Annotated in this window: 49 protein-coding genes and 1 pseudogene (2 of these 50 only partly in view); 16 read left to right on the top strand and 34 right to left on the bottom strand. The window is 33.1% G+C overall.

The window, feature by feature from the left end:
* Nucleotides 1-5,542, top strand: the 3' portion of a protein-coding gene (locus AMD28_RS11705) for a GEVED domain-containing protein (protein WP_055444283.1). It extends 446 nt beyond the left edge of the window; the window shows 5,542 of its 5,988 coding nt (coding positions 447-5,988); its start codon lies off the left edge, out of view; its stop codon occupies nt 5,540-5,542.
* A 256-nt stretch (nt 5,543-5,798) separates the two neighbouring features.
* Here the strand turns inward: AMD28_RS11705 and AMD28_RS11700 are convergent, their stop codons facing one another.
* The 4 genes from AMD28_RS11700 to gdhA all read right to left on the bottom strand — a co-directional run bounded on the left by AMD28_RS11700 (nt 5,799) and on the right by gdhA (nt 12,746).
* On the bottom strand, nt 5,799-8,207 hold the full coding sequence (locus AMD28_RS11700) for a TonB-dependent receptor (protein ID WP_055444282.1): 2,409 nt from the start codon (nt 8,205-8,207) through the stop codon (nt 5,799-5,801).
* Between the two features lies 1 nt (nt 8,208).
* Nucleotides 8,209-8,931 carry a DNA repair protein RecO gene (recO, locus tag AMD28_RS11695; RefSeq protein ID WP_055444281.1) on the bottom strand — a complete coding sequence of 241 codons (723 nt, stop codon included), beginning with the start codon at nt 8,929-8,931 and terminating at the stop codon, nt 8,209-8,211.
* Nucleotides 8,931-11,285 (bottom strand): type IX secretion system anionic LPS delivery protein PorZ, encoded by a 2,355-nt coding sequence (gene porZ, locus AMD28_RS11690; RefSeq protein ID WP_055444280.1) that lies wholly within the window; start codon nt 11,283-11,285, stop codon nt 8,931-8,933. The genes recO and porZ overlap by 1 nt, the downstream gene beginning before the upstream one ends.
* A gap of 117 nt (nt 11,286-11,402) precedes the next feature.
* A complete protein-coding gene (gdhA, locus tag AMD28_RS11685) occupies nt 11,403-12,746 on the bottom strand; it encodes an NADP-specific glutamate dehydrogenase (protein ID WP_055444279.1) in 1,344 nt (447 codons plus the stop codon).
* 241 nt (nt 12,747-12,987) lie between these two features.
* Between gdhA and AMD28_RS11680 the strand changes: the two genes are divergently transcribed.
* Nucleotides 12,988-13,785: a THC0290_0291 family protein gene (locus tag AMD28_RS11680; protein WP_055444278.1), complete on the top strand. Its 798-nt coding sequence runs from the start codon at nt 12,988-12,990 to the stop codon at nt 13,783-13,785.
* Between the two features lie 73 nt (nt 13,786-13,858).
* On the opposite strand, the gene AMD28_RS11675 is transcribed toward AMD28_RS11680, so the two are convergent.
* Nucleotides 13,859-14,998: a cystathionine gamma-synthase gene (locus AMD28_RS11675; protein WP_055444277.1), complete on the bottom strand. Its 1,140-nt coding sequence runs from the start codon at nt 14,996-14,998 to the stop codon at nt 13,859-13,861.
* 97 nt (nt 14,999-15,095) lie between these two features.
* Between AMD28_RS11675 and AMD28_RS11670 the strand changes: the two genes are divergently transcribed.
* The gene (locus tag AMD28_RS11670) at nt 15,096-15,821 is read left to right on the top strand and encodes a PdaC/SigV domain-containing protein (RefSeq protein ID WP_055444276.1); all 726 of its coding nucleotides are present in this window, start codon (nt 15,096-15,098) and stop codon (nt 15,819-15,821) included.
* Here AMD28_RS11670 and AMD28_RS11665 read toward each other — a convergent pair whose 3' ends face one another.
* Nucleotides 15,822-16,277 (bottom strand): DinB family protein, encoded by a 456-nt coding sequence (locus AMD28_RS11665; RefSeq protein WP_055444275.1) that lies wholly within the window; start codon nt 16,275-16,277, stop codon nt 15,822-15,824. It abuts the gene before it with no gap.
* A gap of 74 nt (nt 16,278-16,351) precedes the next feature.
* Between AMD28_RS11665 and AMD28_RS11660 the strand changes: the two genes are divergently transcribed.
* On the top strand, nt 16,352-16,705 hold the full coding sequence (locus tag AMD28_RS11660) for an arsenate reductase family protein (RefSeq protein WP_055444274.1): 354 nt from the start codon (nt 16,352-16,354) through the stop codon (nt 16,703-16,705).
* Nucleotides 16,698-17,591: a DMT family transporter gene (locus AMD28_RS11655; RefSeq protein WP_055444273.1), complete on the top strand. Its 894-nt coding sequence runs from the start codon at nt 16,698-16,700 to the stop codon at nt 17,589-17,591. Before AMD28_RS11660 ends, AMD28_RS11655 begins: the two co-directional genes overlap by 8 nt.
* 2 nt (nt 17,592-17,593) lie before the next feature.
* Here the strand turns inward: AMD28_RS11655 and AMD28_RS11650 are convergent, their stop codons facing one another.
* Complete coding sequence (locus tag AMD28_RS11650) at nt 17,594-18,073, bottom strand: acyl-CoA thioesterase (RefSeq protein ID WP_055444272.1); 480 nt, start codon at nt 18,071-18,073, stop codon at nt 17,594-17,596.
* A 113-nt stretch (nt 18,074-18,186) separates the two neighbouring features.
* Between AMD28_RS11650 and AMD28_RS11645 the strand changes: the two genes are divergently transcribed.
* The 5 genes from AMD28_RS11645 to AMD28_RS11625 all read left to right on the top strand — a co-directional run bounded on the left by AMD28_RS11645 (nt 18,187) and on the right by AMD28_RS11625 (nt 22,357).
* On the top strand, nt 18,187-19,044 hold the full coding sequence (locus tag AMD28_RS11645; protein ID WP_055444271.1) for a YicC/YloC family endoribonuclease: 858 nt from the start codon (nt 18,187-18,189) through the stop codon (nt 19,042-19,044).
* Nucleotides 19,045-19,111: 67 nt separating this feature from the next.
* Nucleotides 19,112-19,711 (top strand): guanylate kinase, encoded by a 600-nt coding sequence (gmk, locus tag AMD28_RS11640; RefSeq protein ID WP_055444270.1) that lies wholly within the window; start codon nt 19,112-19,114, stop codon nt 19,709-19,711.
* Between the two features lies 1 nt (nt 19,712).
* Complete coding sequence (gene nadD, locus AMD28_RS11635; protein WP_055444269.1) at nt 19,713-20,291, top strand: nicotinate (nicotinamide) nucleotide adenylyltransferase; 579 nt, start codon at nt 19,713-19,715, stop codon at nt 20,289-20,291.
* Nucleotides 20,292-20,621: 330 nt separating this feature from the next.
* Nucleotides 20,622-21,290, top strand: coding sequence for a hypothetical protein (locus AMD28_RS11630; RefSeq protein WP_055444268.1), 669 nt, complete (start codon nt 20,622-20,624; stop codon nt 21,288-21,290).
* Nucleotides 21,291-21,679: 389 nt separating this feature from the next.
* Nucleotides 21,680-22,357, top strand: coding sequence for a hypothetical protein (locus AMD28_RS11625; protein WP_055444267.1), 678 nt, complete (start codon nt 21,680-21,682; stop codon nt 22,355-22,357).
* A gap of 73 nt (nt 22,358-22,430) precedes the next feature.
* Here the strand turns inward: AMD28_RS11625 and lysM are convergent, their stop codons facing one another.
* Together lysM and AMD28_RS11615 are read right to left on the bottom strand one after the other, a co-directional pair.
* A complete protein-coding gene (lysM, locus tag AMD28_RS11620) occupies nt 22,431-22,928 on the bottom strand; it encodes a peptidoglycan-binding protein LysM (RefSeq protein ID WP_055444380.1) in 498 nt (165 codons plus the stop codon).
* A gap of 177 nt (nt 22,929-23,105) precedes the next feature.
* Entirely contained in the window at nt 23,106-24,068 is a 963-nt protein-coding gene (locus tag AMD28_RS11615; protein WP_055444266.1) for a hypothetical protein, read from the bottom strand.
* A gap of 165 nt (nt 24,069-24,233) precedes the next feature.
* Between AMD28_RS11615 and AMD28_RS11610 the strand changes: the two are divergent.
* Nucleotides 24,234-25,234, top strand: a pseudogene (locus AMD28_RS11610) (NAD(P)H-dependent glycerol-3-phosphate dehydrogenase).
* Nucleotides 25,235-25,604: 370 nt separating this feature from the next.
* Here AMD28_RS11610 and AMD28_RS18675 read toward each other — a convergent pair.
* The 9 genes from AMD28_RS18675 to AMD28_RS11565 all read right to left on the bottom strand — a co-directional run bounded on the left by AMD28_RS18675 (nt 25,605) and on the right by AMD28_RS11565 (nt 35,336).
* Nucleotides 25,605-26,447 carry a hypothetical protein gene (locus tag AMD28_RS18675; protein WP_055444265.1) on the bottom strand — a complete coding sequence of 281 codons (843 nt, stop codon included), beginning with the start codon at nt 26,445-26,447 and terminating at the stop codon, nt 25,605-25,607.
* Nucleotides 26,447-27,379 carry an alpha/beta fold hydrolase gene (locus AMD28_RS11600; protein WP_055444264.1) on the bottom strand — a complete coding sequence of 311 codons (933 nt, stop codon included), beginning with the start codon at nt 27,377-27,379 and terminating at the stop codon, nt 26,447-26,449. Before AMD28_RS11600 ends, AMD28_RS18675 begins: the two co-directional genes overlap by 1 nt.
* Before the next feature lie 75 nt (nt 27,380-27,454).
* Entirely contained in the window at nt 27,455-28,036 is a 582-nt protein-coding gene (locus AMD28_RS11595) for a Crp/Fnr family transcriptional regulator (protein ID WP_055444263.1), read from the bottom strand.
* A 49-nt stretch (nt 28,037-28,085) separates the two neighbouring features.
* The gene (locus AMD28_RS11590) at nt 28,086-28,481 is read right to left on the bottom strand and encodes a hypothetical protein (protein ID WP_055444262.1); all 396 of its coding nucleotides are present in this window, start codon (nt 28,479-28,481) and stop codon (nt 28,086-28,088) included.
* A 17-nt stretch (nt 28,482-28,498) separates the two neighbouring features.
* Nucleotides 28,499-29,092, bottom strand: coding sequence for a TetR/AcrR family transcriptional regulator (locus AMD28_RS11585; RefSeq protein ID WP_055444261.1), 594 nt, complete (start codon nt 29,090-29,092; stop codon nt 28,499-28,501).
* Nucleotides 29,093-29,103: 11 nt separating this feature from the next.
* Complete coding sequence (locus AMD28_RS11580; protein ID WP_055444379.1) at nt 29,104-30,522, bottom strand: efflux transporter outer membrane subunit; 1,419 nt, start codon at nt 30,520-30,522, stop codon at nt 29,104-29,106.
* A gap of 4 nt (nt 30,523-30,526) precedes the next feature.
* Nucleotides 30,527-33,664 (bottom strand): efflux RND transporter permease subunit, encoded by a 3,138-nt coding sequence (locus AMD28_RS11575; protein WP_055444260.1) that lies wholly within the window; start codon nt 33,662-33,664, stop codon nt 30,527-30,529.
* A 22-nt stretch (nt 33,665-33,686) separates the two neighbouring features.
* Nucleotides 33,687-34,820, bottom strand: coding sequence for an efflux RND transporter periplasmic adaptor subunit (locus tag AMD28_RS11570; RefSeq protein WP_055444259.1), 1,134 nt, complete (start codon nt 34,818-34,820; stop codon nt 33,687-33,689).
* 12 nt (nt 34,821-34,832) lie between these two features.
* On the bottom strand, nt 34,833-35,336 hold the full coding sequence (locus tag AMD28_RS11565) for a GbsR/MarR family transcriptional regulator (RefSeq protein WP_055444258.1): 504 nt from the start codon (nt 35,334-35,336) through the stop codon (nt 34,833-34,835).
* A 199-nt stretch (nt 35,337-35,535) separates the two neighbouring features.
* On the opposite strand from AMD28_RS11565, the gene AMD28_RS11560 reads away from it, so the two are divergent.
* A complete protein-coding gene (locus AMD28_RS11560) occupies nt 35,536-37,893 on the top strand; it encodes a S9 family peptidase (protein WP_055444257.1) in 2,358 nt (785 codons plus the stop codon).
* A gap of 45 nt (nt 37,894-37,938) precedes the next feature.
* Here the strand turns inward: AMD28_RS11560 and pheS are convergent, their stop codons facing one another.
* Nucleotides 37,939-38,958 (bottom strand): phenylalanine--tRNA ligase subunit alpha, encoded by a 1,020-nt coding sequence (gene pheS / locus AMD28_RS11555; protein WP_055444256.1) that lies wholly within the window; start codon nt 38,956-38,958, stop codon nt 37,939-37,941.
* Between the two features lie 219 nt (nt 38,959-39,177).
* Complete coding sequence (locus AMD28_RS11550; RefSeq protein ID WP_055444255.1) at nt 39,178-39,534, bottom strand: hypothetical protein; 357 nt, start codon at nt 39,532-39,534, stop codon at nt 39,178-39,180.
* A 190-nt stretch (nt 39,535-39,724) separates the two neighbouring features.
* Here AMD28_RS11550 and AMD28_RS11545 point away from each other — a divergent pair, with 190 nt between their 5' ends.
* On the top strand, nt 39,725-40,246 hold the full coding sequence (locus tag AMD28_RS11545) for a CvpA family protein (protein WP_055444254.1): 522 nt from the start codon (nt 39,725-39,727) through the stop codon (nt 40,244-40,246).
* A 3-nt stretch (nt 40,247-40,249) separates the two neighbouring features.
* On the opposite strand, the gene AMD28_RS11540 is transcribed toward AMD28_RS11545, so the two are convergent.
* The 5 genes from AMD28_RS11540 to AMD28_RS11520 form a co-directional block, all read right to left on the bottom strand.
* Nucleotides 40,250-40,603 carry a DUF6686 family protein gene (locus AMD28_RS11540; RefSeq protein ID WP_055444253.1) on the bottom strand — a complete coding sequence of 118 codons (354 nt, stop codon included), beginning with the start codon at nt 40,601-40,603 and terminating at the stop codon, nt 40,250-40,252.
* Between the two features lie 19 nt (nt 40,604-40,622).
* Complete coding sequence (locus tag AMD28_RS11535) at nt 40,623-42,812, bottom strand: PepSY domain-containing protein (RefSeq protein WP_055444252.1); 2,190 nt, start codon at nt 42,810-42,812, stop codon at nt 40,623-40,625.
* Between the two features lie 53 nt (nt 42,813-42,865).
* Nucleotides 42,866-43,348, bottom strand: coding sequence for a DUF2271 domain-containing protein (locus AMD28_RS11530; protein WP_055444251.1), 483 nt, complete (start codon nt 43,346-43,348; stop codon nt 42,866-42,868).
* A 102-nt stretch (nt 43,349-43,450) separates the two neighbouring features.
* Nucleotides 43,451-44,926 (bottom strand): ankyrin repeat domain-containing protein, encoded by a 1,476-nt coding sequence (locus AMD28_RS11525; protein WP_055444250.1) that lies wholly within the window; start codon nt 44,924-44,926, stop codon nt 43,451-43,453.
* Between the two features lies 1 nt (nt 44,927).
* On the bottom strand, nt 44,928-45,836 hold the full coding sequence (locus AMD28_RS11520) for a DUF6607 family protein (RefSeq protein ID WP_055444249.1): 909 nt from the start codon (nt 45,834-45,836) through the stop codon (nt 44,928-44,930).
* A gap of 104 nt (nt 45,837-45,940) precedes the next feature.
* On the opposite strand from AMD28_RS11520, the gene AMD28_RS11515 reads away from it, so the two are divergent.
* From AMD28_RS11515 to AMD28_RS11505, 3 genes are read left to right on the top strand one after another with little or no spacing between them, the layout of a single operon-like run.
* On the top strand, nt 45,941-46,156 hold the full coding sequence (locus tag AMD28_RS11515; protein WP_055444248.1) for a hypothetical protein: 216 nt from the start codon (nt 45,941-45,943) through the stop codon (nt 46,154-46,156).
* A 26-nt stretch (nt 46,157-46,182) separates the two neighbouring features.
* Nucleotides 46,183-48,084 carry a TonB-dependent receptor plug domain-containing protein gene (locus AMD28_RS11510; RefSeq protein WP_241492498.1) on the top strand — a complete coding sequence of 634 codons (1,902 nt, stop codon included), beginning with the start codon at nt 46,183-46,185 and terminating at the stop codon, nt 48,082-48,084.
* An 11-nt stretch (nt 48,085-48,095) separates the two neighbouring features.
* Nucleotides 48,096-49,280 (top strand): HmuY family protein, encoded by a 1,185-nt coding sequence (locus AMD28_RS11505; RefSeq protein ID WP_055444246.1) that lies wholly within the window; start codon nt 48,096-48,098, stop codon nt 49,278-49,280.
* 95 nt (nt 49,281-49,375) lie between these two features.
* On the opposite strand, the gene AMD28_RS11500 is transcribed toward AMD28_RS11505, so the two are convergent.
* The 9 genes from AMD28_RS11500 to AMD28_RS11460 form a co-directional block, all read right to left on the bottom strand.
* Complete coding sequence (locus AMD28_RS11500) at nt 49,376-50,002, bottom strand: carbonic anhydrase (RefSeq protein WP_055444245.1); 627 nt, start codon at nt 50,000-50,002, stop codon at nt 49,376-49,378.
* A gap of 11 nt (nt 50,003-50,013) precedes the next feature.
* Nucleotides 50,014-51,879 carry a SulP family inorganic anion transporter gene (locus AMD28_RS11495; protein ID WP_055444244.1) on the bottom strand — a complete coding sequence of 622 codons (1,866 nt, stop codon included), beginning with the start codon at nt 51,877-51,879 and terminating at the stop codon, nt 50,014-50,016.
* Nucleotides 51,880-51,961: 82 nt separating this feature from the next.
* A complete protein-coding gene (locus AMD28_RS11490) occupies nt 51,962-52,612 on the bottom strand; it encodes a DUF2490 domain-containing protein (protein WP_055444243.1) in 651 nt (216 codons plus the stop codon).
* 39 nt (nt 52,613-52,651) lie between these two features.
* Entirely contained in the window at nt 52,652-53,278 is a 627-nt protein-coding gene (locus AMD28_RS11485) for a carbonic anhydrase family protein (protein ID WP_055444242.1), read from the bottom strand.
* 13 nt (nt 53,279-53,291) lie between these two features.
* Nucleotides 53,292-54,098 carry a universal stress protein gene (locus AMD28_RS11480; protein WP_055444241.1) on the bottom strand — a complete coding sequence of 269 codons (807 nt, stop codon included), beginning with the start codon at nt 54,096-54,098 and terminating at the stop codon, nt 53,292-53,294.
* A gap of 5 nt (nt 54,099-54,103) precedes the next feature.
* The gene (locus AMD28_RS11475) at nt 54,104-55,696 is read right to left on the bottom strand and encodes a SulP family inorganic anion transporter (protein ID WP_055444378.1); all 1,593 of its coding nucleotides are present in this window, start codon (nt 55,694-55,696) and stop codon (nt 54,104-54,106) included.
* A 96-nt stretch (nt 55,697-55,792) separates the two neighbouring features.
* Nucleotides 55,793-56,074: a hypothetical protein gene (locus AMD28_RS11470; protein ID WP_055444240.1), complete on the bottom strand. Its 282-nt coding sequence runs from the start codon at nt 56,072-56,074 to the stop codon at nt 55,793-55,795.
* 62 nt (nt 56,075-56,136) lie between these two features.
* Nucleotides 56,137-56,895 carry a tetratricopeptide repeat protein gene (locus AMD28_RS11465; RefSeq protein WP_055444239.1) on the bottom strand — a complete coding sequence of 253 codons (759 nt, stop codon included), beginning with the start codon at nt 56,893-56,895 and terminating at the stop codon, nt 56,137-56,139.
* Between the two features lie 93 nt (nt 56,896-56,988).
* Nucleotides 56,989-57,671, bottom strand: partial view of a BatD family protein gene (locus tag AMD28_RS11460; RefSeq protein ID WP_055444238.1) — the final stretch only. 1,090 nt of this gene lie beyond the right edge of the window; the window shows 683 of its 1,773 coding nt (coding positions 1,091-1,773); its start codon lies beyond the right edge, outside the window — the gene reads right to left on this strand; the stop codon is at nt 56,989-56,991.

Genomic DNA, 57,671 nt, shown 5'->3' with positions numbered 1-57,671 from the left:
TTATGTAGATGATATTGAAGTTACTTACACAATGCCAAGTGTAGGCCCAACAATATCAGTATCGCCAGCAACACTAACGGGTTTAGATTATGAAGTAGGTAGTGGTCCTTCAGGAGTGCAAACATATCAAATTAGCGGTAGTAATTTAACTCCAGCAAACGGATTAATTACAGTAAGTCTCCCTACTCCTTCTATAAATTCTAATTTTTTAATTTCAAACGATGGCCTTAATTTTTCAACTACTTCATTATATTATCCTTATGTAGGTGGAACCCTTCCTTCCTTTACAATATCTGTAATGCTAAAACCTGGTTTACCGGTTGGTACTTATGGATTAAATATTTCACACTCTGGTGGTGGAGCAACAACACAAAACCTAGCAGTAAGTGGCGAAGTTACAGCTGTTTATGTTGGACCTTGTGGAGAATTAGATTTTACAGGTGCTGGAAATTCAGGATCATATTCAACTAATACATGGACAGATACTGGTGTTTCTTGGACTGGTACAGATTCAAGAGGTGATCAAGATTTAAATGGAGCTGAAGCGATTATGCTGCGAAATGGATCTTTAACAAATAATGCCCCAATACCAGGAGGAATGGGAACCATTACTTTTGATTATGCACGAATTTATAGTGGTAATTCAACATTGAAAGTGTTTGTTAATGGCACCCAATATGGGAGTGATATTTCTGTAACTTCTACCTCAAGCACAACATTCACTTCCACAGTAAACCTAGGTGGAAACATTTCTTTAGAATTAGAAAATTCTGGAAATAGAACTCTAATTAATAACTTATCTTGGACTTGTTATACCGCAACGCCATGCTCAGGCACACCAACTCCAGGTAATACCGTTTCTTCTGAAACTTCTGTTTTAACTGGTGGTACAACTAATTTATCGTTACAAAATGTAACAGCAGGTTCCGGAGTTACTTACCAATGGCAAAGTTCTACAACTAGTGCAAGTACTGGTTTTACTAATATTACTGGTGCAACAAATGCAACCTATACAGCAACTGTAAACACAAAAACATGGTACCGTTGTGTGGTTACTTGTAGTGGTAATGATGGTACATCTACAGCTGTAGCAGTAGACGTTACCTATGCATCACCAAATAATGGTTTGCAGTTAAAAGCATGTATTGCAAATACACAAGTTTCTTTAAGTTGGAATGCATCTTCTACAGCAGGCGTAACAGGCTATATTGTTTTTGCACAGCCTAATGCAACCATTCCACAAATGGCAGCTGCTTCTGCAGGAAATGCTTCTACTTACATTGCAAATACAGATTATAGTGCAGCAACAACCTACACCACTTTAGGAAAAGCAGTCTATAAAGGTGCTGGAACTACAGCTACCATAACTGGTTTAACCAATGCTTCGCAATACACTTTTAAAGTAGTTGCTTACACTGGTGAAACAGGAACAGGTTGGGCTTCTGCTATTAATAATACATCCGCAGCTTCCTCTTATACACAAACCTATACAATTGATGTACCAGAAGTTAGCAATTTAGCTGCGAGCATTAATCCTACCACCTCTACTGTTTCATGGAATGTAGTGCCAGATTCTGCAGGATGTTACGAATATATGGTTGTTGCAAATGCAGGTCCAGTTACTTTAACACCAACAGGAAATGGTTCGGCGTATACCGCAAATTCTGTATATGCAGGAGCTAATTCGGTTGTTTATAAAGGAACAGGAAACACAATTACTATTACAGGCTTAACAGATGCGGTTGAATATTGTTATACCGTTTTTGTAAGAGAGGTAAATAGCGGCAATCAATGGAGTGATGGTATTTCGGTTTGCCAGACTACAGGTGTTGATTATTGTACCGCTTCAGGAGGCACAAATAACTCCATGATTAAAAATGTTACTTTTAACACCATTAATCAATCTTCTACCTCTAACGCTGGTTACACCAATTATACCGCGGTTTCAACAAATGTTAACATTGGAGATACGCATAATTTAAGTGTAACAGTAAATACGAATGGTAATTATACTTCTTATGTAATAGCATGGATAGATTGGAACAGAGATGGCGATTTTAATGATAGTGGTGAAGCGTATGAATTAGGTACGGTTACAAATGACGCTAATGGCACTTCATCAGCATCCCCATTTTCAATTACAGTACCAACGGGTGCTGCATTAGGAAATGTAAGAATGAGAGTTTCCGCAAATTCTCAAAATAGTATTAGTGACTACGCTACATCTTGCGAATCATTTACCTTCGGGGAAGTGGAAGATTATACAGTTAATGTAACACAGCCTACTAATGCAGAAATTAATGTAAAGGGAGGAACTATTTCTATCGCGAATGGTTTTGATGCGCCTTACGGATTAAACAATACGTTATTTGCTAGTACACCTTTAAACACCGATTCTGTTGAAAAAGAATTTACCATAGAAAATATTGGGTTAGCAAATTTATTTTTAACAGGTTCGCCTATTATTGAATTAGAAGGCACAAACCCAACAGATTTTATTGTAACGCAACAGGCAACATCACCAGTTGTAAATGGAATAAACACCACTTTTAGAATTAAATTCCATCCAACCATTGCAGGTACAAGAACTGCAAAAGTGAGAATTGAAAGTAATGATGCTGATGAAAATCCATATCTGTTTACTATTGAAGGTAATGGTAATTGTTCCACTGCTCCAACTGTTGCTGCTTTTCCAACATCTGGTCCAGCAAACACTTTAGTCACTTTAACATCTGCAACAAGTAATCTTACAGGTGCGACTGTTACATTTAATAATATAGTAGTTCCTACCATTTCAAATACAACAGACACCATAGAAGTATTCATTCCTTCGGATGCTAATGATGGTAATTTTGTGATTGAACTAGCAACAGGATGTAGCGCAACACAATTTTTTGATGTTATTGATACAGACCTTACAGCATGTGATACCGGAGTTGGTGGCGGTGATGCATCCGATTTAGTTATCTACGAAGTGTATGACGAAAATGGTGGATCTGGCGGTGTGATAACTATTTATAACAACACAGGAGCCGCTGTAAATTTAACTGGCTATAAAATTCAAAGAGCTGGAGATTATGGAGGTAGTTATGCTACTTATGCAAATCTCAGCGGCACCCTTGCTGCAAATGCAGTAGCACTTGTTTCTGTAACTAGTTCTTCCTGTGGATACACTACTACAGGACATGGAAGTTTAGGTAACGCAGGTTTTAATGCAAATGATGGCTTTAGATTAATGAATGGTACTACACTTATTGATGATGTACATGCACCAAATTATGTAGGTTATTATTTAAAAAGAAAGAATACTAATTTTTATCCAAATACCACTTATGATGCTACCGAATGGACGGCTCAAAGTTTAGCCGAAGATGAATGCCTAGCAGGAGTTGGTTCTGTACCTCTTGTAAAGATTCCACCTGTAGTGACAACACATCCACAATATATAGAAAATTGCGCAATAACAGGTACATCGTTAAACGTTACAGGATCTGAAGGTGTTTCGGGAGGTTTAACACTTGCTTATCAATGGTTCGTTTTAGGAACTTCTGGCAACTGGACAGCAGTTTCTAATGGAGGAATTTATTCTGGTGCCACAACCGCAACATTAGATATTTCTGATATTTCAGGTTTAGATGATTATCAATATTATTGTCAAATTAGAGAAAACACAGGCACTTGCTACGCTGCAAGTGAAGCGGTAAAAGTAAGTGTCAACAAAGCAGAATGGGATGGAACACAGTGGCTAGATGGCATTACTCCAGACATGGACACCATCACAATAATTAATGGAAATTATAACACAACAACAAATGGTAGTTTTAGCGCTTGCCAATTATTTATAAATGCTGGAAACCAATTAGTCGTTACAGATGGGCATTATGTAGAAGTTATTAATAATGTGGATGTATACGGTAATGGCACAGGTTTAGACGGTGTTCTAGTAGAAGACAAAGGTAGTTTTGTACAACGTGATGGCGCAAACGCCGGAACATACACACTCCATACCGATGCAGTAACACAAGTAAATAAACGTACCGCTCCTTTAAATAATTATTACGAATATACCTATTGGAGTTCTCCTGTTGTGGGTGAAACTATTGGAAACGGTTTACTAGAAGCACATCCTACAAGACGTTACTGGTATAACGGTCAAAATTATTTAGATCAAACTGCTGAAACAAATAACAACAACGGAACCATTGCTGGTCAAGATGATATTGACGACAATGGTAACGATTGGCAATCTACTAGCAATAGCGATATTATGCTACCAGGTATTGGTTATGCTGCAATGCACAATCAAACAGGTTTTGGTATGCCAGGTGCAAACTATGAATATACTTTTGAAGGTGCTTTACATACAGGCGACTATACTGTGCCTATTTATAGAAATGATTTAGAGTCCAATGACAATAACTGGAATTTTATAGGAAACCCATATGCTTCTGCAATTGATGCGGATGTTTTTCTTGCTGCAAACACTATTATAGACACCAATGTTTCGGAAACAACAACTGGAGTAACCGATGGCGCTATCTTTTTATGGTCACAAGATTCACCGTATACCGATACTAATAATGGAAATCAGGTTTTAAATTTTGCGCAAAGTGATTATGCGGTTATTAACGGAACAGGACAAACTTCTGGTGGAGATGGAATTACACCAACTAGACATATTCCTTCTGGACAAGGATTCTTTATTTCCTTATCGGATGCAGCAACGACCACAACGGTTTCTGGAGATATAAAAACTGCAGATGTTATTTTTAATAATAGCATGCGTGTTACTGGAAATAACAATCAGTTTTTTAGAACGGAAAACAATAATTCTCATGAAAAAATATGGGTCAATCTAACTTCGGATAACGGTGTGTTTAACCAAGTTTTAATCGGTTATGTACCTGGAGCAACGAATGCCTATGATGGTATGTATTATGATGCACCAAAGAACTTATCGGCAGGTTCGCATTCTATTCTATATTCAATTATTGATGCTACAAATGGTAAAGATAAATTAGCCATTCAAGGAAAGTCTCCGGAAAGTTTACATCTAGAGGAAGTTATTCCGTTAGGATTTAAAACAAGTATTAATGAAGCAACCATATATACCTTTAGTATAACGCAATTGGAAGGTGAATTTTTAACAAACAACACCATTTATGTACATGATAAATTAATGCATGTAATTCATGATTTAAGCGCTTCTAACTATACTTTCACTTCGGAAACTGGAGAACACAACGACCGTTTTGAAATTGTTTTTCAAGACACTACACTTTCTATAGACGAAAATCAATTAAGCAACGCTCTTACCATGATAGAACAACCAGATGGTACGGTGAAGTTTAGCACTTCTAATGCTTTACAAATTAAAAATGTAAAAGTATATGATGTATTGGGTAGATTACTATATAACCTAAACGGAAACAGTAGTACAGAAATCTATACTTTAGATAAACTAAGCCAAGCGGCTTATGTTGCTAAAGTCACTTTATCTAATGATGTAGTGATTACTAAAAAGGCTATTAAAAGAAACTAAAACGTATTACTTTCTATACCTTAGTTACATGTAGTTGAAATAACAAAAAGCTTTTCTATAAAAGAAAGGCTTTTTTGCGTTAAGGATGGAAATGGCATCCTTTTTATGTTATGAATATGTGTTTTAATAGGTAGTGTAGTTGCTGTTTTGTTTTATGCTTATCCTACTCCAGAAAACATAAAAAGATATAATGTACAGCCTGGTATTACGTAGCTTAAGCGAAGTAATAAACGCCCAAATTAAAACAGCTATACAATTATAAAGAATAGCTGACTGCTATAATTAAATTTCTTCCTGGAGCAGCAATACCAGAGGAATAGGTTTTATAACGTTGGTCTGTAATATTCTCTAAACTCGCGGTCACTGTAGTATTTTTATAGACCTCCATTTGCGCACTAAAATTTAGTGTGTACCAAGAAGGAGAATATGGATTTCCGTTGTTATCTAATGCATAAATATACTCTTTTTCGGCTTCGGAAGGCGCTAAATCTAGAAACGACAACTCGTTATTATATTCTGCAAAAGCATCGAATTTTAGTTTATCCGATTTCCAAGTTAGGTGGGTATTTCCAAAATTTGGTGCAATATGTCTTACGGGAACTTCGATGTCATGATCTTCTTCAGAACCACCAATCACATTGTATTGTGAGCTAAACTGTAATTTTTTAGATAGATTGACTTTCATACCAACTTCAAATCCGTAGATCCATGCTTTAGATGCATTTTGCATAGCCTGCACCTGACTTAGTTCGCCATTGTACATGATTTCGCTTTCGCCATTTAAGGTGTAATCGCGTCGTACTAAAGCATCGTCTAAATAAGTGTAATAGGTTGCTAGATCTAAAATTACCACATTATTGAAATCTAATTTTAATCCTAATTCACCACTATAGGCATATTCTGGTTTTAAGTTTTCGTTTGGCACCACAACAGACCCAGGTTCGCTGTCAAAAACTTTACCAACATCGTCAATATTTGGTGCTCTAAATGCGGTAGATGCGTTCAATTTCCATTGTATGGTTTTATTAGGCAACCAACTTATTCCTGCGGTTCCTGTAAATGCGCCAAAGTCACTATTAGTAGTATCGAATGGCAGATCTAAAAACACATTGTTTTCTGTGAAATCTGCTTTATAAGAAACGTGGTTATAACGAATACCCGATTGTAAAACAAACTTTGTATTGGGCTTATATTTTAAACTCGCATACGCTGCCGCAGATTGCCAATTAGAATTATCTGGATATCTAGTTACAATAGCCTCGGTTTCGTTAGTTTCTATATTTTTTGCGTATGCCTTAGAAAACACTTGATTATAGACATATTCTACACCATAGAATAGTTCTGTTTTCGGGCTTAATCGTTTTTCGAAATCCAGATTTGCAGAATAGGCATCTACATGCTCTTCGGTATTATCTTGTGTTGTCGATTGATAATCTCTATCGATTCTACTTTCCTGAAAGTTTTGATATGCGGTTACAAATTTTATTTTATCGTATAAGTCGGAACCACTACTTAGTTTTGTTATGCCGAAATTAGACATAAACCATTTTTGTGGGCCGTAATCCCATTGTGCGGAACGTAAATCATCCCCTCGATAGCGTATTAATCGATCGTATCTCGGGTAATCGGAAGTTGCAGAATAATACAAACCTAGATCGAAACTTAAATCATCGGATGCTTCATAGCGTACTTTTTGCAGTAGGTTAATTTGGTCGTAACCCGTGAATTTCTGGATCTTCGGATTGCTATTTGCTACCATAACATCTTCGCCATTAATGGTCTCTACGTATTCTGGTCTTAAATAATCATCTGGACCATGAGATCCCATTCTTAAATCGTCAAAATAGGTATAACTGGCATTGGTAAAAAACGCCCATTTTTTGAGTCCGATATTAAAATCTAAATGCCCTGTTTTCTCATTAGAAGCCGATGCATATCTAACTGCGGCATTTGCATTAAATTTAAGAGAATCTGTATACGATAATTTTGGTGTTTTGGTATAAAAACTCATCACACCACCAATAGCATCACTACCATAAATAATAGAACCAGCACCCAACGTAACCTCTGTATTTTGAATACTAAAAGGGTCTACAGATATTACATTTTGAAGATTCCCACCACGAAAAATAGCATTATTCATACGTACGCCGTCTACAGTAAGTAGTAATCTATTGGTAGAAAAACCTCTAATCATTGGACTCCCTCCTCCTAATTGACTTTTTTGAATATATACTTGACCAGATTGCTCTAATAAATCGGCACTTGTTTGCGGATTGGAAAACTGAATATCTTTAGCACTTATATTGGTGATTTTTTGCGGAATATCTCTTTTACTCTGTTTGAATTTGGAAGCAGATACTACTACTTCTTCCAAGTCTTGCGCATTAGCAGTAAGTGCTACTTTGGAAGCTGTTATTTTAGACTTTAAAACAGAAAACACATTATAAGAAAGGTGTTGAAAGTATAAAATATCTGAAGCCTTAAAAGCATCTAAATTTGCTTGACCATCTAGATTGGTAATGGTACTTTTTGTTTTACTTTGATTATATATAGCAACACTTGGCAAGGTTTCACCTGTTTCTTTATTTATAACTGTTATTTGTTGTGCTTGGGTAAGAATACTGGTAAAAAGGCAAAAAATTAAAAAATAAAGGTGCTTCATGTTAGGTATTAAATACTTGATTAAAAATTTCTAGCGATTTAGGTTTTTTAAAACTTCCCAAATGTAAATCAAAATATAGCAACAACATAGCTAAAAAAGCCTGTCTTTGTGCTGCGTTAATTTTGATTTCAGATAAGTCATCAAAAACTGTGCCTAGCAACTGTTTTAACAGTGTTAAATTTCCACCAGAAACACTATAAAAGTCTGTTGGTTTTTCTTCAAATCGCCCTTCTTTTAAATTAAAAAAAGCAGCGTTATTTAGGTCTTGTTCCGGATAAAAACCAAGGTGTTTGGTTATTTTTAATAAAAACAATAAATGAAAATTCGCACAACTATGCTGCATGTCCAACCATTGCAGGGTAGTTTCTAAATATGCATAAAGCGATTCGTTTTCTTCTTCTTCTTGAAGTGAGGTAGATAATACTTCTGATAAGAACATCACAATAGTACTTTTTAAAATATCATTGTGAAGGGTAGCATAAATTACATGCGGCTTCACTTCTTTAATATACTGGAGTGACCTATTGTCTTGGTAGGTTATTTCTAGTTGTAGCTGTGTTAGTAATTGAAAATATGCCTTTTTTATTTTTCCTTTTTTAGATTTTAAAATGCCTTTTTGCAAAAAACTTACCACACCAAATTGTTTGGTATAGCATTTTATAATTAAATCGTTATCGCCATACTTTATTTTAGATAAAACAATAGCATTGGTTTTAGCAATCATTATCTAATGACCATTATTTTTAAAACTTTAGTTTCAAAAGTATCTAAGTCGGAAAGCATTACTAAATACACACCAGAAGCTACGGTATTATTCGATAAGTTTCTACCATTCCAAAAAGCAGTCCCTCCATCTATTTCTAAATTATACCCTTTATATCTTGAATTGGTTCTGGTTTCTGCTTCTGCAACTAAATTACCTTCAATGTCTGTAATTTTAATATTTACATTTTCTGAAATATCTTTAATTTTCACTTTATCCTGATCCATATTAAATGTAGGTCTAACAGGATTGGGGTAAACAAAAGCATCGCTTAAATTTTCTAAAGCAGAAGATCCTCCCGCTTTAAAAGACACTAAGCCATTTTCTGTTGCTACATATACGGTTCCATTTGAATTGTCTATAGATAAATCGACAATACTGTTTGTTGGTAAAGGGGAATTGCTTTTCGTAAAGTGGTAAATGGTTTCTTGTCCGTCTGATGAAAAATAAAACAAACCAGAATCTAAGGTACTGATCCATTTATTATTAGAACCATCAACTTCAATATCTGTAATAAATTGTTGGAACAATAGTTCTTCTGCCACACCTTCTTCTAAAATAATAATAGAACTTACCTCAGGATTTAGGTCTGTAAAAAAGGTAGATGTATTATATAAGACTCTTAATCCTTTGTTGGTACCAATCCATATTTGGTTTCTATTATCAACAGCTAGCGCTGTAACGATGCTTGAAGGCATGTTTTGCTCTTCAGAAAATATTGCTGCAGTTTTAACGTCTGCATTATTTTCATTATAACCAATAAGACCTTTTAAATAGCCTCCTGTCCATTTTGTACCATTACCATCAATCACCAATTCACTATATCCCCATTCATCATTAAATGGGTCTATTAGAATTTCTGAAAAAGCATAACCTTGCCATTGGTTAGCAGAAGGATCATACGATTTTAATGGCTTTTCTGCTCTTCCTGTCATGGTCCACAATACGCCATTTCTATCAAAGTCAGAGGCACTTTGACGTATGCTTCGGGAGTTCGGATTATTAGGATTTACAAAAGATTCAATACCACTATTCGTTTCATCCAATAAAATTATTGGCACATCATTCTGCACTTCTAACAATCCGTCTTGAAAAGAACTTATAAACACATGATTTTCTACAAAAGGGTTTACAGAAATGATGTTTAAATTTCTAGCTCCAAATACACTATCGAAAGGAATGTTTTTCCATTCTTCATTATTTAAATGACTAAAGCCTCTTGACCTCAAAGGAAAAGGGTTATACGCCAAAGTATTATCTCCATAGGTAACCCAAAGATTATTTGCAGAAGCTTTTATAGAATAAGCAGAATTAGAAAGCGGGCCATTAGGTAATATTACTTCAAAAGTAACAGGGTTTAAAATTAATGTTTTTATTAAACCCAAGTCTGCAGTTCCAATATACAAATACTCGTCATCTATTGTAGCAGATGTAAATTCAGTATCTAAATCAGCACTGGTAGATACTTGTGCTATTTGTGTGAAATTACCATCATAAACAAAAACATCATTTTCAGTGGTTACAATTAAATAATTATTAACGCTTTTAAGATCAACTTGCTGGTCATCATGCACTACCAGATCTGTTAGTGAATTATCATCTTCAATCTGCAAAAAGGCTCTACTAAATTTAGCCGTATATAATTTATCATTGTTCTTTTCTATTACCAAAAAATTCCCTGTAGCTATGCGATCCCATTCCTCATAATCCACTAAATTATTACTGCTTAATGGCGCTCTTTTAGTACCATTTCCATCCAAACATGCAGCATAAATAAAGTCGTTATAAACTACGGTTTGCGTTATCCTAATTTGAGTTCCTTCATTTCCAATATAATATGTGTCTCCAAACTCTAAACGCTCTAAATCATAAACAGAAATCCCGTATTCTGTAGAAATATAAACTAAACCGTCATGCTCATTAAAATGGTTAATAAATTTATCGGTTGGTGGTATGGTTGGTTTTTCAAGTATGTCTACAATAGTTAACACATTTACTTCGGTATCATCAAACACAATCTCCATTAAACCGTTTTCATATCCTACAATTAAAAGCTCATACGCTTCACTGTAGTGAATTTTAGAAATCGTTTCACCAGACAAACCGTTAACTGTTGTAATGGTTTCAATTTCATTAGTTTCAATGTCGTAACTAAAAATTGCATTTTCTGCAGCCGCATATATTTTATTATTCCCTTGGGAAACATCTTTAATGTTATAATAAGAAAAATACCCTTGCCATTGTGCAGAATAATCTTGTGCAAATGAAAATATTGGGGATATAAAAATTAGAAACAGTGCAATTTTTTTAATCATAGCTTAAATCTTCAACTTCAAATATATTTATATCTAACGAGTTTTGTGTTAAAATAATATATTAAAAACAAAAAAGCTTCCTGGTTAGGAAGCTTTTTTTATATAATAAATAAAACGTTATACCACACCTTGTGCTAACATAGCATCTGCTACTTTTACAAACCCAGCAATATTTGCTCCTTTAACATAATCTATATAACCATCTTCTTGCGTACCATAAGTAACACAAGATTCATGTATATCATTCATGATTTGGTTTAATTTAGCATCTACTTCTTCACGGGTCCAATTGAAACGTAAAGAGTTTTGGCTCATTTCTAACCCAGAGGTTGCAACACCTCCTGCATTAGACGCTTTTCCTGGTGAAAACAACACTTTTGCTGCTTGTAAAGCTTCAATTGCTTCTGGAGTTGTTGGCATGTTTGCTCCTTCTGCAACAGCAATAACATTGTTATTTATCAATGCTTTTGCTTCGTCTAAATTTAATTCATTTTGTGTTGCACATGGTAATGCGATATCACAATTCACACTCCAAGGTCTTTCGCCTTTATGAAAAGTTGCGGTAGTATATTTTTCTGTGTATTCACTTATTCTTCCACGTTTCACATTTTTAACTTCCATTATAAAAGCTAATTTCTCAGCATTAATACCGTCAGCGTCATAAATGTATCCTGAAGAATCAGACATAGTAACAACTTTACCACCAAATTCTGTTGCTTTTTCACAAGCATATTGTGCTACATTTCCAGATCCAGAAATAACCACTGTTTTTCCGCCAAAAGAATCGCCTTTAGTTGCTAACATATTCTTAGCAAAATATACGGTCCCATAACCTGTAGCTTCAGGACGTATTAAAGAACCTCCATAAGAAATCCCTTTTCCTGTTAAAACGCCAGTAAATTCATTACGTAATCTTTTGTATTGACCAAACATATAGCCAATTTCACGACCACCAACACCAATATCTCCTGCAGGAACATCTGTATTTGCTCCTATATGACGAAACAATTCACTCATAAAAGATTGGCAAAAACGCATTACTTCGTTATCGCTTTTTCCTTTTGGGTCAAAATCACTTCCTCCTTTTCCTCCACCCATTGGCAAAGTGGTTAATGAGTTTTTAAAAACTTGTTCAAAACCTAAAAACTTTAAGATACTTAAGTTTACAGATGGATGAAAACGTAATCCTCCTTTATATGGCCCAATAGCAGAATTAAATTCTACTCTAAAAGCTCTATTAACTTGTGTATTTCCTTGATCATCTATCCAAGGAACTCTAAATATTATTGTGCGTTCTGGTTCTACCATACGCTCTAATAACATTTTATTTTGGTATTGAGGATTCTTCTCAATAAACGGAATAACCGTTTCTGCTACCTCATGAACAGCTTGCATAAACTCTGGTTCATGACTATTCTTTTCTTTTACTATATTTAAAAAAGCTTCAATTTTATTTTTCATTTTATGAAATTTTGAGAAATATTATATATCTAATTATACGTGCACAAATATACATTATCTTTAAAAATTATATGCTATTTTTTTGTTTTTAGCAATGCGTATTGAATAATAATTTATTAGATTTGGTTGTTATCATAAAATATCACAACAATAAATCATCGTTTTATCTGATAAATTTGCTGATTTGTCGTTAATTTATATATTTGTTGTACGTATTTTGCTCTAATCTTGAAATCATACCATGTTTAATTTGAAACAATTAACCCTTTTTTTGTTCTTTATTATAGGAACACACTCTGCAGTTTCCCAGTTAGGGTTTTCGCATGAAATAGGTATCATTGCTGGCCCTGTTGCTATGCAATCGGATTTTGGAGTTAGAAATAATTTTGAAACAGATGCTGGAAATACCGGTATAGGTATTGGTCTAGTACACTACATAAACTTTGCTTACAGAGCAGATTGTAACTGCTATTCTACTGACACTTATTTTAATGATCACTTTAAATTACGAAGTGAACTTTCTTGGAATAAAACGAAATTAGATCATTTTGGACAATGGGTAGAAAATTCTGGAGCTGGTTATGATGAACTTAGAACGCATCATGGAGAAGCAAACAATTTTGATATTGGTATGCAATTAGAATACTTTCCTTTAAGCATTAGATCTTTTCAAGGATTCGCATATAGATTTGCTCCTTTTGCTAGTTTTGGAGTGCATTATACATCTTATAATCCTAAAGTATATACCGATGAACCTGGCGGAAATATTCTAGATCCTAATAACTTCTTCAATCCGTGGGTAAATGGTCAATCTTCGGTTTCCGATGTGATTAGTGATGCTTCAGGAAGTACTTGGTCTACGGTGGCAAGTATTGGTGTACGTTATAAACTTAATGTGCTTTCCGATTTAATGATCGATTTAAGAACACAATATTTTTATAGTAACTGGGTAGATGGATTAAACCACACCTTAGAATCTAACAAAGCGAATGATTGGTTATTATGGCTAAACTTTGGTTATATTTATTATTTAGACTAAAACACTGAAAAACATAAAACAAAAAAACTCTAGTTAATCCTAGAGTTTTTTTTGTTTATACTATAATATAATTTTATCCTAAAGCTTGCTCTAAATCTGCAATTAAATCTGTAGCATCCTCTATACCAACACTCAAACGGATAAGAGAATCTACTACTCCTGTTTTTTCACGATCTTCTTTTGGTATACTTGCATGCGTCATACTTGCGGGATGACCAGCAAGAGATTCTACACCACCAAGGGATTCTGCTAGGATAAATACTTTTAATTTTCCGACTAATTTAATCGCTTCATCATAATTATTTCCTTTCGTTGTAAAGGATACCATACCTCCAAAATCGCGCATCTGCGTTTTTGCAATGTCATGATTCGGGTGATTTTCAAACCCTGGCCAATACACATTTTCTACCTTGGAATGTTTTGCTAAATACGTTGCAATAGCTTTACCGTTTTCACAATGGCGTTGCATTCTTACATGTAGTGTTTTTATTCCTCTTAAAACCAAAAAACTATCTTGAGGACCACAAATTGCACCACTTGCATTTTGAATAAAGTATAATTTATCTGCTATATCTTTATCTTTTACTACTAAAGCGCCCATTACCACATCACTATGTCCGCCAAGGTATTTAGTTGCAGAATGCATTACAATATCTGCTCCCAAATCTAATGGTTGTTGTAAATATGGCGTAGCAAAGGTATTATCTACAGCTAATAAAATATCGTGTTTTTTAGCAATTCCTGCTGCCGCTTTAATATCTATAATATTCAACATTGGGTTTGTTGGTGTTTCTACCCAAATAAGTTTTGTATTAGCATTGACATAGTTTTCAATATTACTAACGTTCTCCATGCCTACAAAGTGGAACTTAATACCAAAACCTTCAAAGATTTTAGTGAATAAACGGTAGGTTCCTCCATATAAATCATTAGTAGAAATCACCTCATCACCAGATTTTAAAAGTTTTAAAATAGCGTCTATTGCTGCTAGACCAGAACCAAATGCCAATCCGAAGTTTCCATTTTCAATACTAGCAAGCGCATTTTCCAAAGCACTTCTAGTAGGGTTATGACTCCTGGAATATGCATAGCCTTTATGTTCTCCAGGAGCAGTTTGCACATAGGTTGTGGTTTGGTATATTGGAGGCATTACCGCACCATAAGCCGGATCTGGCTTTTGTCCGCCATGTATTGTTTTTGTATTAAACTTCATTTGTCCATTTATTTACAATAAAAATACCTTTTAATTCGTTGGATTCAAACCGAAACAATACCTTTAATCTATCTTTAACTTTTAACACATTATTATATTGAAATTTCTTCGTTTACTTATACTACTTCTTGTTTTTTCTTCTTGTAAAAAAGAAAGTGCAACGCTTACATTTTCTGAAATCAATATTTTAAAAGAAACTACAACTACTATAGAAATAAATATGCCTAAAGCGATAGGAAAAGGGCAAGCAGCAGAAAAAATAAACACCACACTTAATACTTTTGTGTGTAATGCATTGCATATTGATGCTTCTATAGAAAAAAAAGAAACCCTTGATGAAAGCATACAAGATTTCAATAATGCGTACGCTAATTTTAATACATTTATTAGTGAAGAACTGCAACAAGAACTTCCTAAATGGGAAGCTTTAATTGATGGTGAAGTTATTTACAATAAGGTAAATTTTGCTTGTATAGCTATGAATTCTAGTATAAATACCGGAGCAGCAAACAGTAGTTTACTATTGCGTTTTTTTAATTTTGATACTAATACAGGAAGTCTGTTAACGACTAAGGATTTAATAAACAATGTAGAAGAATTTACCACTTTGGTAGAGAAATATTACAATAAAGAAGTAAATTCTACATTTACAGATGCCGATAATCTTTTAAACGACAACCAATTTCAACTCCCAGAAACTTTAGGGTTTAGTGAAGAAGGCGTAATTATTCTATATGACAATTTTAGTGTTGGTGCTTTTGAAAAAGAAATTGTAGAATTTACCATCCCCTACCAAGTAGCAAACACGTATTTAAAAATATAATTAAACCGACTTTTTAAGCGCTAAAATATAGCCTAAATGAATCCCTTCATGAAAGGTATTAAAATCTATAGCTTCTTCCACATTTGTTAAAGTGCTTTTTGTAGACACGGTATATTCATTATAACTTTTAAAAAGTTTATTGTTATAATCTTCCTTTGTTTTTTCGTTAGTAGAAAACAATAAACCTTTAATTTCATCCACTTCTGCTTGCGTTAGATCGCGTTCCGTTTTGGTTCCTTTTCTATAAGCCTCAATCATTTCATCACTTAAAACAGAAGGCAAACCAGATAATTTGTACACCAATAATTGTTGGGTAACAATAGTGTGTGCAATGTTCCAAATGATATTATTATTAAAACCTTCCGGAACTTTATTTAGTTGCTCTAAAGTATGGTTTTCCATAATGGATTCTAATAATTTTCTGTTTTTCAAAGTAATATCAAAGGCCCAATTCATGTTTCTATTTTTTGTTTAAAAGTAATTATTTTTTTAGTTTAAATGACGTTCTTTGTTACTTAAACCTGTACAGCATGAAAAAAGTATACTATCTAAAAACCTGTAGTACTTGTATTCGAATTTTAAAGGAATTAAACCTTCCTTCAGATTTTATCTTACAAGATATTAAAAAAGAGGAAATTACAGCAGATCAGCTAGAACAAATGAAAGATTTAGCTGGAAGCTATGAAGCGCTTTTTAGTAAACGTGCTACTTTGTACAAGAAAATGGATTTAAAAAATCAGGATTTATCTGAAAAAGATTACAAACACTACATCTTAGAGTATTACACCTTTTTAAGTCGTCCCGTTTTTATTATTGATGATGCTATTTTTATAGGAAACTCTAAAGCAAATGTCGAAGCAGTAAAACAAGTTTTAAATGCATAAAAGAACCTTTGCCTTAATTGCTGTTTTTCTAGTACAAGTACTTTATGGTTTAAACTTCACTTTTGCAAAGTTTATCATGAATGAAGGCTACATAAAACCTTTCGGACTTGTTTTACTACGCATTATTGGTGCTGCTATTTTATTTTGGATTTTAGACGCATTTATGCCTAAAGAAAAGATAGATAAAAAAGACTATAAAATCTTTTTCCTAGCTGCTGTTTTTGGTATTGCAACCAACATGCTACTATTTTTAGGAGGCTTAGAACTAACTACACCTATTCATGCTTCGGTAATTATGATTACTACGCCAATAATTATATTGGTGTTTTCTGCGCTATTTTTAAAAGAACGAATTACAGGTCTTAAAATAACAGGAATACTTTTAGGTTTTGCAGGAGCAATAGTACTTTCGGTCTATGGTAAATCGACGCGGCTTGGAGATAATGTGCTTTTAGGAAATGTGATGGTTTTTGCAAATGCGGTTTCCTATAGTATATATATCATTATCATAAAAAAACTTACTGAAAAATACCATCCTTTTACTTTTATTAAATGGTTGTTTTTAATTGGATTTTTTATGGTGCTACCTTTTGGATATCAAGATGTGCAAGAGATTAAATGGGAAACTTTTTCTCCTTATGTATACTTTTCTTTAGGCTTTGTAATTATTGGAGCTACTTTTTTCACCTACATGTTAAACCCTTTAGGTTTAAAAAACCTAAAGGCTTCAACAGTTGGAACCTTTATTTATCTACAACCAGTAATAGCAGGAATATTTGCTATTTCTATGGGAGTAGACACTTTAAACGTTGTAAAAATAGTAGCGATGCTTCTTATTTTTTCTGGCGTATACTTAGTAAGTAAAACTCCACGATTAAAGGAGTAAAATTATAGCACTAGATTTTTTGGAGCTCTACCATTTGCTCTAGTATCTTCTTTGGTAAGTACTTTATAGTTCTCCGATTTTGGAAAAGCATTAGCCAGATCTAATAATACATCTGGTAAATCTGTCATTTTACGCGCTTTTAGGTCAATCCAAGCACCCATCATTTCGCAAAACGCGATGTTTTCGCCTTTATGATTATAAAAGTTATGATCAAATTTAAAAAACTTTCCGTCTTCACTTAATCCAGAAACTTCTAAACTAACCGTAATAGGTTGCCCCATAAATGCTTCTTTAAAATAATGCATGTGTTCGTAAAAAACCACTGGGCCAATATTATGTATCGCTAACTCTTTCATAGTAAAGCCATGCTCCATTAAAAAAGCCATTCTAGTATGACTCATAAAATTAGTGTATGCCGAGTTTGCTAAGTGTCTATTAGCATCTACATCACTCCAACGTATTTCAAATTGTTTTGTGTACATAGTATAAATTTTGAACAACAAATCTACATAAATATATTATGCATGCATACTATAAATTGTGTTTTCTAAACCTATTGTTTTCGTTACCTTTGTAAAACTTAAATAAAAATCTTATGATTCATTCTATGACAGGTTATGGTAAATCTGTTTTACAATTACCAACAAAGAAAATTACTTTAGAAGTTAAATCTCTAAACAGTAAAAACCTAGACTTAAACGCTAGAATGCCTTCCATTTATAGAGAAAAGGAGTTAAGCCTTCGTAAACTTATTGGTAAACAACTAGAGCGTGGAAAAATAGATTTCTCTATTTATGTAGAAATGACAGGAGAAGAAACTACTACACAACTTAACAAACCTGTTGTAAAACAATACATGAATCAGTTACGAGAAGTAGTGGATGGAGACGAAACCGAGTTATTAAAAATGGCTGTTCGTTTTCCAGATGCATTAAATACTGAAAAAGCCGAGATAGACGAAAACGAATGGAGTACTATTTTAGCCGAAATAAAAGTAGCTTTAAGCAGAATTGACACCTACAGATTAGACGAAGGAAAAGTTCTAGAAGCAGATTTTAACGATAGAATTGCAACCATTGCTAACTTACTGGAACAAGTTATAGAAATGGATCCGGAACGTATTGAAGGGGTTCGTGAACGTTTACGTAAAGGTGTAGACGATTTAAAAGAAAAAGTAGACGAAAACCGTTTTGAACAAGAACTGGTATACTACATCGAAAAGTTTGATATCACAGAAGAAAAAGTGCGTTTACAAAACCACTTAGAATATTTTGTTTCTGCTTTAAATTCTGACGATTCTAACGGAAAAAAATTAGGCTTTATCGGTCAAGAAATTGGTAGAGAAATCAACACTATTGGTTCTAAAAGTAATTATGCGCCAATGCAAAAATTAGTGGTTCAGATGAAAGATGAGCTAGAAAAAATTAAAGAACAATTACTAAATGTACTTTAATAAAACAAAGCGCATTCCAAACTAAATATTACACTGAGGTTTTCTCAGCGATTAAAAAAAATAGGATTTGACTAAAAACAATACAGAAAAAGGTAAACTAATAGTGTTTTCCGCTCCTTCAGGATCTGGAAAAACAACCATTGTTAGGCACTTATTAAAACAAGAAGCATTAAATCTAGCATTTTCTATTTCTGCAACTTCAAGAGAAAAAAGAGGTACCGAAGCACATGCCGAAGACTACTACTTTCTATCGGCAAGCGAATTTAAACAACATATTAAAGACGACGATTTCTTAGAGTGGGAAGAAGTATATAGAGATAATTTCTATGGTACTTTAAAAACCGAAGTAGAGCGTCTTTGGGCTTTAGGTAAAAATGTAATTTTTGATATTGATGTTTCTGGAGGCCTACGTATTAAACGAAAATTCCCAGAAGAGACCTTAGCTATTTTTGTAAAACCACCAAGTATTGACGAGTTAAAAATTAGGCTTAAAAAACGCAAAACAGAAACCGACGATAAAATTAATATGCGTGTAGCAAAAGCCAGTGCAGAACTTGCTACTGCTCCTCTTTTTGATATTATTATTGAAAATGATAATCTTGAAAAAGCATTATTAGAAGCAGAAAATTTAGTTGGTGATTTTGTAAATCCTAAAAAAGAAGCTTAAAATGAAAGTTGGTTTATACTTTGGGTCTTTTAATCCTATTCATATTGGTCATTTAATACTTGCTAATCATTTAGCAGAGTATAGCGATTTAGACCAAGTATGGTTTGTAGTAACACCACACAATCCTTTTAAAAAGAAAAATACGCTGCTAGATAATCACCAACGATTAGAAATGGTGTATCAAGCAACCAAAGATTATATAAAACTTAAACCTAGTGATATTGAGTTTGGTTTACCGCAACCAAATTACACCATCAACACATTAACGCATCTTCAAGAAAAACATCCAGATCACGCCTTTAGTTTGATTATGGGCGAAGACAACTTGAAGAGTTTTCATAAATGGAAAAACTACGAGCAGATTCTAGAAAACAATGCCATTTATGTATATCCTAGAATTTCGGAAGGAAAAGTAGCAACACAGTTTGATAATCACGAACGTATTCATCGGGTAGAAGCTCCAATAATACAGCTTTCTTCAACCTTTATACGCAAGTCTATTAAAGCAGGTAAAAACATCAAACCTATGCTACCAGAACATGTTTGGGAATATTTGGATGAAATGAATTTTTACAGGTAATAAAATATGAATTTCCTTAAATTCTTATTTTTCATAATTACACTTACTTCTATTTCAAGTTGCTTTCCTACAAAAAACAAAAGAATCTCCAAGAGGTGGAGGAAGTATTAGTACATATATTAAAAAGAGTATTCCTAAAGTACATCTTCTATATAAACCAGATTGGTAATTAAATTTATATAGATAGATTCCTGCTTTCGCAGGAATGATCAAACCTATGCTACCAGAACATGTTTGGGAGTATTTGGATGAAATGAATTTTTATAGGTAGATGAATTTATATACACGGATTTTTTAAATATTTAAAATCCTTAATACCTTAATTGTTAAATGAAAAAAATCATACTATTTGCATTAATTGCATTTCAATTTTCCTGTAATTCTGACGATTCTGAAACATCACAAAATAATGTCCCTTTAGGTAAGCTAATAAAAACAGAAACTACTTTTACTGCTTCAGGAGAAACGGATGTAGTATATAATTCATATACCTATAATGATTCCGGTAACCTTTCTGAAATTAATTCTGGAATTGACAATACCACAACATTCGTAAGGTATTCTTATAATGACGAAGGGCAAATATGGAAAGAAAACTTAAGTGATGGATCATTTAGAGAATACCAATACACTAACGGATTAATAACATCTATTACCTTTTCAAATTCGGATACCAACATAGTACTTATTTACGATAGCAATTCACAACTAATACAAAGTAAATACTATGATGGAAGTATCTTTCTATCAGAAAAAAATTACACAAATGATAGTAGTGGAAATGTTTTAAGTATTGAAAATGGCACTTCATTAACCACTTACACCTATGACAATAGGAATAACCCACTTTATGCAGCTTATCAAAATCAAGAATTTAATAAAACATTCCATGTGTTTGCTTTAGTTCCTCCTACAAATACAACCAATAATATTATATCCAAAAGTGGTTCTTTTAATGCTACTTTAGCACATACATACAACACTAATGGGTTCCTATAACAACGCAAGAAGTTCTACCAAATGGAGATATTAGGTCTGTTATTTATACCTATCAAGAATAATTTTATTTAATCCCTCTTTATTCAGATTAAAAAAAGGGGATAACTATTATAGATTCCTGCCTTCGCAGGAATGATCAAACCCATGTTACCAGAACATGTTTGGGAGTATTTGGATGAAATGAATTTTTATAGGTAATCCACCTAATTGACTTTCTAAAAAATTTCAACTACCTTCGTTTAACTTCGAATATAACGCATTAAAACGGAAGCATATTCACTGTATGCTGTAAAACATTTGACTAAACCAAAAGACCATTTCACTCAAACCAAAGGCAAACTCAATCATTTGTAATTTAGAAATTCCTTCAAAGCATTTATATTTGGAACATGGGAAAATTAACATTAATGATACTTGTAATATTCTATAGCTCTATACATTTCTACAGTCAAGAAAAAATAGAATTAGGAACTTATCTCACTGAAAACAAATTAGGTTACGTAACACTGCTGAAAAATAAAAAATTTGGATTCGTATCTTATCATGTTTCTTCTCCATATACAACGATGGAAGAACGAAAAATAAAAAAAATTAAAAAAGTTTTAGATGGTCCAAGTTATATAATAAACGAGCATGGTTCTGGCATATATTCATTTAAGAACAACAAACTCAAATTGGAATTCATTAAACCGAATCATCCTATTGATAGTATTTCAATCAAAGAAACAAAAACAGAATATAAATCAGATTCTATCGAAGTTAAAATTATTTTCAAATCTTATATAGCTAAAAAATATGATGAAGATGTTGGATATATAAATGATATAAAATCTAACAATGGTAGAATTAATTATAATACAATGTTTGATAATTTTGCTCATTTCAAAATTTCAAAAAACGAACTTCCATTTAATTTAACAATAAATGAAAATTTCCCTCTAACAATAAGAAAAAAAACGAGTCAAGAAATTGAACTTTTTATTAATCAATTCAAAAAAATAACCACTGAAAATCTAGTCGATAAAATATTTGAATTTGAAAAACTTATATTACTGAAAACGGAATGAAACGTTTTACAACAACGCATAAAAAAAGCCAACGCAATGCGTTGGCTTTTTAATTTATATACTATTATAGAACTTAGTCTAAAGCAGGAATACGTAATACTTGACCTGGGTAAATTTTATCAGGATGCTCTAACATTGGTTTGTTAGCTTCAAAAATAACCGGGTATTTCATTGCATTACCATAATATGTTTTTGCAATTTTACCTAAAGTATCACCACTTACTACGGTATGAAATTGCGCTACTGGCTCTACAACCTCAACCGTCATTTTATCATCTACTGTTGCAATACCGTTAGAGTTTCCTACTACTAATATTACTTTTTCTCTTGTTGCTTGATCATGTGCCATACCAGAAATGGTTGCAGCGTCATCATCAATAAATATATTTAAATCTTCTACTTGAAGATCTAAATCTCCAATGGTTGTTTCTAATCTTCTAGCAACTAATGCTTCTTCTTTTAACTCTTCTGCATTTGCTGCTGCTAATTTTTCTGCTGCTTCTTCTTCCGTTGTTTTTCCAATTCCGAAAACTTTTGCTCCTGCATTTTTAATAAATGAAAATAATCCCATAATGTTTTTTGTGTTTAATTTTTTGTTAATAATTGTAAAGTTAAAAAAATAGTTCCTAACTACTATTAATGTTAACAACTAATGTGCCAAAATTTTATAAAAAGTGAAACCGCTTAAAAATTTCTTTTTAAACGGTTTCTCGATTAACTAACCAACCAAAATTGTAATGTGTGCTCTCTATTTCACACGTGTATTCTCTCTTGTATTTTCTTTTTTCACAGCACGTTGTACACGTTTCTTTTCTGCACTAGATTTTGTTTTATCTGTTGTTGTACCTGTTTTTAAATACTGTATATAACCTCTTCCTTTAAATTCATATAAGGTTCCAGATGCATTGTGAAACAATTCTATGGTACTATCATTAATAACGCTCAATTCAAAAAACTCATTGTCAAAGTAATCATAATCTAATGTTAATGTTTTTTTGTATAGATTTCCGTTTACATCACCAATGCCATAAATCCCAGAGTAATCCCAATACAAATTATTAATATTCATTCCTGTAGCATCTTGTGAGCTTCTAAAAGTAGATCCATTTCCACCAGCTAAAAACTGCATGTAGTTTTCATTATCAAATTCGTTTAAAGCGCCATAGTTGCTTGTATATGTTTTCTCCCAAGCTTCATATTCTTGCATGAAATAATGAATGTTATCATAAAAAACAAAGTCATAGTCAAAACTTGCTCTTTGGTAACCATGTAAAAAATACGAGGTATCATTATATGGGTTATACAATTCAATAGTATTATAGTCTATTTTATACACATCAAAAGTTTCAAAACCATCTATATCATGATCTACATCTAAAATCATATTATATGCATCATAATAACCAACAGGAATTCCAAAACCATTTCCTTGGCTACCAATCCCTACTAAGTTATTGTTCGCATAAAGCAATCCGTTTCTAAAAGATATGGTAAAGGCTGTTTGTAAAAAACGGGTTTCCCCATATCCTATGGTTTGATTAATATCTACATACCACAACTCGTAAGAATTCAATAATTGGTTTATAGAAATTGTTGGTGCTGGATTATTATAATTGCTATTGTAATCATCTACGTAAACATCTTCATGATAACACGAGGTAAATAATAATGCTATAATAGCAAATACCGAAAGTAGTTTTGTCGTTTTCATAATCGTTCGTTTTAAAGTTAATACTTTTGGGTATTCAAAACTTGTGCCAAAAAACACAACTAATTAGCAATCAACTATTTAATATGATTGATATTTTGCTTATTTTTGAAATTCTAATAATTACGGTTTCCGTTGTCACGGAAATTAAAAAAGAAAATATTTTTAATGAGCAAACCTTTAAAATATGCTGTTTTTGGTAGCGGAAGTTGGGCTACTGCAATTGTAAAAATGCTATGTGAAAACCAACAAGAAATTGGTTGGTATATGCGAAGCGTTTATATTAAAGAACATCTATTAAAAGAGCAGCACAACCCAAGTTATTTAAGTTCTGTAGAGTTTCATACCGAGCAGTTAAAACTCTCGAATGACATCAATGAAATGGCTGCCTATGCAGACGTACTCATTTTTGTTATACCTTCTGCTTTTATGCATTCGGAATTAGAAAAGCTAACCTATAATATTCAAGATAAAATTGTGGTCTCTGCAGTAAAAGGGATCATCCCAGAAACCGGAAAACTAGTTGGCGAGCATTTACATGATGTATATAAAATTCCATTAGATAATATTGCTGTAATTTCTGGTCCTTGCCATGCCGAAGAAGTTGCCTTAGAACGTTTATCCTATTTAACCATTTCTTGTATAGACGCTGTAAAAGCGCAATGCATAGCAGACGCATTGTCTAGCGATTATATTAAAACCAAAATTAGCGATGATGTCATTGGTACAGAATACGCTGCAATGCTTAAAAATATTTACGCCATTGCAGCCGGAATTGCCCATGGTTTAGGTTATGGTGATAATTTTCAAAGTGTACTAATGAGTAATGCCATTCGTGAAATGAAACGCTTTATCAAGAAAATGCACAAAATGAAACGCAACATTAATAACTCGGCGTATTTAGGCGATTTATTAGTTACCGGTTATTCTGTTTTTTCAAGAAATAGAATGTTTGGAAACATGATTGGTAAAGGTTACACCGTAAAATCTGCGCAAATGGAAATGAGCATGATTGCAGAAGGCTATTACGCTACAAAATCGGCACATGTACTAAACGAAAAAAATAAAAAGAAAACACAACTACCAATTATAAATGCGGTTTACGAGATTTTATATGAAGGTAAGACGCTAAAAAAGTGTTTCAAAAACTGACGGATAAGCTGGATTAAAACAAAAAAATTATTACATTTTATCTAGGTTATTTTGGCGTTACCATCTTTCGCTGAAAAAGCTACAAATGGTCGCGCTTTCCGTTATATCTTTTGCAAAAAAGCAAAAGGATGTCACTGCAATCGCTAACGCACTTGCTTGCTAATTGCATTTTCTGTACATAAAATAGTGTGTGTGTGTTTAAATATAAAAACCACCTCGTCTTCCTTGAAAAAAGGAGGAGAGTTTCTTTCAATTCCTAGGTAAAACTAAAGGATTAAATACATCTCCATCCCGATTTGCAATACCATCTAATTCCTTCCCTTTTTTCAAGGGAAGATGGATTTTATTTTCCTAAGAAAATAAAAGACGGAAGGGTTTTATAGAAACTTAATTTACTTCCTTAAAAGGATTGGTTTGCACCACATCTACCTTTAAAATTTTAGCAAATCTATCGTTTGGATTATCTATAATATACCAAGTATGCTTTGTGGTACCTTCTAAGTTTTTACCAGCTTTCGTTTTTCCTTTCCAGTCGAAAACTACCGTCATTTCGTATTCGTTTTCCATAATTTGTTTGACTTCAAAATGCTTCGGATAATGTTCGCTATTCGATAACTGCTTCGGTGTTCCGTTTAGCCATTTCTCTAAATCTAAAATAGAAGTAATTGTACTTGACGTAGAAAAATTCAACACAAAATCATCTGCTAGCACTTCTTTAAAAGGCGTTACATTGCCATCTAAATTTTCCATGGATGCAATCCAATAATACATTAAAGATTTTACTCTATTGGTAGGATACGCATCTTCAAAAACCTCGTTTGTTTCTCCTCTAGGAATTATTTCTATAGATGAAAATTTTGGTAAATAGCCTTCACCTTTAACCATTTCGGTATTATAATGTATCGTGTAGCTTGCCTTCACGCCATCGGGAAGTATATTTTGATAACGTAAATCTGCTTCCAAGTGCAATCCTTTTTCCGAAGTCGTAATGTTTACATGCTCTACATGATGTGCGTTTTTCCATCCTTTATAAACCGTAAGTCTTTCTGGGTAATTCACTTTTCCTCGCATTTCACCTGCGGCAGATTTCATATAGACATCTTCCTCTAAAAGATCTAATTGATTAGCAATACGCTGTTCATTTATGGCTCTTTCGTACAATTGATACCATCTGTATAATTGCACTTTTGCTATATGTTGCTCTCTAGTTGTTGGTACTGTTGCTTTCATTACTTTACTTTTTTTTGGATAAAATCATTAATACTTATTGCTACAACTTCTGGTACTTCTAATTGTGGCGAATGGGAAGCGTTTTCTAAAATTTCTATTTCAGATAGCAAGATATCTCTGTTATATCGCTCTGCTACATTAAACTTTACAACGGCATCGTGTTTTCCCCAAAGGATTAAAGTTGGAGCTTTAATCTGGCTTATTTGATCTTGTAAATCAAAATATTGTCCGTTTTTTATTTGCGGAATAATGTTATTATTTAAAAAATCGCGACTATCATTTATTTGTGAGATGTACATTTTTTTAATCGGCCCAGGTAATTCTGGTACTTTATAAAACACTCGAGACAAAACGGTGTTTAAATCGGCATCATTTTTTAAAATACTACCAAAACCCGAATACACTACGTGATCATCTAATTTCAATCCTGGCGCATTTAGAAGCACTAGCGATGTTACCGCATCTGGATACGCAACAGCATAAGCAGCAGCAACATGCCCGCCCATGGAATTCCCTGCTAGATTAAAGTTTTTGACTTTTAAATGGTTTAAAAACCGATTTAAAAAATCGACTTGCCCTTTAATACTTAAGTCTAAAGAAGATTCTTTTTTGTTCTCTCCAGAAGCCAACAGATCTGGGATAATTAAATAATAATCCTTCGTTAAAAAGGTAGCTGATTGTACAAAGCTATTTTTATCATCGCCAAGACCATGAAGCAATATTAAGGTGTCTTTTGCTGTTTTATTATTGTTTGTATAATAGTGCGTATTGTACCCATTTACAGTTATTGTTTTGGCTGTTAAATGTGCTTTACTTGCATTTTGCGAATAGGTAAAATCTACTATTTTTTCAGGAAAGAAAAAATAAATAACTCCGATACCAACCACAAGAAGCGCAAAAAGACCTCCAACTATTTTTAATATCCTTTTCATAATAGTTTTATTAAGTATTAGGATACAAATATCGGCAGGATACAATGGCTGCGCGTTGCCATTTGACAACAAATACTATTCGTCCACTATTTGTTTTCGAATTCTGCTTAACGAGAATTTTGTGATTCCTAAAAAGGAAGCAATGTGTGTTTGAGGCACTCTATTTATAATAGATGGATTTGTTTTTAATAAACTTAAATAAGAAGATTTTGCATCTTGATTTATTAATTGGCGTTGAAAATTTGTTTTTTCAAGCAGCACTTTAGAGGTGATTTTTGCAATAATAGCATTCCAACTTGGTATTTCTGTAACAAATAACTCCCAGGCTTGTCTATCGATCATTAAAACAACACAATCGGTTTCTGCTGCAATACTTCCGGAGCTAAATGAATATTCATTAAAACTAGTAACGTTGGTTACAAATTGGTTTTCGGACATGAAATAAGAAGTAATCTCGTTGCCTTGACCATCATAGAAAAAATACCGAAATACGCCTTCGGTGATAAAGCCAACTTGATTCGCTATTTTTCCAGCTTGTAAAAATACGTCTCCGGTTTTATATGTTTTAACGCTAACGTTTTCTGATAAACACAATTTATCATCAGGGGTTAAAGCTCCAAAAGCTTCTAAGTATTGAATTAACTGGTTGTTTTGCATACTTCTAATAGATTTCAATGAAAACCTTATGTAAAAGTATTCAAATAATTTACTTTACCAAAACACCTTTTGCTTCCATTAAAGGAACTGCTTGCAAAGCTTTTAAATTAATGGTGTTTTTTCTAAACGTATATGTTTTGTCAAACATGGTATTCCCTTCAAAAAAAGTGACTTTAAATTGATTATTTATAGCAAATAAATCTTCCTGCATTAATTCTATTTTAGCATAGCTTTTCTTAGGTAACTTGTCTAGTTTTTTTCTAAAAATAGAAGTCATTTTATCTTCCGAATAGCCACTAGTAACAATAAGTACCATTTCTAGATCTACCTCTTTATCATTAATGATATACGCGTTCCAATCTTGGGTTTTATAAATATCGTTGTATTCATTTACAACTGCAAGGTAAACACCTTCGACTTTTGGGATGTCAATATCTTTTTTCATGCTGCAAAAATAGTAAACTATACCAAATAAGAATTAGAATAGTTAGGAGTAATTATTCCTTTTAAATTATAGAGCACTAAATGCCTAAATAATTCTTCCTTTGGAAACACCTCAAATAGATTATCCTCTTTAAACACCAGGTTATCAATTCTGAAAAAATAAATTTTTACTATTAATTCCAGATTCACCTCTTGTTTAATAGCACCAGATTCTTGGGCTTGTTCCAGTAAATTATAAACGGTAGTATTGGATAACTCTTCAACAAACGCATCAAATAAAGCACTTGCTTTTGGGTAATACTTTTCTAATCCAAAAAGAAAAGAGGGCTTAAAGTATTTTAAATACTCAAACCCTCTTTTGTAAATTAACACTACACACAAAATAGGATCGTTACCATTGCTGCTAACAATCCCATTTATATCTTCTTTATACTCGTTTAATAAGCTTTCCAAACTAGAAGTCACTAGGTCTTCTTTGTTATCAAAAAAGGTATAAATTGTTTTTTTAGAAATCCCAAGCGTATTTGCTATCTCGTCTAACGTTACATGCTTGCTTCCGCATTGCGTAAACTTTGTAATAGAACATTTTAACAATTGCGCTTTGGTAATCATTTTTATTTATTTTATCTCCATCCACCACCAAGTGCTTCGTATAAATCTACAATAGACACTAATTGATTTAGTTTACTATTTATAACATTAAGCTCTGCACTTAATGCACTTTGTCTAGCAGTTAATAAATCTAAATAGTTTGCATATCCGTTTTTAAGTAAGATTTCCGAGTTGCTTTCCGCTTGACGTAAAGCTTCCACTTCGCTTTTTCTAAATTCGAACTTTTTAATTTCCGATTCATAAGAAAACAATGCATTAGACACTTCGTTTCCTGCAACTAATAATGTCTTTTTAAACTGAAGTAACGCCTGCTCTTGTTGTGCTATAGCAACTTCCTTTTGTGTTTTAAGTTTCCTTTGGTTTAAAAGTGGTTGCGTTAAACCTCCAACGACTGTTGCAAATAAGGAGTTCAAGTTTAACAACTTATCTAATTCTAAACTTTGCAATCCTCCGGAAGCGGTTAATGTTAGCGATGGATATAAGTTACTATTCGCCACATTAGTTAATTCAAAAGATTCCATTAAACCGTACTCTGCAGCCATAACATCTGGCCTATTACTAAGTAATGCTGCTGGCACACCAAGTGTAATATCTTCTTCTATTTTCTGAAGATCTAAACTACTTCTTTCAAAGTTTCGTGGTCCTTTACCTAATAAAATGCTTAACGTGTTTTCTGTTTTAAAAATAGCGGTTTCAATATCTACCTGTAACGCTTTTGCATTATTGTATTGTGCTATATTTTGGTCTACGGCAACTTGTGTTACTTGACCAGCATCTTTAAGTGCTTTAATAGTTTCTACACCACTTTCTCTAGTTGCAATCGTTTGCTTGGTTACTTCTAACTGTGCGTCTAAAGCTAATAAGTTGTAATACGTATTTGCGATGCTAGAAATCAATTGTGTTTTCACCAACTGATGTCCTGCAACACTTTGTAAATATGCTGCTTGCGTAGCTCTTTTACCACTTCTTATTTTCCCCCAAAGATCTGCTTCCCAAGATAGGTTTGCGGTGATGTCATAGGTATCTGTTCCACCACTAAATATGGACCCAAACTGACTGTTTTCAGAAAACTCTTGACGGGTATAATTCGCACCTACATCTAAGGTTGGCAAATATCCTGCTTTCCCTTGTTTTGCATACGCTTCAGCAGCTACTATTTGTTGTAGCGCAATACGCACATCCATATTATTTTGCAGACCTTCTTCTACATACTGTTGTAAGTAAGTATCTGTAAATAACGTTTTCCAAGATACGTCTGCAATAGAAACGCTATCTGTTGGTAAATTATCGGTTCTGTAAAGTGCTTCCGTTTCTGCATTTAATTCTGGTCTTGCATATTCTTGCGCTACAAAACAACCTTGTAATGTTAATGCAACTACCAGTAAAAGAATCGGTTTACTAAAATTTCTATGTTTTATAATGGTTTTCATCTTTTTATTCTTCAATAGTTTGTACTGTTGGTTTACCGGAAACTTTTTCTTGTAACCACTGGAATAATATAAATAAGATAGGAATTACAAAGACTCCTAAAATAGTACCAATAAGCATTCCTCCTGCGGCACCAGAACCAATCGAGTTATTTCCTTCAGACCCAACACCTTTTGCTAATGCTAAAGGCATTAATCCTAAAATAAAGGCGAATGAGGTCATTAAAATTGGACGTAAACGGGATTTTGCGCCGTGAATTGCTGCATCTACAATGGTCTCGCCATTTTTCCGTCTTGCCAATGCAAACTCCACAATAAGTATGGCGTTTTTAGCCAGCAATCCGATAAGCATTATCAAGGCAATTTGGAAATAAATATTGTTTTCTAAGCCTAAGAATTTGGTAGTTATATATGCTCCGAATACACCAAATGGTAATGAAAATACGACTGCAAATGGCAATAAGTAACTTTCATATTGTGCACTTAATAAGAAATATACAAATAGGATACTTAATATAAAGATGAACGTTGTTTGGTTTCCTGCATTTACCTCTTCACGTGTTAAACCAGAATATGCAACGGTATAATTACTTGGTAATTTTGCAACTTCTTCTTCAATCACTCGAATGGCATCTCCTGTACTAAATCCGTCATTTGTTGCACCAGTTATGGTTGTGGAATTAAACAAGTTGAAACGCGTTACCGATTGTGGTCCATACACACGCTTTAAAGTTACAAACTGTGTAATTGGTGTCATTTCGCCAGAATCAGTTCGTACATACATACTATTTAAAGCACTTTCATCTGCTCTGTCTTCTGGTAACGCTTGAATATATACTCTAAATTGTTTTCCAAATCTAGAGAAATCGGAAGCATAAATCCCTCCAATATACCCTTGTAATGTGGAAAAGATACTCGTTACAGATACTCCTTTTTCTTTTGCTAAAGGCACATTCACTTCCATCTCGTATTGCGGATAGTTCGTGTTAAATGCCGATGTTGCATATTTAATTTCTGGATGACTCATTAAAGCCATAGAGAACTCTTTATTTGCTTTGTCTAAATCGGTGAACTCTCCTCCAAATTTATCTAGTAAGTTAATTTCGAAACCAGAAGAGTTACCAAAACCACGAATACTTGGTGGTGAAAAGAAAATAATATTAGCATCTGGAATGGTTGCTGCTATACCAAATAATTTTCCGGTAATCGCTTGCGCGGAAAGCGATGGATCTGTACGATCTGCCCAATCTTCTAGTTTTATAATTCCAAAACCAAAGTTACTACCAGCACCACTAATTAAACTTCTACCTTTAATAAAGTTAATAGCGACAACACCTTCAATTCCTTCCGCTTTATCATAAAGTTTTCTTGCTACTGCATCCGTTCTATCTAGTGAAGCTCCAGGAGGTAATTCAATATTAGCGAAAATAATTCCTCTATCTTCATTAGGTACAAATCCTGTTGGTGTTGTTGTTGCAGCCCAATAGATTCCGACAACAGCAATGATTAATAATAAAACAGAAATAAATTTTCTTTTGTATAAAAACTGAAGCGATCTACCGTAACGTTCTACTGTCGCGTTAAATCCGCGATTGAATAAGGTGTAAAAACGTTTTAATGGTCCTTTCCCTTTTAAATCTTCGTCTTCTTTATGTCCTTTTAATAACAAAGCACATAATGCAGGACTCAAGGTTAATGCGTTTACTGCTGAAATTAAAATCGCAATAATTAAGGTCACACCAAACTGCTCATAAAATACTCCTGTTGGACCCGTTACAAAGGTTACCGGAATAAATACTGCTGCCATCACCAAAGTAATAGAAATAATAGCACCAGAAATTTCATTCATGGCTGTTAGTGTTGCTTTTTTAGAATCCTTTTCGCCTTCATCTAGTTTGGCGTGCACCGCCTCTACAACTACAATGGCATCATCTACCACAATACCAATAGCAAGAACTAGCGCGAATAGCGTTAAAAGGTTTATAGAGTATCCAAAAATATTCAAGAAAAAGAAAGTACCAATAATAGAAACGGGTACTGCAATTGCAGGAATTAACGTAGAACGGAAATCTTGTAAGAAGATAAATACCACTAAGAATACTAATAAAAAGGCTTCTAATAAAGTACTAATTACTTTTTCGATAGACGCATTTAAGAACAAACTCGTATCATAAGGTACAAATACATCTAAACCTTCTGGAAGATCTGCTTTTACTTGTTCTAAAGTTACTTTTATGTTTTCAATAATTTCTTGTGCATTAGATCCTTTCGTTTGAAAAATCCCCATAAAAACAGCAGGATTACCCATACTCATCGCGTTCGATGCATACGATTGTGCATCTAATTCAATAGTAGCAACATCTTTTAAACGTAAAAACTCTCCGTTTCCTAAGGCTTTAATTACAATATCACTGTATTGGCTTTCGTTTTTAAAACGACCGCTATAGGTTAAAGTGTATGAAAAAGATTCTCCGTTATTCTGACCTAAAGATCCAGCTGCAGCTTCTAAATTTTGTTCTGCTAAAGCCGCTGAAATATCGGAAGGAATTAAGTTATAGGATGCTAATTTTTCTGGATTTAACCAAATACGCATCGCATAATCTTGTTGTGAAAATACACTAACATCACCAACACCACTAATACGTTGCATGGCTGGAATCACGTTAATTTTTAAGTAATTCTGAATAAATGTAGCATCGTAATTTTCACTTTTCGAATACATTGAAATAAACATCAATGCACTGGTTTCTTGTTTTTGTGTGGTAATACCTGTTTGAATTACCTCTTGTGGTAATAAAGGTGTTGCTCTAGACACACGGTTTTGCACGTTTACAGCCGCAATATCTGCATCAATTTCTTGATCAAAGTATACTGTAATTTCTGCAGTTCCGGTATTAGAAGCTGTAGAAGTAATGTACGTCATCCCTTCTACACCGTTAATTTGTTCTTCAATAGGAACAATGACACTCTCTAAAACCGTTTCGGCATTTGCTCCTGTATAATTTGCGGTTACCTTAATAGTTGGCGGCGCAATATCTGGGTATTCTTCTATTGGTAAGCTGGTGATACTAATAACACCTAGCATAACTATGATAATAGAGATTACTGTTGAAAGCACTGGTCTTTCAATAAATGTTTTTAACATGATAAATATGTTTGGTGGTTATTTAATTTCTGAATAAAGTTGCAACCGGCTTAATCGCTTCTTCAAAAGAGGTGTCTTGAGGAGAGATTGCCATGCCGTTTCTTAATTTTCCAATACCAGATATAATAATTTTGTCGTTTGCATCTATTCCAGATTCTACAACATATAAATTATCCACTCTTCCTTGTACTTTCAAAATGGAAGTCACCACTTTGTTGTCTTCCCCTAATTTGAAAATCATAATATTTCCTTGTTGCTCAAAAGTTGCCGTTTGTGGTACCACAATAGCATCTTTATATTCTATAGGAAATCTAATTTTACCACTATTTCCATTCGTTAAAATTTCGTTAGGGTTATCAAAAGCAGCTCTAATTTGAATGGTACCTGTATTTTGGTTAATTTGTCCGGTACTGGTTTGAATACGTCCTTTTTCAGAATATTCTTTACCATTAGCTAAGATTAAAGTTAAGTCTGGTGCATTTTTAATACGCTCTGCTTTATTCTGGCCTTTAGATCTTTGTAAGTGGTCTATGTATTGTGCTTCGTTAAAACTAAAAAATGCATATACTTGGTCTATTTGACTTACTGAAGTTAAAGGTCTTGCATCACTTGGACTAATTAAAGCACCTTCTCTAAAATTAATAGAACCAACATAACCATCTATCGGGCTTTTAATAGTTGCATAGCCAATATTTGCAGAAACACCACTTAAGTTTGCTTTAGCTTGTGCCAAATTCGCTTTAGCAGTTTCTAATTGTACCGCACTAATAATGTTTTTTTCTACTAGAGGCACTAATTTATCTACCTCCACTTGTGCTACATTAACACGTGCTCTTGCTGCTCCCGCATCTTGACTTAAAGACTGTGTTTCTAATTTAAATAACATTTGTCCTTTGCGTACTTTTTGTCCTTCGTCTACATAAACCTTTTCAATATACCCAGAGGTTTTAGCTCTTACATCACTGTTTACAATTCCTTCAATAGTAGCTGGATAATCTGTAAACCCAGTTACCGTTTTACTTTGCACTTGTGTAACAGGAAAAGGAGCAGGAGGAGTTGCTGCCGCTGCTGCTGGTTTTTGTTCTGCGTTTCCACAACTAACAATGACTAAGAATATACTTAGTGCTAGGAACATTACTATTTTATTATGTTTCATTTTTTACTTGGTTTAAATATCGAATTGATTGTCTGTTATTTTTGTTCTTAATTCCTGAATAGAGGAAGATGCTCCATCTATAAATTTGATATAATCGTTATGAAAGTTTAAATCGAATTTTTCTTCTTCATTTTCTAATCTATGCTTATTTATAGTTTCTTTATACATCTTAATTTCAAGATGTATCTTACGTTCTTCATCCCAATGATCTACCATTCTATCAATATGTTGAATTATGGTATCTTTATTAATTACAAAATACTTTTTGCGATCTCCAGTTTTAGTGAAATACTTAATCTTTTTTAAATCTTGTAAATGGTTAAGATGTGTAGAAATGGTGCTTTTACTTGCACAAAGTATTTTAACCAGATCTTCAAAAGTAGTCCCTTTTTTTCCTGTAAGAATGACATAAGACAAGATACGAGCTGCAACAGGTGCTAACTTATCTCTAGACTCAATATGTACTCCTAGTTTTTCAACTAAAGCCATTTTCTCTTTACAGATATTATCTTTCATTTTTTAATATATTATTACTGTTCTCGAAAGTGAATTATTCTAACGCAGCAAATTTTATGCAAATATAGAGTTAGGTTCGGAACAAACCGAACTAAACGAAGTTAAAGAATTGTTAAATTAGAAAAAGCCCTTTTCATCGGGTTTTATTCTTAGATTCAAAACACTTAGATTTGTAACTAACTAATTGTTTAAAACCCATATGAAACAGCTTATTTTCTTTATTTCCCTTCTAATAACAATTCCAAGTGTTGGGCAAAATCAAAACCAATCTGTGCTTAGTATAGATCAAATTATGCAAGGGGAAGACTTTGTAGGTTACTTACCAACCAACATGAGCTGGTCTGATAATAGTAAAGACATCTATTTTAGCTGGAATCCAGATAACGATACCATTCGTTCTACCTATCAAGTAAATATTGCTTCAAAAAAAACACACAAACTATCTTTTGAGGACCTTAAACAAAAAACAACTTTTGGTACCTATTCTAAAGATAGATTATGGAAACTGTACCAAAAAGGAGGCGATTTGTTTTTAATGAACACCTCAAGCTTCACAAAAAAACAAATCACGAATACCAATGCTAGAGAATCGAATCCTATATTTTCAGGAGATCAAAAATCTATTATATATAAACTAAATAACAACTTATTCCAGTGGGATATTAGCGAAGGAACCACCACACAGCTTACCAATTTTACAAACGGAAAGAAGAAAAAAGAACGCAAACTTAATGCACAAGATCAATGGCTAGAAGACGATCAATTACAACATTTTAATATTCTTGAAAAACGTAAAAACGAAAGGGATGCTCAAAATTACAGAAAAGAACAAACGAGCGCTAATCGTCAAAAAGTCATTTATTTAGGGGACAAAAAAATATTTGACATGGATATTTCTCCGGATTTAAACTATGTCATTTACCGTTTGTATACTGCTCCAAAAAACAAAAGCACCAATGTGCCTGACTATGTTACTGAAAGTGGGTATACTAAAAATTTAAACGCAAGAACCAAAGTTGGCCGTGATTCCTATACGTACGAATCTTGGATTTTAAACCTAGAAACCGAGGAAACATATCCAATAAAAACGGATGCTATGGAAGGCATTAAAGACAAGCCTAAATACTTAAAAGAATATGCTGAAAATCCTTCCGATTATGAAGCAACTTATGAAAACCCAAGAAATGTAGAAATAGGCAGTCCGATATTTTCAAGCGACAGTAAAGCTGTGGTAAACATTACCTCTCAAGATTATAAAGACCGTTGGATTATGTTAGTAAACCTAGAAGACGGAAGCTTAAAAGGCATAGACAGACAGCATGATGATGCGTGGATTGGCGGTCCTGGAGTAGGTTGGTTTTCACCAGGTGTAATGGGTTGGTTAGACAAAAACAACATTTGGTTTAAATCTGAAAAAACGGGTTATACCCATTTATATAGCGCTAATGTGAACTCCGGAAAAATTAAAGCGCTAACGGAAGGTGATTTTGAAATTTTGAATGTAAGCTTATCTAAAGACCAATCCACTTTCTTTTTAAACAGTAATAAGGTAAGTCCGCACGAAAATCATTTTTATCATTTGCCAGCAAAAGGTGGTAAAATGACACAAATCACATCGCGTCAAGGAGGTCATGAAGTTGTGGTATCACCAGATGAAACCCAATTAGCCATTCGATATTCTTATACCAACAAGCCTTGGGAGTTGTACGTAATGCCTAACAAGGCTGGAGCCAAAATGACGCAATTAACCGAATCTACAACCGATATTTTTAAGTCTTATGAGTGGATAGATTCTGAAATCATACACTTTACAGCAAGAGATGGCGCACAAGTTCCTGCAACGTTATACAAACCTACAGAAGCAAAAAAGAATGGTGCTGCCGTAGTTTTTGTTCATGGTGCTGGGTATTTACAAAATGTACATCATTGGTGGTCGTCCTATTACCGAGAATATATGTTTCATAATTTTTTAGTCGATAATGGCTATACGGTTTTGGCTATAGATTTTAGAGCGAGTGCTGGTTACGGTCGGGATTGGCGGACAGCGATTTACAGACATATGGGCGGCAAAGATTTAGACGACCAAGTGGATGGCGCAAAATACCTGATCGAAAATCAAGATATAGACAAAGACAGACTTGGTATTTATGGAGGTTCTTACGGTGGGTTTATTACTTTAATGGCTATGTTTAACGCACCAGACACTTTTAAAAGTGGTGCTGCTTTACGCTCTGTAACCGATTGGGCACATTACAATCATGGCTATACTGCTAATATTTTAAACACACCTGTTGAAGACCCAATAGCATACAAACAAAGTTCTCCAATTTATTTTGCTGAAGGCTTAAAAGGCAACCTATTAATGCTTCATGGTATGATTGATACCAATGTACAGTTTCAGGATGTGGTTCGATTATCACAGCGTTTAATTGAACTCAAAAAAGAAAATTGGGAACTTGCTGTTTTTCCTTTAGAATCGCATGGATTTAAAGAATCGTCCAGCTGGTCTGATGAATACCGTAGAATTTATAAGTTGTTTCAGGAGACACTTAACTAATAAGCAAAAAAAAAGCGTTATTTAAAATAACGCTTTTTTTTGTTTTTATAATGCAGATTTAAACTGCTCTAAGAATCTTACATCGTTTTCACTTAGTAGTCGAATATCACTAATTTGATTTAATAGCATGGCAATTCTGTCTATTCCCATTCCGAATGCGAAACCGGAATATACTTTAGAATCAATACCACAGTTTTCTAAAACGTTTGGATCTACCATACCACAACCCATAATTTCTAACCAACCTGTTCCTTTGGTAATTTTATAGTCTGTTTCTGTTTCTAATCCCCAATATACATCTACCTCTGCACTTGGTTCTGTAAATGGAAAGTAAGAAGGACGTAAACGTATCTTCGATTTTCCGAACATCTCTGTTGTGAAGTATTGCAGTGTTTGTTTTAAATCGGCAAAACTCACATCTTTATCAATATATAAACCTTCTACTTGGTGGAAGAAACAATGGGAACGTGCAGAAATCGCTTCGTTTCTAAATACTCTTCCTGGAGAGATGGTTCTAATTGGTGGTTTATTGTTTTCCATATAACGCACTTGCACAGAACTTGTGTGTGTACGCAATAAAATATCTGGATCGGTTTGAATGAAGAAGGTATCTTGCATATCACGTGCCGGATGGTATTCTGGCAAGTTCAATGCGGTAAAGTTATGCCAGTCATCTTCTATTTCTGGACCTTCACTTACGTTAAAACCGATGCGAGAAAAGATATCGATAATCTCATTTTTAACAATAGATATTGGATGACGTGCTCCTATTTCTATTGGTTCTCCCGGACGAGATAAATCGGCATAAACGCCAGCCTCTTCCTCTTTTCCTTCTAACTCTTCTTTTAAAGCGTTAACTTTCTCTTCGGCCGTTTTTTTAAGCTTATTTATGGTTTGACCAAATTCTTTTTTCTGGTCGTTAGCTACATTTTTAAACTCTGCAAAAAAGTCGTTTAACAATCCTTTTTTACCTAAGTATTTTATTCTAAAAGCTTCAACCTCTTCAATCGATTGTGCTTTAAATACTTCGGCTTCTGCTATGAGTTCTTTTATCTTGTCTATCATGGTGTGTATAAATAGGTGGCAAATTTAAATAAAATATCGTCATTACGAGGTGGAATGGACGAAGTAATCTTGAAAAAAGAATGCGATTGTCCTAGTAAATAAAAAATTTACTGGATAATTACAGACGTTCCTTGTGATTTGCGTTAGCGATTGGAGCATTGTTGGAGCTCATCTTGGATAGCGACTGCGAAAAGTGCGACCCTTGTGGTAACGCCCTAATTATTTAACATATCCAGTTTCTACAAAGTAGTTTACAATGGCTTCTTTCATTAAAACGCTTTGTTCTCCTGCTTTTAAGTGTGGTAATTCTCCTTTTGTAGTGTAATGCGGCCAACCTTCTTCGTCTACAAAATCTAACTCATAATAGCCATAAGGCGTAAGGACTTTGCAGATTGCAATGTGCATAAGGTCTAGTTTTTGGTCTTTTTTAAAGGTTCTATCTAATTGTCCAAGTTCTTGTAAACCTATTAAATAAATGATGGCATCTAAGTCTAATATGTCGCCATCTGCAAATTGATTCGATAGTTTTTCTACTACCAATTCCCAGCGTTCTTTTAATTCTGTATCTCTTGCCATGTTCACTTCCTACGAAAGCAGGAATCTTTTTAAATGAAACTTATTAAGCTACAAAGTTACTAAACCTTGTTGTCACTTTGAGACATTTAAGTCGATAAATCTATTAAATATTGACGTGCTGTGACGTTGATTTCTTATTAAAAAAGGAGAGAAGATTTGTTTTTTCTATATTTGACAAAATTCTAATTTTATGAGCGTTTTAGATATTATTTTAGGAGCATTACTTCTTTTTGGATTGGTTAGAGGATTTATGAAGGGACTTTTTGTAGAAGTTGCTTCTCTTGTTGCCTTGATTGCAGGAGTTTATGGCGCCATACATTTTAGTGGTTTTGCTGCAGAATTTTTAGCTAGTAAAGTAAATTGGGAGGAAAAATACACGAACATAGTCGCATTTGCTATCACTTTTGTAGTCATTATTTTAGTGATTTCACTAGCAGGAAAAGCATTAACTAAATTGGCTGATTTTGCTGCTTTAGGAATTATTAATAAATTACTTGGTGGTGTATTTGGTGCTTTAAAAATAGGATTGGTTTTAAGTATTATTCTAGGTGTTTTTAGCAGAATGAATAACACCATACCTTTTGTTGGTGAAGAAGATTTAAAGGATTCCATTTTATATGAACCTGTAAAATCCCTTGCTCCAATGATTTTCCCTAGTATTATTAAAGCGGAAGAAAAAGAAGAGGAAACCCCAGAAACGGAAGCTGTTTAAATACTAATTTAAAATTAGTGTGTAATCGATATCGTCTACGTTTAAATACTTATTATAGATCTGTTTTTTATTAGAGAAAAGCGATTTCAATTCTTTTATTTCTTGTCTATTAAACATTAAAACAAGATTGGATTGCAAAGAGGGTACAGGGATTTTTCGTTTTACTTTTGCATCTCCATATTTGTTTTCCCAGTACTCAGAATCTATAGCGAACAAGTATTTTTTAAACTGTTTGTATTGTGCTTCTGAAAATTCAAAATAGATATTATTAAATTCTAAATGATATACATTACACTTCGTACAAATAGATAATTCGCCACTTGTAACTTTAGATATTGTTTTAATATTACTACACATAGGCTTCTCTTTTTTGAGATTAGTAACAATCTGTTTTTATCTGATTTTTTTCTATAAATGCACTTAACGGTAGGCTTAAATTTTCTGTGGTAATGACATCTAAAACAGCCAAGACATCGTTTTGCATGGCTAAGGATCCACAAAGCATAATTACACCATTGTTTTTTAATGTTTCTGCTACAAACAAAGCGTCCTGTTTTAGAAGATCTTGCACATAATTTTTAGGTGCTTCTCTTGAAAACGCTAGTTTTAGTTTGGTGAATTTTTTGCTCTTATAATTCTCTTTAATAACGTCGCGATACAGGTTAAACGAAGCATTTTGTCTTAGTCCGTAATACAAATGAGTCTCTATATTTTTGGTGTTTTGATCTAGCATTCCTAGAAAAGGAGCAATTCCTGTTCCGTTGGCAATTAAGATAACTTTGGAAGCTTTTTTAGGAAAATGAAAGGCTGTGTTTTTAATTATTCGTGCTTTAAAAAGGTCACCTTTATTTAAGTTACTTAAGAAACCGGAGCCCAATCCGTTTTCATGCAGCTTTACACTTAACTGTACTTTTCCGTTGACTTTTCCTATAGAATATAAACGCTCTCTGTAATCGTTTTTAGGATAAATAGCCAACAAATCTCCAGAGGTAAATCTCTTGGTGTTCGGTTTTAATTTGATTAAAAAAGTGCTGTCGGCATGGTCTTCTGCTTTGGTTTTATCTACCACCGTAAAGGTGTTGTTTAATCTTGGTTTTACAGCTAGTTTTTCTTTGGAAATAGATATAGGAAGCTTTCTGTTTTTGTTCCAAAGGGTCACCCATTCTTCAAAGGAAGTTACCGATTTATCATTAATGGTAAAAATGGGTAATTCTTGTTTAAACGGAAGCTGCATCGCTGCATCTACATCGAAAGCAAATTTACAAAAGTCGGGATATGCTAAAGATCCAAAACCAACTACAGAATAGCTTATTTCTTGTACTTGTTTTACCGTTTTTAATCGTTCTAAAAACACGTTGGCATTGGTTGGCGCTTCGCCTTCGCCATAAGTAGAAGTCAGAACTATAATATGCTCTGCTTTACTATAGATATCGTAATTATTAAGCTCTGCGATGTAAACGCTTTCTCCTGCTTTTATTAATTGTTGTTGCAATTGGTTAGCAAAAGGCAAGGTATTTCCGTTTTCCGATCCTACTAAAATCACATATTTGCTATTGTCTTTTTTGTACTTATTTTTTAGTTTAGACTTTCTACGTTTTAGCGTCATGGCAAAACCAGAATAGATAAAAAATAAAATATTTGCGGTTGCAATTGCTAAAATTACAGACCATAAAATACTGCCTTTTCCAGTGTGTAAATTCAGACTTAAATTAGAAAATACCGTAACTAAAGGTGTTTTTATTTCGCTTAAAGTTTCGCCTGTAAATTGGTTTACAACAACTTCTTTGTCTTTAAGGGAAAGTGTGAAATAATCTTCTACAGCTTCCGAAAAAGGGAATTCTATGGTTTTTACTTCGGAAAGTTTTGTGTTTTTAAAAATAGGAAAATCTTGAATATCTTGTTTTGGTGTTTCCGAAAGGGATTCAAAATCTACGGTATGATTAACGCTACTTTTAGGAAGTAAATCGAATTTTTCAGCCGACAAATAAACACCTGTAATGGTGATGATAATTATTGGAATTAACGACAGTCTTCCTAAAACAACATGCCAATACTGACTGAAGTTTTCGTTTACTACTTTCGAGAAAAACTTCTTTAAACCGCCTTGTCTTTTTAGTATTAAAACCGTTCCGGAAACAGCAATTAATAATAATAGAAAGGAGCATAATCCTACAAAAAAGCGTCCGATTCCTTTTAAAAACAACGACCTATGAAAATTAGTAACCCATTTAAAAAATTTGGACACTTCTATTTTATCTCCAATAAACGCTACTGTTCTCGGATTTATATACCCATTTAAACTTTCACCATCGTTAGTAATAACAGATGCTAAAACAAAATGGCTTGCATCTACTTGCACATCGATAACTTCAGGATATTTTTCCTTTAAATTGCTAATCGTTTCGGCAACCGTTATGTTTTCAAAATTAGAAACTTTATACGGTTCTAGCTTTTCTGAAATGGGTTGGAACGCCAAAATAATTCCAGTTATGGATGCTAATAAAATAAAAACAAAAGAAGATACAGCTAGTGTTAAGTGGCTGTATCTCCAAATGGAAATGGTCATGCTTTTTTAAATTTAGGAGACTTTTGTACTGCTCTCAAAGTGACAATTGTGTTTTAGTTAGGCATTAAACGCACATAACGAATAAACCCTGTACCTTCTTTTTTGCTTTTAACACTTTCTGATGTTAATAGAAACTCGACATCTTTAGTGTAATATTCTTGATCTTCTACAGCCGTTTCAAAACGAATACTGTAACCGGCATCAATTTTAGAATCTTCAATTTCTAAAACGCTAATCGTTCTTGCGCCTCCAGCAATGGTTTCTCCTGTAATAGCGTCGATACTAGAGCGTTTCTTTCCGTAGAATTTCCACCATTCTGAAATATCGTGATACCACTCATCATCATCTCCTTGCACGTATAAGGTTTTTTCGTATTCCCCTTCCGGATTAATAAGTGAAATAACCACGTAGGCATTTTCACCTGTATAATTAATCATTTGAATCATGCATTTATACGATGTAGATTCTTTTATAGTGGTAAAGGATAGCATTGTTATTGCTAAAAAACAAACCGTTAATATGGATTTAAATTTCATGTGTAACTTTATTTTTTTGAGGTTATAATTTTATGAAATCTGAAAAGACACTTCGACTCCGCTCCGTGTGACAGTTCATCATTACAAACTCTAAATTATTTATTATTTTAAAAAATCTAAATTGATTTTCTGTGCTTTTAAAATTTCGTTTTCGGATGCTAAATCAAAAGGAGTTTCATCAAAATCTGTAGTTGCATCTTTTTTAGCTCCAATAGATAATAAATACTTTAAGATTTCTGTGTCTTTCGCTTGTAAAGCTGCTAAATGTAAAGCTGTATTCCCTTCGTTATTCTTCGCATTTACATCTATTTTAAATGGCGCTATAAACTTTAAAATATCGATATCGTTTTTAGCTAATGCTAAATGAAATAGCGTATTTCCATTTTCTTGCGTTTTGGTGAAATCCAGTCCGTTTTTAGCTAAAACACCTAACTTTTGCTCAAAAACATCTGATTTTTTAGTCGAAAAAGAGGCTATTAAATAAGGCGTTAAGTTATTTTTATTCGCATCTAAAATGGTAACATCGGCTTTATTTTCTATTAAAAAACGAACCACTTCTAGCGAGTTATTTGCAACAGCCAAAGCTAGCGCAGATTCTCCTTTTTTATTTACCTGGTTAACATCTTTAACCTGCTTAAATAATAAGGAAACAGTTTCTAAATTGTTTCGGCTTGCTGCGTTTATAAATGGTGTGTTTCCGTTTTCATCGATTGCATTTACATTTCCTTTATCTAAGAAATAACTAACCAATTCTAAATCTTTACTTCTGGCTGCTAAAATATGTAAAGGTGTTTCGTTTTTAATGGAAGCTTTTTCCGGGTTTAAACCAACACTTTCTAAGTATTTGTATAAATCTATGGTATTTGTATTCCCTCTAGTTCCGGCTGCTGCAAACATAAAAGCGTTATCGTTTCCTTTTACCCCTTTTTTAAGTAATTGATTTAATAAGTCTACATTTCCTGTTTTCGCTACATAATTAAATACGCCATTTCCATCTGCATCTACACTATTTATACTAGCTCCTTTGGAAGTAAAATAGTTGATTAACGCAAAGTCTTTATCGTAAGGAGCAGCTAATAATAAAGCATTAGCTCCTTTTGGTGTTACATCTGTTTTTACATTCGCACCATTTGCAATACAAAGGTCATACACCTTCGTATTTTGTTGTCCGGAACCAGCTGCAAAATTTAAGATGGTATTTCCTTTATCATCTGTAATATCTGTTTTAGCGCCTTTGCTAAGTAGGTATTCCATTACCTCTATATTACCTTTATATGCTGCCCAAAAAATGTACGTTCTACCATCGTGTGTTAGCTTATTGGCATCGTTTCCTTCTTTAGACTGCATGTATTTAATAGTTGCTACTGGTGCATCTTGTAAAATAGCATATACCACAGCATCAAAATTATTGCCATTAGCTTCTGTAATGTCATTTCCTTCTTGAATTTTAGCTTCAACAGTTGCAATGGTTGGATTCGATTTCCAAAAATCACGGTTTAAAAATATATTTTCTTGCGCAAAACCTAGCGTGCTTAAAAATAGAGTGACAACGGTTATTATGTTTTTTAAATACTTCATATTATTTTTTTACAAATGATTCTATTAATGGATTAATTTCTTCTGCTGTTTGGTATTTTTCTTTATCAAATAAATACTTAAACAATACTTTATTATCTACTTTTTCTTCTAAAATTAAATCTTGATTTCTTGCAAATACTTCGTCCCATTTAGTGCGTACTAAAGCCCATTTAACTTGTTCTTTAGCCCAATACTCTTGTGCTGCAACACATTTACTATCTTCTACTTTAACATAGGTATTATATCCTTTTTCTTGTGCTAATAACACATCATCTTTAGCGTCTTGACGAATAATTTTATCGTTATCTTGGTCATGAATCCAACCGCTTTCTACAATCTCGTGACGGTTTGTTCTAAGAGTCACATTATAATCGCTACGTTTGGTGTACTCACGTCTTGGTAAAGGTGCAGCTGTTGTACTTTCCCAATAGCTTTTTCCATCTACATGTACCCAAGTTGCAGAACCTTCGTAACGCGGACTATCATCTACCTGAAATACTTTTTGAGACCATTGCCCTTTTACTTCTTCTTTTGGAAGATTAACAAATGTCCATTTATTATCGTGATCAAATTCATATAAGTTTGTGTTTTCAAATTCCCAATCTTGTCTCCAATGCTTCACAATATATGGTTGTTCTTTAGAACCAACAATTAATAAATGTTGCATTGCTATTTTGTCTTTATTGTCTTCTACCAATTGCACCCATTCTAATCCTTTATCATATTTTGTTTTCGAAGCAACGTATGTAGAATCTTCCGAGTATTGAAAAGTTTCTGCAAAATTAAAGCTTACTTCATAACAACCACACATCGCTTTAATGGCTTTTTGATCTTGTTCCTTCTTTTTTTGTGCGCTTACATTAAAGGTAAATGCGAATGATAAAATGAATAATAAGGGTAAATGTTTCATTATTAAAGTTTTATTTATTGGGTTTAAAAAAAATTTAAATTTATTTATTCTTATTTAGATTGAATTAAAATAAGATTCTATATTTGCGACAAATATAAAATAGAATGAGTCTAAATAAAAATAATATTACACTTTATTTTTTACTTTTTTTGAGTTACGCGATTAGTGCTCAAGAAAAGAAAACGGACACTACCAAGATTGAAAAACTAGACGAAGTAGTTATAGTAGGAGAAAGTAATGTTATGTCTGTTAGTAAAAAGTTATTTACTGTTGGAACTATTAAAAGAAAAGACATAGAAATGTTGCTGGAAATAACTTAGCAGATGTTTTACAAAACAGTTTAAACATTACCGTCAATCCAGACGCTTCTAATGGTCGTTCTACCATAAGCTTATTTGGTTTGGATGGTCAATATGTAAAAATATTAGTAGACGGCATACCAATTATTAGTGATAATGGTCTAGGTAACAACATCGATATTTCCCAATTAAATATAGATGATGTGGAACGTATAGAGATTGTGGAAGGATCTATGGGTGTTTTATATGGGGATAACGCCGTTGCAGGTGTAATTAATATTATCACAAAAAGAGGATTAAAAGATAATGGTTGGGAACTTCAGTTATCCATTCAAGAAGAAACTGTGGGTAATGAATTTGAATTCTTTGATAAGGGAAGACATATTCAAAATGTAAGAGCTACCAACCAGGTTAATGAAAAATTAGCATATTCTGTTGGTGCTTCTAGAAATGATTTTGCAGGTTTTTATAATGGATTTAAAGGAAAAAACTATGTTAATATAGAAGATGGAATAGTTGTAAACGATAGTTTGCGAGGCACCGAGTGGAATCCGAAAGAACAAATAACCGTATCTGGAGATGTGGATTTAAACTTAGGGAAACACAACTTGTTTTACAAGCTTCAATACTTTAATGAAAACCTAGATATTTACAATAGAACAGTAAATGGGAGATATGAAAATGGTGTTCTTAATCCTACAGCTGTTGATGAAAACTACAAAACAGATCGATGGGTAAATAATTTAAATGTTTCTGGACCATTACATGGAGCTACAAACTATAATTTTTCCTTTTCGTATCAAACTCAAAAACGAAACTACAAAGAATATGTTTACAATATTCTAGAAGAACAAACGCAATCTGTAGAGACAGATACTGTAAGCCAATCTAGTGAAGTATGGTACTCTAAAGTTTTTGTAAATAATATAGTACCAAAGTCTGATTTTTTTAATCTTCAGTTAGGTTATGAATTCACTAATCAAAAAGGATTTGATGCTATTGCTACAGGAAATTATTCTAATAATGTAGTAGAAAACACCATAACTAATTATGAATTATTTGGGATTACCGAATTTCAACCTTTTAAAAAATTATCTATAAATCCGGGTGTACGATTTACAAATAGTTCTCAATTTAATAATCATATAATTTGGTCGTTGTCATCTACTTATAATTTTACAGAGAAAATAAAACTAAAAGCGGTTGTAGGATCTGCATATAGAGCACCAAACTTTGAAGAGCTCTTTTACTACTTTGTAGACTCCAATCACAATGTAAGAGGGAATCCTGATTTACAACCAGAAGATGGAATCTCTGTTTTTGTAAACCTTAAAAACAATTATAAGATTGCCAAAGAAGGCTTTTTAAATCAAAAATTCACATTCTTTTATATGGACTTAAAAGACGCAATAGCTAGTATTACTTCGGAAGATGAAGATGGCAGCATTCTATTTACACAAGACAATATAGATTATAGTAAACGATTAGGTTTCAATTTAGAAAACAGTTTTATCTATAAAAACTGGAATGTAGGATTGGGAGCCACTTATTTGGGCATTACAAATGCTATTAATGAATCTTTAGATAATCCATCCAATTATATGTGGAGCTTAAACTTACAAGCCACATTAGCTTACAATATAGACAAGTGGAATACCACTATTAGTAGCCAATTAAAACATACTGGTAAAACTCAAGGTGTCTTTACGGATACGGATGGCGAATTGTTTATTGGAGAAACCGATGCTTTTACTTGGTTAAACGCATCCATAAGAACAGATATTACACCTAGAATAAATGCAACATTAGGAGCAAGAAACTTACTAGATGTTGTAAACATAAACACTAAATCTTCTGCTGGAGCACATACTGCTTCGACATCAAGTTCCCGATTAATCGGTAATGGCCGATCCTATTTTTTAAAACTATCCTATAATTTAAATTTTTAACACTAATAATTATGACAAACAAATTTTTAACTCTGATATTAATCCTTACCGCTGTAGTTGTTACAAGCTGTAGTAGTGACGATAATGGTGGAAACACAGTAACAACGACACCGCCATCTTCTGGTGGAATTATTGACCCAGAAGTAGGTGGATTTAATCAACCAAATCGTGTTTTTGTAGATTTAAGTACAGGTAACCAAGTCGCTGTAAATCGCGATTCTTGGGAAATTGCTGTTTATAACGGTTCGGAAAACAGAGTCTATCTTAACAGTGCTTTATTAGTATCTGCTGCAGAATTAGAAGGTATTACGGATATTACAACAGTAACGGAAACTACAACTTTAACATCTCCGTTAACCTTAAATGCATTAGATCCAACTTTTACACCTACCACTGTAACAGTAAATACTGTTGCTGAATTAATGCAAGGTTTACCTGTAAACTATTACCAATATGGTGATTTAAATGCTGGCATTTCTTTTACGGATACTAAAGAAGGCGAATTAACAGGTACTGCATTTGAAGAAATATCAACAACAGATAGCGAGAACAATGTGTACATTATCAACTTAGGAAACGAAATACCTACAACAAATAATGGAACAATAAACACGACTGGAGACTCAAGAGGTTTTATGAAGGTTAGAGTATTAACAGACGGAAACAGTTACACGATTCAATATGCTGCCTTAAGCAACACAACTGATTTTTCGGAATTAACGGTAAGTAAAGATAGCAACTACAACCTTACTACTGTAAGCTTAACGGATGAGCAAATTGCAACTTTAGAGCCAATATCTTCTAATTGGGATATTGATTTTGGTGGTGTATTTTCTTATTATGGTCAGCAAGGTACTTTAGCTGCAGGTTTAACGTATTCAGATTATTCATTACACAATACGCTAGGTGGTGTTGGCTTGTACCCGATTACTGTGGAAGACGACACAACCCCTAATTATACAAATTTCACATACGATGCTATTACGGAAGCCAGTTTTATTTACAATGATCGTACGGTTATAGGAAGTGGCTGGAGAAGTGTCGATTATATGACTGGGGAAACATCTGTAAGAGAGGACAGATACTACATTATCAAGGATACGGATGACAACTACTATAAGCTAAGATTCACAGCAGTGGAAAGCCAAACAGGAGAAAGAGGTTATCCACAATTTCAATATGAATTATTACAGTAAACATTCTTATTATTTTATAATATTAGTCTATTATAAAAATGAAAAGCCACTCTTAAAGGAGTGGCTTTTGTTTTTACTTATTGTTTCGTGTCCAATTAATCTAAATGATAGATTTCTCTAATATCATTCAGGATTCTTTCAAAATCTATTTTTAAATCTATCAGTTTTCCGGTGTGAATATCAAAGACCCAACCATGTACAATTAATCCTCTACCACGAACTGCTTTTTGAATAGCAGCTGTTTTAATAAGGTTAACACATTGTTCTTGTACATTTAATTCGATTAAACGTTCGTATTTTTTTTCTTCCTCTTCAATCGCATTCAGCTCTTCGTTATGAATACGGTATACATCGCGAATGTTTCGCAACCACGGATTTAACAAACCTAGATCTGCAGACTGCATAGCAGCTTTTACACCACCACAACCATAATGTCCGCAAACAACTACATGATTTACTTTTAAGTGCTCTACAGCATACTCTACAACAGACATCGCGTTTAAATCGGTACCAATAACCATATTAGCAATGTTACGGTGTACAAAAACATCTCCAGGACCTAATCCCATTAATTCTTCTGCAGTAACTCTACTATCGGAACAACCAATAAATAGTAATTCCGGATTTTGTCCTTCGCCCAATTTATCAAAATACGCGTCGTCTTCATTTAATTTAGACTTTATCCACGTTTTATTATTTTCAAATACGATATCAAGATTCATCTTTTAAAAATTTAGTTTTCGTCTTTGACGTTATCCTTTATCCATTTCACACAACTATCAAAAGTCTTAAAAATATGTTCTTTAGCAATAAGATCTGGAATAATATCAATACGTTCCATCATATAGCTTGGTTGTTTTAATAGTCCGACAAACAATACTTGAATATTCTTTTTATTTAAATCTTGCAGTACATCTTCCATGGCATACAATCCAGATTGATCCATATATTGCATACGTCCTAAACGAATAACAACCGTTTTTGCTGTTGCAGGAATTTGATCTGCTAGACTTTGAAAATCACTTGTAGACCCAAAGAATAAAGGTCCTTTTAAGTGTTTTATAAAAACTTCTTCTTTTAATTTTTCAGGAAAAATAGCTTCATCTGCCCAAGCTTTCTCTTTCTTTAAAGATTTCACATCCGATCGTTGCGCAGTTAAATCTCCTATTTTTTTCATAAACATAAGAGAAGCAATAACTAAACCAATACCAACGGCATATACTAAATTCCAAAAAGTAGATAATAATAATACGACAATCATGATTAGAACTTCAGAACTCATTTTAAAAGGTCCAATTTTCATATCTCTTGGTAAACTTGGAATGGCTTTTAAACCTTTATAATCCATAACTCCAATACCAACAGTTACAAGAATACCTGCTAAAACTGCTGCAGGAATTTGAGATGCAATTGGCGCTAAAACTAATAAAATAAACAGTAACATAATACCGGCAATCATTCCAGAAAGTCTTGTTTTACCACCAGAATTAATATTAACTACGGTTCTAATTGTTGCTCCAGCTCCTGGTAAACCACCAAATATTGCTGCGATACTATTACCAATACCTTGCCCAATAAGTTCTTTATTCGGCTTGTGTTTTGTTTTGGTCATATTATCTGCAACCACACTAGTTAATAAAGAATCAATAGCACCTAGTAACGCTAAAGTTAAAGCGGTAAAAATATAAGGCGTGACACTAGTAACACTAAAATCTGTAAAAATACTTAAATTAGGAATTGGTAAACCTGTAGGTATTTCTTCAATAGGTCTATAATCTAAACCAAAACCAATGGCAACTCCAGACATCACAACTAAAGCGACAAGCGTACTTGGCACGGCTGTGGTTATCCGTTTAAATCCGTAGATAATAAATATCGTTCCAAGAGCGAGAATAAGCTCTAACCAATTAATTTGCTGAATAGCTTTTGGTAGCGATTTTAATGCACCTAAAACACCTGAAGCTTCATTGGAAGCTAGCGTTTTAGATTCTTTTAAAATATCTTCTGCAGTAATTTCACTTCCTCTTTCAATGGTTTCTTTAAAATTTTCTAAAACTAGAATACCTTCTCCAGCTTCTTCTTTTAATATATTTTCAAGGATAAGTTCTTCCGCTTGTGGTTTAAATTGCTCTACGAAAACCATATCTTCTTTAGGATAATAACCTAATGCTGGAAGAATTTGCGTGATTAAAATAATAACTCCAATGGCTGTCATAAACCCCGAAACCACAGGATACGGAATGTATTTTATGTATTTTCCAAAACCGAGAACTCCAAGTCCTACCTGAAACAATCCTGCTAATAAAAATACGGTTAAAATTGCTGGTAAAGCTTTAGAAACGTCGCCATCATTTAAAGCAATAATCCCTGCAATAACCACCATACTTACTGCTGTCATTGGTGCAGTTGGTCCAGAAATCTGCGTATTTGTACCTCCAAAAAGTGCCGCAAAGAAACTTAAAAAAATCGCACCATATAGTCCTGCACTTGGGCCCAATCCAGAGGACACACCAAATGCTAATGCCAGTGGCAATGCAACAATTCCTGCCGTGATACCTCCAAAAGCATCTCCTTTAAAATTCGAGAAAAAGTTTTTCATATTTTATATTTTAGTTTCGTTTGTTTTTGTTTGTTCGTTTTACAAAATACCGTTTTTCTATGTAGTTTAAAAGGAATTTAGATTAGAAATTAACAAATGCAATTATATTAATTTGATCTCTTCCTGAATTTTCAAAAAACTGATTCATATACCCTAATTCTAATTTTAAGTTTTCTGAAAACTTATATCCTAATCCTCCATATACTCTGTTTCTATCGAATACATCCGATTCCGTATTTAAAAACACTTCATTGTATGCAGATAAATATAAAGGGCTTTTGCCATCTTCTTTATTTTGAAGCGGATAATTAAAGCCTAAAAAGTAGCGTAGTCGCATTTTAAAATCGTCTTCTACAAAACGTTGTTCAAAACGATAACGATGATTCAATTTCAGTTTACCTATATTTTGTTTGGACGTAAATTGCTGAAAAACACGATGCTCATTTACCGTTGCTTTTTCATCGGTGTTTCCAATATAATTTTCAGATAAAATATAACCATATCCTAAAAGGATGTTATTCTTACTTTCATTAAAAGTATAACCTAAACCGGTTCTTAGTAATAGTTGTTCTAAATCACCTACAGCATCATAATTTCTGTATTGCACTTCGTGATGAATATTCCAGGTATTGTTTAATTTTTTGTTTCCAATATAAATTAACCAATTTCCTAAATTACTCTCTTGACTTGTAGCAATAAAAGGCAACACCAATATACATATTAGTGTTGCCATAAAAGTCTTCTTTTTCATAAAAGCTTTTATACTATTTTATTAATAAAAGTTTACAGCACCTGTATTTACATCATACATTGCTCCAATGATTTTAATTTCACCTTTTTTCTCCATTTCGGTAAGTATTGGACTTTCGGCATGAATTCTATCGATCATTAATTGTACATTCATGTGCGATACCTCATCTACAAACGCTAAATTTTTAGAGCTTCTTAAGCTTTCGTCTTTAGGTTCTGTAACGGCATTAACTGCTGGTGTAATTTTTTGAATCAACTTGGTTAGGTTACCCATTTCGGCATGGTCACAAGCTCCTTTTACGGCACCACAACTTGTATGTCCTAAAACAACAATAAGTTCTGTACCTGCTAATTTACATGCAAATTCCATACTCCCTAAAATGTCTTCATTCACAATATTCCCTGCTACACGCACGCTAAAAATATCTCCTAATCCTTGGTCAAAAACCAATTCTGCAGACACACGTGAATCGATACAACTTAAAATAGTTGCAAATGGAAATTGTCCGTCACTAGTATCATTTACTTGCTCTAAAAGGTTACGATTCGCTTTTAAATTATCTTGAAACCTTTGATTTCCTTCTATTAAATATTGTAATGACTTTTCAGGTGTCATTGTTGCTTGTGTCTCTTTTGTATGTGCTTTCATAAGTTTTTATTTATTAGAATACTAGTTTTGTAGTATCTGGATTTTTCTCTCCGGTTAGTAATAAGGAAACATTAAGTTTATTCATAATGTCTCTTTTTGTTTTGTTGTTTTTATCTAAACACATCAAGTTTATTTTATTTTTTGATACGTATTTAGATACACTTTCTAATGCTTTATCACTTTGTTCAAAAACATATTCAAAGGTGTTTATTTCAGCAGTAACATCCACTGTTGAATTACTATTCGCTGCTTTAACAATATGGAATGTCTTAATTGGCACTTTTGTTTTACTAATTAATTCTTCAATACCATTAATGTCTAAGGTTTTATCTATAGTATTTAAAACCCCTAATGCAACTTCTTTATTTGGTTGCAACGCATCTTTACCTGTTGTAATCATAACAGGACCTTTGTGTGTTTTTAAAACAAATTCTGTGATATTGTCTCCTATAAAGTTAAGTTTTTTTGCTTTCCTTTTACCAAGAACTATAATATCTGGTTTATGTTCTTGTATATAGCTTTCAATTTCATGCTTTAAATTACCAAAAGATAATTTATAATCGATAGGCATATCAAACTCCTGACTTACAGGTTTTACAATACTTTCTATTAGTTTATCTGTAATGAGATGCTTTTCATTAATAGAACGCATAGTAGACAACTGATTATCTCTATCGACAATTTCTGTTGGTCTTTTTATATGAAACAACGTTATTTCACCACCAACCATTTTTGCTAAACCTACTGTACTTTTTAAATCTAACTCTGTAGTTTTTTTTAAATCTGAAAGCAGTAATATTTTGTATTTATTATTTTTCATAGGATTTAACTTAAACTAATATTAGATTTTGGTCTTAATTGAAAAAACTCGATAAAGCTTGGCGGATTTTCAACGACTCCACGTTTTGAAATTAATTTGATATCAATGTTTCTTTCCTTTGCTTTAAAAGCAAAATCTTCAAGAATTTCAATAATATCGTAATCCAGAAACCTTGTTTTTCTAACATCAAATTCTAAATACGTATCTCTTGGTAAGCTATCTAATTCTTTTAAAATGGCTCCTTTATTAAAGAAGGTTACTTCTTCAGCTAATTCCATTTTAATTCTATGCTTTCCATTACTATTATCTTCAATATGAAGAAAGTGCGAATTTTGGTAGCTTTTTAATAAAATAACAACAATACCAACAGCCAATCCTAAACCAATACCAACTAATAAGTCTGTAAACACAATTCCTATTACGGTTACAAAAAACGGAACAGATTGTTTCCAACCTAGACTGTACATCTTCTTAAATAACGATGGTTTTGCTAGTTTGAAACCTACAATTAATAAAATAGATGCTAAAACAGATAAAGGAATTTTATTAAGTAAAGAAGGAATAAGTACTACTGATAATAATAATAAAAGTCCGTGAATGATAGTCGATAGTTTCGTTTTTCCGCCAGATTGAATATTAGCAGAACTTCTAACAATTACTTGCGTTATTGGAAGACCACCAACTAATCCAGATAATATATTACCTGCACCTTGCGCCAATAATTCTCTATTGGTAGGTGTCACGTTTTTGTCTGGATCAATTTTATCCGATGCTTCAACACACAATAAAGTTTCTAAACTTGCTACTAAAGCAATAGTAAAAGCAACAACCCATACTTGCGGATTTGTAATTGCTGCAAAATTCGGGAAACTAAACTGTCCGATAAAAGAATCTAAATCTTCTGGAATTGGAACACTAACCATGTGGTTTGCTCCAATAGATAATACCTCGTGATTTTGGGTAAGCATAAAAAATACGATACCTAATACTACCACTACAAAAGGGCCTTGAATCACTTCGAAGAACTTTCCTTTTTTACTCAATATTTTATCCCAAAATATTAAAAGTAATAAACTAATAAGACCAATTAAAGCAGCTCCTGGATGAATATTATTTAGCATCGTAAACAATTCTGAAAAGGTATTTCCTCCGTCTATTTCAAAAAATTCTAAATCCCAAGCTGACGCTTCATCGTAACCAAAAAAGTTAGGAATTTGTTTTAAGATAATGATAATACCAATACCTGTAAGCATTCCTTTAATCACCGATGACGGAAAATAATAGCCAATAATACCAGCTTTTAGAATACCAAAAATTAATTGAATAACACCTCCTAAAACAACAGCAACTAAAAAGTTTTCATAACCTCCTAAAGTTCCAATTGCTGTTAATACAATTGCTGCAAGTCCGGCAGCAGGGCCACTTACACCAATTTTAGAACCACTTAAGGCTCCTACTACTATTCCTCCTATAATTCCGGCTATAACTCCTGAAAAAAGTGGGGCTCCACTGGCTAATGCAATACCTAAACATAAAGGTAATGCAACAAAAAACACGACGACACTTGCAGGCAAGTCGCTTTTTAATGTTTTAAACATATATACATACTGATTTTGCGCTATTGATTCTTTTTTTATGATCAATAGCTATTTTTAATATTTTTTTGGGACAATAAATGTCTAACGAATAAAATATTAAATAAAATCTGGTGGTGGAGAAATGATGTTAAAATGCGGATTCAGGTAACTTTTAAAGAAATACCCTAATTCATTATTCTTAAATAAATCGCTTAAAGGAATGAATTCGTTGTTCGTTTTATAAAAAACAACTTCCAAATTATTATTTTCTTCCTCTTCAGAAAGGCTATAAAAAACAGAAATATCTATAGTATCATCTAGTGCTATAATTATAGATGGCATAGTAATAATTGCCATAAATAATACAGTAAAAAATATAGAAATGTTTCTTTTTGGCATCCTTTAAATTAAATCAAGCTGCAAATATATAACTATAGAAGTATTTTATTGTTAAGGAAAAATTAAATTTCATTTAATGCTTTAATATCATCATTAGAAATCCAACCCACTTTACCATCTGTAAGTTTAATTTTTTTCCAATTATTTACCGTATCTAAAATTAAAACTTTAGTTCCTTCATGTAACCTAAAAGACTCTTCGCTTCTTAAATTAGGCTCACTTTTAACCATCGCTTCTTGTGAAAACACAATGGCTGGTTTATTCTTTTTATCGATATCGAATTTATGAAAGGCAAAAAACAAAGTGATACATGTTAAAAATAAGAAACTGGAACTACCAATAAATGCAAGTCTTTTTCTGCCTGTAGAAAAGCTGAAATAATACAATAAAGACAATAGCACAAATAAAACCACAGCGACAACCGAAGCATACGCCCAGCCATTAAAACTCATGGTATTTGTGATGCTTTTAAACAGTTTAGAGAAACCTACTTCTGGCACAACATCTATAGCATCTACAGTCATGTTTCTTGCAAAAGCGATATTGTTTTGTATTTCTTTATCGTTAGGAGAAAGCTGTAATGCTTTTTCAAAGTAGTAAATACTAGGTGCAATATTATTTAGCTTATAATGTGCATTACCAAGATTGAAATACAAAGAAGCAGAATGTTTTTTAGCATCTAAAATGCTTTCATACTTAGAAATTGCTTCTGTAAATTTTCCTTCATTATACAACGTATTTCCTTCTTCAAAAAGCGTATTGTTTTGTGCTACAGAAAGCGTAGTTAGTAAAAAGGTTAGTATGTAAATTATTTGTTTCATTTGTGTTTTATATAAAACTCTTCCTGCTATATTTTCGATGTATCGGAATACATTCACCTTCCAATTATTATTCTAAGAAAGGAGTTTAAACATTTATTTTATTTGCTTATCTATTTCAGAAATGGTTCTAGATGCTTTTTCATAATCTTGTTGCATTTCTACTTGTGTAATTGGAGTATATCGTGCCAATTCGCAATTTTTCAAGATACTTACAAACTCTAAAACAGTGGTGTTTTCTACTTCTCGATCATTTAATATTTCTGTAATCTTATCTTTAGTGAAATCACTAGTTTCTATTTGCAACTTGGCTTTTAAATAATTGTGTAACGCCTTTTCAAGAGCCACATAAAAAGCTTCTTTTTGTCCTAAAGCACGTTTTGCTGCGCTTAAATATTTTTTTGCTAGCTTATCTGCTTTTCTAACTTTATTCCCTGTAACATCTGCCATACGTTCTTCACGTTTGTTTCTAAACACAATGGCTAATGGTATTGCTAAAAGCGGACTTAATAAAGCGGTCCAGAAGCCTGTAGATTTAAAGAAATTCTTTTTTGTAGTGCTAACTAAATTTGCGTTGGTTTTAATAAATGCAAATTGATCATTACTTAAAACAGGTTGTTTATCGTTTCCGTTTACAATAGCATTATTGTTTGTTGCCTCGCTATTGGTTGGTCCTTCTAATACATCAATTATTAACTCATCAGAAGAAAGTGTTTTGTAGCTTTCGGTTTTTAAATCAAAATAAGAAAACGAGATACTTGGTAAAGGATACTTCCCTT

It is taken from the genome of Lacinutrix himadriensis, from assembly GCF_001418105.1.
Classification (GTDB): Bacteria; Bacteroidota; Bacteroidia; order Flavobacteriales; family Flavobacteriaceae; genus Oceanihabitans; species Oceanihabitans himadriense.
This window is presented reverse-complemented; position numbering and strand designations above follow the sequence as displayed.

Coding starts and splice junctions, on each gene's coding strand:
- AMD28_RS11520 (WP_055444249.1), bottom strand. CDS start 45,836: ATGAAACATTTACCCTTATTATTCATTTTATCATTCGCATTTACCTTT.
- AMD28_RS11570 (WP_055444259.1), bottom strand. CDS start 34,820: ATGAAACATAATAAAATAGTAATGTTCCTAGCACTAAGTATATTCTTA.
- AMD28_RS11550 (WP_055444255.1), bottom strand. CDS start 39,534: ATGGCAAGAGATACAGAATTAAAAGAACGCTGGGAATTGGTAGTAGAA.
- AMD28_RS11565 (WP_055444258.1), bottom strand. CDS start 35,336: ATGAAAGATAATATCTGTAAAGAGAAAATGGCTTTAGTTGAAAAACTA.
- AMD28_RS11505 (WP_055444246.1), top strand. CDS start 48,096: ATGACAAACAAATTTTTAACTCTGATATTAATCCTTACCGCTGTAGTT.
- AMD28_RS11650 (WP_055444272.1), bottom strand. CDS start 18,073: ATGTACACAAAACAATTTGAAATACGTTGGAGTGATGTAGATGCTAAT.
- AMD28_RS11580 (WP_055444379.1), bottom strand. CDS start 30,522: ATGAAAACCATTATAAAACATAGAAATTTTAGTAAACCGATTCTTTTA.
- AMD28_RS11530 (WP_055444251.1), bottom strand. CDS start 43,348: ATGAAATTTAAATCCATATTAACGGTTTGTTTTTTAGCAATAACAATG.
- porZ (WP_055444280.1), bottom strand. CDS start 11,285: ATGATTAAAAAAATTGCACTGTTTCTAATTTTTATATCCCCAATATTT.
- AMD28_RS11515 (WP_055444248.1), top strand. CDS start 45,941: ATGAGTCTAAATAAAAATAATATTACACTTTATTTTTTACTTTTTTTG.
- AMD28_RS18675 (WP_055444265.1), bottom strand. CDS start 26,447: ATGAAAGCAACAGTACCAACAACTAGAGAGCAACATATAGCAAAAGTG.
- AMD28_RS11500 (WP_055444245.1), bottom strand. CDS start 50,002: ATGAATCTTGATATCGTATTTGAAAATAATAAAACGTGGATAAAGTCT.
- AMD28_RS11625 (WP_055444267.1), top strand. CDS start 21,680: ATGGGAAAATTAACATTAATGATACTTGTAATATTCTATAGCTCTATA.
- AMD28_RS11680 (WP_055444278.1), top strand. CDS start 12,988: ATGTTTAATTTGAAACAATTAACCCTTTTTTTGTTCTTTATTATAGGA.
- AMD28_RS11700 (WP_055444282.1), bottom strand. CDS start 8,207: ATGAAGCACCTTTATTTTTTAATTTTTTGCCTTTTTACCAGTATTCTT.
- AMD28_RS11675 (WP_055444277.1), bottom strand. CDS start 14,998: ATGAAGTTTAATACAAAAACAATACATGGCGGACAAAAGCCAGATCCG.
- AMD28_RS11545 (WP_055444254.1), top strand. CDS start 39,725: ATGAGCGTTTTAGATATTATTTTAGGAGCATTACTTCTTTTTGGATTG.
- AMD28_RS11480 (WP_055444241.1), bottom strand. CDS start 54,098: ATGAAAAATAATAAATACAAAATATTACTGCTTTCAGATTTAAAAAAA.
- AMD28_RS11660 (WP_055444274.1), top strand. CDS start 16,352: ATGAAAAAAGTATACTATCTAAAAACCTGTAGTACTTGTATTCGAATT.
- lysM (WP_055444380.1), bottom strand. CDS start 22,928: ATGGGATTATTTTCATTTATTAAAAATGCAGGAGCAAAAGTTTTCGGA.
- pheS (WP_055444256.1), bottom strand. CDS start 38,958: ATGATAGACAAGATAAAAGAACTCATAGCAGAAGCCGAAGTATTTAAA.
- AMD28_RS11655 (WP_055444273.1), top strand. CDS start 16,698: ATGCATAAAAGAACCTTTGCCTTAATTGCTGTTTTTCTAGTACAAGTA.
- AMD28_RS11485 (WP_055444242.1), bottom strand. CDS start 53,278: ATGAAAGCACATACAAAAGAGACACAAGCAACAATGACACCTGAAAAG.
- AMD28_RS11540 (WP_055444253.1), bottom strand. CDS start 40,603: ATGTGTAGTAATATTAAAACAATATCTAAAGTTACAAGTGGCGAATTA.
- recO (WP_055444281.1), bottom strand. CDS start 8,931: ATGATTGCTAAAACCAATGCTATTGTTTTATCTAAAATAAAGTATGGC.
- nadD (WP_055444269.1), top strand. CDS start 19,713: ATGAAAGTTGGTTTATACTTTGGGTCTTTTAATCCTATTCATATTGGT.
- AMD28_RS11665 (WP_055444275.1), bottom strand. CDS start 16,277: ATGAATTGGGCCTTTGATATTACTTTGAAAAACAGAAAATTATTAGAA.
- AMD28_RS11560 (WP_055444257.1), top strand. CDS start 35,536: ATGAAACAGCTTATTTTCTTTATTTCCCTTCTAATAACAATTCCAAGT.
- AMD28_RS11575 (WP_055444260.1), bottom strand. CDS start 33,664: ATGTTAAAAACATTTATTGAAAGACCAGTGCTTTCAACAGTAATCTCT.
- AMD28_RS11465 (WP_055444239.1), bottom strand. CDS start 56,895: ATGAAACAAATAATTTACATACTAACCTTTTTACTAACTACGCTTTCT.
- AMD28_RS11645 (WP_055444271.1), top strand. CDS start 18,187: ATGATTCATTCTATGACAGGTTATGGTAAATCTGTTTTACAATTACCA.
- AMD28_RS11490 (WP_055444243.1), bottom strand. CDS start 52,612: ATGGCAACACTAATATGTATATTGGTGTTGCCTTTTATTGCTACAAGT.
- AMD28_RS11470 (WP_055444240.1), bottom strand. CDS start 56,074: ATGCCAAAAAGAAACATTTCTATATTTTTTACTGTATTATTTATGGCA.
- AMD28_RS11535 (WP_055444252.1), bottom strand. CDS start 42,812: ATGACCATTTCCATTTGGAGATACAGCCACTTAACACTAGCTGTATCT.
- AMD28_RS11585 (WP_055444261.1), bottom strand. CDS start 29,092: ATGATTACCAAAGCGCAATTGTTAAAATGTTCTATTACAAAGTTTACG.
- AMD28_RS11600 (WP_055444264.1), bottom strand. CDS start 27,379: ATGAAAAGGATATTAAAAATAGTTGGAGGTCTTTTTGCGCTTCTTGTG.
- AMD28_RS11495 (WP_055444244.1), bottom strand. CDS start 51,879: ATGAAAAACTTTTTCTCGAATTTTAAAGGAGATGCTTTTGGAGGTATC.
- gdhA (WP_055444279.1), bottom strand. CDS start 12,746: ATGAAAAATAAAATTGAAGCTTTTTTAAATATAGTAAAAGAAAAGAAT.
- AMD28_RS11525 (WP_055444250.1), bottom strand. CDS start 44,926: ATGAAGTATTTAAAAAACATAATAACCGTTGTCACTCTATTTTTAAGC.
- AMD28_RS11615 (WP_055444266.1), bottom strand. CDS start 24,068: ATGAAAACGACAAAACTACTTTCGGTATTTGCTATTATAGCATTATTA.
- AMD28_RS11590 (WP_055444262.1), bottom strand. CDS start 28,481: ATGAAAAAAGATATTGACATCCCAAAAGTCGAAGGTGTTTACCTTGCA.
- AMD28_RS11630 (WP_055444268.1), top strand. CDS start 20,622: ATGAAAAAAATCATACTATTTGCATTAATTGCATTTCAATTTTCCTGT.
- AMD28_RS11595 (WP_055444263.1), bottom strand. CDS start 28,036: ATGCAAAACAACCAGTTAATTCAATACTTAGAAGCTTTTGGAGCTTTA.
- AMD28_RS11475 (WP_055444378.1), bottom strand. CDS start 55,696: ATGTTTAAAACATTAAAAAGCGACTTGCCTGCAAGTGTCGTCGTGTTT.